The 54029-nt window shown below is 68.7% G+C and carries 54 protein-coding genes and 2 pseudogenes; 29 read left to right on the forward strand and 27 right to left on the reverse strand.

The annotated features are described in order from the left end of the window. Window positions 1–43: 43 nt before the first annotated feature. Window positions 44–697, reverse strand: coding sequence for a TetR/AcrR family transcriptional regulator (locus QT386_RS03250; protein ID WP_289272302.1), 654 nt, complete (start codon window positions 695–697; stop codon window positions 44–46). Between the two features lie 106 nt (window positions 698–803). Between QT386_RS03250 and QT386_RS03255 the strand changes: the two genes are divergently transcribed. The 3 genes from QT386_RS03255 to QT386_RS03265 all read left to right on the forward strand — a co-directional run bounded on the left by QT386_RS03255 (window position 804) and on the right by QT386_RS03265 (window position 4320). After that, a complete protein-coding gene (locus tag QT386_RS03255) occupies window positions 804–3221 on the forward strand; it encodes a hypothetical protein (protein ID WP_289272303.1) in 2418 nt (805 codons plus the stop codon). A 142-nt stretch (window positions 3222–3363) separates the two neighbouring features. Continuing rightward, a complete protein-coding gene (locus QT386_RS03260) occupies window positions 3364–3888 on the forward strand; it encodes a hypothetical protein (protein WP_289272304.1) in 525 nt (174 codons plus the stop codon). 57 nt (window positions 3889–3945) lie between these two features. Beyond that, a complete protein-coding gene (locus tag QT386_RS03265; RefSeq protein WP_289272305.1) occupies window positions 3946–4320 on the forward strand; it encodes an iron chaperone in 375 nt (124 codons plus the stop codon). A gap of 8 nt (window positions 4321–4328) precedes the next feature. Here the strand turns inward: QT386_RS03265 and QT386_RS03270 are convergent, their stop codons facing one another. After that, window positions 4329–4745: a DUF1801 domain-containing protein gene (locus QT386_RS03270; protein ID WP_289272306.1), complete on the reverse strand. Its 417-nt coding sequence runs from the start codon at window positions 4743–4745 to the stop codon at window positions 4329–4331. A 35-nt stretch (window positions 4746–4780) separates the two neighbouring features. Then, window positions 4781–5272: a nuclear transport factor 2 family protein gene (locus QT386_RS03275; protein WP_289272307.1), complete on the reverse strand. Its 492-nt coding sequence runs from the start codon at window positions 5270–5272 to the stop codon at window positions 4781–4783. 350 nt (window positions 5273–5622) lie between these two features. Between QT386_RS03275 and rnk the strand changes: the two genes are divergently transcribed. After that, the gene (rnk, locus tag QT386_RS03280; protein WP_289272308.1) at window positions 5623–6021 is read left to right on the forward strand and encodes a nucleoside diphosphate kinase regulator; all 399 of its coding nucleotides are present in this window, start codon (window positions 5623–5625) and stop codon (window positions 6019–6021) included. A gap of 10 nt (window positions 6022–6031) precedes the next feature. On the opposite strand, the gene QT386_RS03285 is transcribed toward rnk, so the two are convergent. Beyond that, entirely contained in the window at window positions 6032–6976 is a 945-nt protein-coding gene (locus QT386_RS03285) for a DMT family transporter (protein WP_289272309.1), read from the reverse strand. Between the two features lie 185 nt (window positions 6977–7161). On the opposite strand from QT386_RS03285, the pseudogene QT386_RS23315 reads away from it, so the two are divergent. Beyond that, window positions 7162–7611, forward strand: a pseudogene (locus QT386_RS23315) (nuclear transport factor 2 family protein); the annotation flags it as partial. Between the two features lie 69 nt (window positions 7612–7680). Here QT386_RS23315 and QT386_RS03290 read toward each other — a convergent pair. The 6 genes from QT386_RS03290 to QT386_RS03315 form a co-directional block, all read right to left on the reverse strand. Then, the gene (locus tag QT386_RS03290) at window positions 7681–8301 is read right to left on the reverse strand and encodes a hypothetical protein (RefSeq protein ID WP_289272310.1); all 621 of its coding nucleotides are present in this window, start codon (window positions 8299–8301) and stop codon (window positions 7681–7683) included. A gap of 15 nt (window positions 8302–8316) precedes the next feature. Beyond that, window positions 8317–9087 carry a thioredoxin family protein gene (locus QT386_RS03295; RefSeq protein ID WP_289272311.1) on the reverse strand — a complete coding sequence of 257 codons (771 nt, stop codon included), beginning with the start codon at window positions 9085–9087 and terminating at the stop codon, window positions 8317–8319. A 100-nt stretch (window positions 9088–9187) separates the two neighbouring features. Then, window positions 9188–9865, reverse strand: coding sequence for a glutamine cyclotransferase (locus QT386_RS03300; protein ID WP_289272312.1), 678 nt, complete (start codon window positions 9863–9865; stop codon window positions 9188–9190). A gap of 50 nt (window positions 9866–9915) precedes the next feature. Next, a complete protein-coding gene (locus QT386_RS03305) occupies window positions 9916–11136 on the reverse strand; it encodes a helix-turn-helix domain-containing protein (protein ID WP_289272313.1) in 1221 nt (406 codons plus the stop codon). 209 nt (window positions 11137–11345) lie between these two features. Further along, entirely contained in the window at window positions 11346–11666 is a 321-nt protein-coding gene (locus QT386_RS03310) for a 2Fe-2S iron-sulfur cluster-binding protein (protein WP_289272314.1), read from the reverse strand. Window positions 11667–11941: 275 nt separating this feature from the next. Beyond that, a complete protein-coding gene (locus QT386_RS03315) occupies window positions 11942–13456 on the reverse strand; it encodes an NAD(P)/FAD-dependent oxidoreductase (RefSeq protein ID WP_289272315.1) in 1515 nt (504 codons plus the stop codon). 127 nt (window positions 13457–13583) lie between these two features. Here QT386_RS03315 and QT386_RS03320 point away from each other — a divergent pair, with 127 nt between their 5' ends. After that, window positions 13584–14300 (forward strand): TetR family transcriptional regulator, encoded by a 717-nt coding sequence (locus QT386_RS03320; protein ID WP_289272316.1) that lies wholly within the window; start codon window positions 13584–13586, stop codon window positions 14298–14300. Window positions 14301–14303: 3 nt separating this feature from the next. Continuing rightward, complete coding sequence (locus tag QT386_RS03325) at window positions 14304–15155, forward strand: hypothetical protein (protein ID WP_289272317.1); 852 nt, start codon at window positions 14304–14306, stop codon at window positions 15153–15155. On the opposite strand, the gene QT386_RS03330 is transcribed toward QT386_RS03325, so the two are convergent. Next, window positions 15156–15428: a DUF2277 domain-containing protein gene (locus QT386_RS03330; RefSeq protein ID WP_289272318.1), complete on the reverse strand. Its 273-nt coding sequence runs from the start codon at window positions 15426–15428 to the stop codon at window positions 15156–15158. A gap of 148 nt (window positions 15429–15576) precedes the next feature. On the opposite strand from QT386_RS03330, the gene QT386_RS03335 reads away from it, so the two are divergent. Continuing rightward, window positions 15577–16047, forward strand: a complete 471-nt coding sequence (locus QT386_RS03335) for an SRPBCC family protein (protein WP_289272319.1) — start codon at window positions 15577–15579, stop codon at window positions 16045–16047. Window positions 16048–16139: 92 nt separating this feature from the next. On the opposite strand, the gene QT386_RS03340 is transcribed toward QT386_RS03335, so the two are convergent. Then, window positions 16140–16892, reverse strand: a complete 753-nt coding sequence (locus QT386_RS03340) for a type 1 glutamine amidotransferase domain-containing protein (protein WP_289272320.1) — start codon at window positions 16890–16892, stop codon at window positions 16140–16142. A 107-nt stretch (window positions 16893–16999) separates the two neighbouring features. Here QT386_RS03340 and QT386_RS03345 point away from each other — a divergent pair, with 107 nt between their 5' ends. Beyond that, on the forward strand, window positions 17000–17242 hold the full coding sequence (locus QT386_RS03345; protein ID WP_289272321.1) for a hypothetical protein: 243 nt from the start codon (window positions 17000–17002) through the stop codon (window positions 17240–17242). 4 nt (window positions 17243–17246) lie between these two features. On the opposite strand, the gene QT386_RS03350 is transcribed toward QT386_RS03345, so the two are convergent. Next, window positions 17247–17561: a DUF4326 domain-containing protein gene (locus tag QT386_RS03350; protein WP_289272322.1), complete on the reverse strand. Its 315-nt coding sequence runs from the start codon at window positions 17559–17561 to the stop codon at window positions 17247–17249. Window positions 17562–17660: 99 nt separating this feature from the next. Here QT386_RS03350 and QT386_RS03355 point away from each other — a divergent pair, with 99 nt between their 5' ends. From QT386_RS03355 to QT386_RS03380, 6 genes are all read left to right on the forward strand, one after another. Next, complete coding sequence (locus QT386_RS03355) at window positions 17661–18407, forward strand: SDR family oxidoreductase (protein WP_289272323.1); 747 nt, start codon at window positions 17661–17663, stop codon at window positions 18405–18407. A 1-nt stretch (window position 18408) separates the two neighbouring features. Beyond that, entirely contained in the window at window positions 18409–18990 is a 582-nt protein-coding gene (locus QT386_RS03360; protein ID WP_289272324.1) for an LON peptidase substrate-binding domain-containing protein, read from the forward strand. A gap of 52 nt (window positions 18991–19042) precedes the next feature. Beyond that, on the forward strand, window positions 19043–21739 hold the full coding sequence (locus tag QT386_RS03365) for a DUF2339 domain-containing protein (RefSeq protein ID WP_289272325.1): 2697 nt from the start codon (window positions 19043–19045) through the stop codon (window positions 21737–21739). Further along, the gene (locus tag QT386_RS03370) at window positions 21736–23088 is read left to right on the forward strand and encodes a DUF3999 family protein (protein ID WP_289272326.1); all 1353 of its coding nucleotides are present in this window, start codon (window positions 21736–21738) and stop codon (window positions 23086–23088) included. Before QT386_RS03365 ends, QT386_RS03370 begins: the two co-directional genes overlap by 4 nt. Before the next feature lie 48 nt (window positions 23089–23136). Beyond that, on the forward strand, window positions 23137–23901 hold the full coding sequence (locus QT386_RS03375) for an MBL fold metallo-hydrolase (protein WP_289272327.1): 765 nt from the start codon (window positions 23137–23139) through the stop codon (window positions 23899–23901). Between the two features lie 144 nt (window positions 23902–24045). Beyond that, window positions 24046–25068, forward strand: a complete 1023-nt coding sequence (locus QT386_RS03380; RefSeq protein WP_289272328.1) for a DNA topoisomerase IB — start codon at window positions 24046–24048, stop codon at window positions 25066–25068. Here QT386_RS03380 and QT386_RS03385 read toward each other — a convergent pair. Continuing rightward, on the reverse strand, window positions 25065–25595 hold the full coding sequence (locus tag QT386_RS03385; RefSeq protein WP_289272329.1) for a hemerythrin domain-containing protein: 531 nt from the start codon (window positions 25593–25595) through the stop codon (window positions 25065–25067). The genes QT386_RS03380 and QT386_RS03385 overlap by 4 nt on opposite strands. Window positions 25596–25780: 185 nt before the next feature. On the opposite strand from QT386_RS03385, the gene purL reads away from it, so the two are divergent. After that, complete coding sequence (gene purL, locus QT386_RS03390) at window positions 25781–29620, forward strand: phosphoribosylformylglycinamidine synthase (protein WP_289272330.1); 3840 nt, start codon at window positions 25781–25783, stop codon at window positions 29618–29620. 57 nt (window positions 29621–29677) lie between these two features. On the opposite strand, the gene QT386_RS03395 is transcribed toward purL, so the two are convergent. From QT386_RS03395 to QT386_RS23320, 3 genes are all read right to left on the reverse strand, one after another. Then, window positions 29678–30094 (reverse strand): hypothetical protein, encoded by a 417-nt coding sequence (locus tag QT386_RS03395; protein WP_289272331.1) that lies wholly within the window; start codon window positions 30092–30094, stop codon window positions 29678–29680. Beyond that, window positions 30091–30510: a hypothetical protein gene (locus tag QT386_RS03400; RefSeq protein ID WP_289272332.1), complete on the reverse strand. Its 420-nt coding sequence runs from the start codon at window positions 30508–30510 to the stop codon at window positions 30091–30093. Before QT386_RS03400 ends, QT386_RS03395 begins: the two co-directional genes overlap by 4 nt. A 115-nt stretch (window positions 30511–30625) precedes the next feature. Next, the gene (locus QT386_RS23320) at window positions 30626–31978 is read right to left on the reverse strand and encodes an adenylate/guanylate cyclase domain-containing protein (RefSeq protein ID WP_289272333.1); all 1353 of its coding nucleotides are present in this window, start codon (window positions 31976–31978) and stop codon (window positions 30626–30628) included. Between the two features lie 144 nt (window positions 31979–32122). Between QT386_RS23320 and QT386_RS03410 the strand changes: the two genes are divergently transcribed. The 5 genes from QT386_RS03410 to QT386_RS03430 all read left to right on the forward strand — a co-directional run bounded on the left by QT386_RS03410 (window position 32123) and on the right by QT386_RS03430 (window position 37623). Then, on the forward strand, window positions 32123–33640 hold the full coding sequence (locus QT386_RS03410; protein ID WP_289272334.1) for a hypothetical protein: 1518 nt from the start codon (window positions 32123–32125) through the stop codon (window positions 33638–33640). After that, window positions 33637–34509 carry a response regulator gene (locus QT386_RS23325; protein ID WP_289272335.1) on the forward strand — a complete coding sequence of 291 codons (873 nt, stop codon included), beginning with the start codon at window positions 33637–33639 and terminating at the stop codon, window positions 34507–34509. The genes QT386_RS03410 and QT386_RS23325 overlap by 4 nt, the downstream gene beginning before the upstream one ends. 144 nt (window positions 34510–34653) lie before the next feature. Further along, window positions 34654–35145 (forward strand): DUF4442 domain-containing protein, encoded by a 492-nt coding sequence (locus tag QT386_RS03420; protein WP_289272336.1) that lies wholly within the window; start codon window positions 34654–34656, stop codon window positions 35143–35145. Between the two features lie 55 nt (window positions 35146–35200). After that, complete coding sequence (locus tag QT386_RS03425) at window positions 35201–37009, forward strand: long-chain-acyl-CoA synthetase (protein WP_289272337.1); 1809 nt, start codon at window positions 35201–35203, stop codon at window positions 37007–37009. Between the two features lie 164 nt (window positions 37010–37173). Continuing rightward, complete coding sequence (locus QT386_RS03430; protein WP_289272338.1) at window positions 37174–37623, forward strand: DMT family transporter; 450 nt, start codon at window positions 37174–37176, stop codon at window positions 37621–37623. Window positions 37624–37708: 85 nt separating this feature from the next. Here QT386_RS03430 and QT386_RS03435 read toward each other — a convergent pair whose 3' ends face one another. From QT386_RS03435 to QT386_RS03445, 3 genes are read right to left on the reverse strand one after another with little or no spacing between them, the layout of a single operon-like run. Continuing rightward, window positions 37709–39022 carry a thiolase family protein gene (locus tag QT386_RS03435; RefSeq protein WP_289272339.1) on the reverse strand — a complete coding sequence of 438 codons (1314 nt, stop codon included), beginning with the start codon at window positions 39020–39022 and terminating at the stop codon, window positions 37709–37711. A gap of 32 nt (window positions 39023–39054) precedes the next feature. Then, window positions 39055–39933, reverse strand: a complete 879-nt coding sequence (locus QT386_RS03440) for a MaoC/PaaZ C-terminal domain-containing protein (RefSeq protein ID WP_289272340.1) — start codon at window positions 39931–39933, stop codon at window positions 39055–39057. Between the two features lie 21 nt (window positions 39934–39954). After that, complete coding sequence (locus tag QT386_RS03445; protein ID WP_289272341.1) at window positions 39955–41694, reverse strand: AMP-binding protein; 1740 nt, start codon at window positions 41692–41694, stop codon at window positions 39955–39957. Between the two features lie 71 nt (window positions 41695–41765). Here QT386_RS03445 and QT386_RS03450 point away from each other — a divergent pair, with 71 nt between their 5' ends. The 4 genes from QT386_RS03450 (at window position 41766) to QT386_RS03465 (ending at window position 45737) form a co-directional block, all read left to right on the forward strand. Then, complete coding sequence (locus QT386_RS03450) at window positions 41766–42470, forward strand: Crp/Fnr family transcriptional regulator (RefSeq protein WP_289272342.1); 705 nt, start codon at window positions 41766–41768, stop codon at window positions 42468–42470. 193 nt (window positions 42471–42663) lie between these two features. After that, complete coding sequence (locus QT386_RS03455) at window positions 42664–43161, forward strand: hypothetical protein (RefSeq protein WP_289272343.1); 498 nt, start codon at window positions 42664–42666, stop codon at window positions 43159–43161. A gap of 49 nt (window positions 43162–43210) precedes the next feature. Beyond that, entirely contained in the window at window positions 43211–44509 is a 1299-nt protein-coding gene (locus QT386_RS03460) for an acyl-CoA dehydrogenase family protein (protein WP_367401381.1), read from the forward strand. A 19-nt stretch (window positions 44510–44528) separates the two neighbouring features. After that, entirely contained in the window at window positions 44529–45737 is a 1209-nt protein-coding gene (locus QT386_RS03465; RefSeq protein WP_289272345.1) for an acyl-CoA dehydrogenase family protein, read from the forward strand. 174 nt (window positions 45738–45911) lie between these two features. Here QT386_RS03465 and hisD read toward each other — a convergent pair whose 3' ends face one another. Genes hisD through QT386_RS03495 form a run of 6 tightly spaced genes read right to left on the reverse strand, consistent with a single transcriptional unit; the run spans window position 45912 to window position 51014 of the window. Continuing rightward, window positions 45912–47207: a histidinol dehydrogenase gene (hisD, locus tag QT386_RS03470; RefSeq protein ID WP_289272346.1), complete on the reverse strand. Its 1296-nt coding sequence runs from the start codon at window positions 47205–47207 to the stop codon at window positions 45912–45914. Then, a complete protein-coding gene (gene hisG / locus QT386_RS03475; protein ID WP_289272347.1) occupies window positions 47204–47833 on the reverse strand; it encodes an ATP phosphoribosyltransferase in 630 nt (209 codons plus the stop codon). Before hisG ends, hisD begins: the two co-directional genes overlap by 4 nt. Before the next feature lie 5 nt (window positions 47834–47838). Further along, the gene (gene murA / locus QT386_RS03480; protein ID WP_289272348.1) at window positions 47839–49095 is read right to left on the reverse strand and encodes a UDP-N-acetylglucosamine 1-carboxyvinyltransferase; all 1257 of its coding nucleotides are present in this window, start codon (window positions 49093–49095) and stop codon (window positions 47839–47841) included. Continuing rightward, window positions 49095–49313, reverse strand: a complete 219-nt coding sequence (locus QT386_RS03485; RefSeq protein ID WP_104230270.1) for a BolA family protein — start codon at window positions 49311–49313, stop codon at window positions 49095–49097. Before QT386_RS03485 ends, murA begins: the two co-directional genes overlap by 1 nt. 10 nt (window positions 49314–49323) lie before the next feature. Continuing rightward, window positions 49324–50091: an ABC transporter permease gene (locus tag QT386_RS03490; protein WP_289272349.1), complete on the reverse strand. Its 768-nt coding sequence runs from the start codon at window positions 50089–50091 to the stop codon at window positions 49324–49326. Further along, entirely contained in the window at window positions 50088–51014 is a 927-nt protein-coding gene (locus QT386_RS03495; protein WP_289272350.1) for an ABC transporter ATP-binding protein, read from the reverse strand. Before QT386_RS03495 ends, QT386_RS03490 begins: the two co-directional genes overlap by 4 nt. Window positions 51015–51064: 50 nt before the next feature. Here QT386_RS03495 and QT386_RS03500 point away from each other — a divergent pair, with 50 nt between their 5' ends. From QT386_RS03500 to QT386_RS03515, 4 genes are all read left to right on the forward strand, one after another. After that, on the forward strand, window positions 51065–51580 hold the full coding sequence (locus tag QT386_RS03500) for a hypothetical protein (protein WP_289272351.1): 516 nt from the start codon (window positions 51065–51067) through the stop codon (window positions 51578–51580). Then, window positions 51577–52980 (forward strand): deoxyribodipyrimidine photo-lyase, encoded by a 1404-nt coding sequence (locus tag QT386_RS03505; protein ID WP_289272352.1) that lies wholly within the window; start codon window positions 51577–51579, stop codon window positions 52978–52980. Before QT386_RS03500 ends, QT386_RS03505 begins: the two co-directional genes overlap by 4 nt. Next, a complete protein-coding gene (locus QT386_RS03510; protein WP_289272353.1) occupies window positions 52977–53447 on the forward strand; it encodes a hypothetical protein in 471 nt (156 codons plus the stop codon). The genes QT386_RS03505 and QT386_RS03510 overlap by 4 nt, the downstream gene beginning before the upstream one ends. A 105-nt stretch (window positions 53448–53552) precedes the next feature. Then, window positions 53553–53912 carry a hypothetical protein gene (locus QT386_RS03515; RefSeq protein ID WP_289272354.1) on the forward strand — a complete coding sequence of 120 codons (360 nt, stop codon included), beginning with the start codon at window positions 53553–53555 and terminating at the stop codon, window positions 53910–53912. Window positions 53913–53927: 15 nt separating this feature from the next. Here QT386_RS03515 and QT386_RS23330 read toward each other — a convergent pair. Beyond that, window positions 53928–54029 (reverse strand): annotated as a pseudogene (locus QT386_RS23330) (IS110 family transposase); the annotation flags it as partial.

A 54029-nucleotide genomic window follows, 5' to 3' on the forward strand; every position in this document is an offset into this window, starting at 1 on the left:
GGAGAGGCGGCGGTCGCCGTTCAGCGGCGCCCATCGCTTTTGCTCATTCTCTCATTTTCGCCAGGCCCGGAGCCTCGTACAGCTGCCGCAGCACGGTTTCAACCAGGGCCTCCACGAGCCGCTCGCGCGACAGGTGATCCGGGCGGTGCAGGGCGATCTGCTGCATGGCGGTCCACACCATGCTGGTCAGCAGCCAGGCACTGGCCTCGGTGTCGTAGAGCCGCACCACGGCGGCGCTCTTGTCGCGGCCCTTGCGCACGATCTGTTCCAGGCTCTGCGAGAGTCCGCGCGCCTCCGGGATCTCGCCGAGGAAGGGCACCTCGCTCAGCGCCACGCGCAGCAGGCCGGCGCGGGCTTCCAGCGCGGCGATGATGGTGCGGATCCAGTGGTCGATGCCGGCACGCGGCTGGTCGGGCAGGGCCAGGGCCTCGTGCAGGCTGCGGCCGACCTCGGCGACGATCTCGCGCAGCGCCGCCGCCAGCGTGGCTGCGACGATCGACTGCTTGTTGGGGAAGTACTCGTACAGGGAGCCGACACCGACACCGGCCCGCTCGGCCACGCGGTTGGTGGTCACGGCGGCGTAGCCTTCTTCCTCCATAAGCCGAGCAGCGGCGTCGCAGAGAGCGTCCACGGTGGCCCGGGAGCGCGCCTGCTTGGGATGTTTTTTCAGTTGCAGATCAGTTGCTTGTCTCGCCATCCCAACCCCCTCCGGACCGTCGGCCCCGGCACCCTCAATCCGAGTGGTTCCGAGCAATTACTCGGTTTATCTTAGCGGGACTATATCGCCGCCGTGGAGGAGAGCCATGAGCCTGCGAAACCTGCGTACTCCGTTGTTCCTGTTTGCCGCCCTTGGCGGTGCCATCCTTTTGTCCGCCTGCGGCGAGTACGGCGGCCGCAGTGACCCTGCCACGGGTGGCGGTGTTACCGGCCCGCGCGACAGCGTGCAGGTGAAGAATTGCGATGAGCTTTTCACCAAGCGTGTGCAGCCGCGCCTGGAGTTCTGCCGCAGCTGCCATGTGCCGGGTGGCGTGGCGGACGTTGCCGATGGCAGGCTGTTCCAGCTCGACAAGGATGCAGCCCAGGATGCCCGGCTGCTGAAGGAATCCTGGCTGCGCCTGGGCGGCAATGGTGCCGGCAAGTCCCGCATCCTCAAGATGGCCTCCGGCACCGATACGCGCACGCACAGCGCTGGCGCGCCCTGGCCGGTGGGCAGCGACGCCTACCGCGAGATGGATGCACTGCTGCAGGGCTATGACAATCCCTCCGCCTGTGCGCTGGGCAATCTCGGCGCCATCACCGAATTCCCGCTGCTCGGCGGCCCGCGCGGCGGCGGCGCCTGGTCCAATTTCTGTGCGGGCAAGGCCGACAGCGCGGTGTTGCCGGTGGATCCGCGCACGCTGGTGGTGCCCGGCGTCAACGAGGGCAAGGCGGTGGCCTTCAACGCCTACTGGAAGTCCTGCGACAACGGCGTGCCGCGGCCCAAGACCTGTGGCGAGATGCGGGAGCAGTCCAAACTGGGCCTGTTCGTGGGCCATGGGCAGGGTGAGGTCGGCACGCCGCTGAGCTTTGCCGGCGGCAATGAGAATGTCAGCGGCCTGTCCGCCGAAAAATACAACCAGCTCTGGAAATCCGCCTGGGGCATGGACGAGCGGCCCAGCAACTTCGACGAGCTGGTGGCCGAGCGCTATGGCTCGCCGGCTAGCCTGGTGCCCAACCCCTATCCGCTGCCGGGCGAGGATCCCAACAAGACCAATGGCGGCTCCGGCAAGTTGCCCATGGTGTTCACGCAGATCCGCAAGGCCGATGGCACCTGGACCGGCGAGATCGGCCAGAAGGTCTGCCTGTTCTGCCACAACGGCCAGCTCGGTACCGTGGCCGACGGCGAGGGCATGGGGCCACAGCTCGGTGGTGCCGGCAGCATCGGCGACTTCGCCGTGGCCAGCTCGGACTTCAGCAAGGCGGAAGGACTCGCCGGCTTCGGCGCCAACTCCGCGCTGTCGCTGGTCACCACCTCGACCAACCGCGGTACCGGCGCCATCGACTTCTTCCAGCTTGCCTTCATCCTGTTCAGCAACGGCGATCCCGCGCTGCTGCTCAATGACAAGATCGTGCTGAGCCAGGCCATCGGCAACATCAAGAGCCCGCCCTGGTGGAACCTGGCGTACCGTCCGCAGAAATTCCACGGCGCGGTGCTGCCCACCGATTCCTCGCGTATCGACCTGGCCGCGTACTACGACCTGGTGAAGAGCCTGAGCGGCGGTGGCGACGAGGCGCTGGCCTGGATGGATGCGCACTCGGGTCCCTTCCAGACCTGGGCGGAGACACTGGCCTCGCCGAAGTTCCCCGGCGAGATCGACACGGCGCTGGCGGAGCAGGGCGCCATCCTGTTCCATTCCAAGAACCTCTGGGGCGATGGGCTCGACAATCCGGGACCGAAGCCGGACCAGGGCAATGGCTCCTGCGCGGGTTGCCACGGTGCCTATTCGCCACGCTACACCCACGACCCGGCCTACCTCGACACGCCGGAGCTGGCGGGCATCGCGGCCTACACCGTGCCGACGGCGGTCGTCGGCACCGATCCGGTCTACGCCGACGCCATGCAGAGCCTGCGTAACCGCGACGGCAGCGTCAGCCCGGCGATCCTGAAACAGGCGGTGGTGTCGTGCGGGCTGGGCAATGCCGGCTCCACGGACGACCTGACGCCGATCTACCTGGCTCCGCCGCTGTGGGGCACCTGGGCCGCCGCGCCCTACTTCCACAACGGTTCGGTGCCCAATATCTGGGGCGTACTGGACCCGCACAGCGAGCGCCCCAACATCTGGAAGCGCCGCTCCACGCCGGCCCGCGAGGATCAGGCGGGCAAGGTGGTGATGGGCTTCGACACCAACCTGCAGCGCGCCTACGACTTCGACAAGCTCGGCTGGAAGTACGACGAGATTCCCTGCGGTGCCGCCGGCTCGCAGCCCTACATCGCCTGCAACCCGCTGAACCCCGAGGCGCCCTCGCCGGTGCAGGCGCTGCTGGGCGAAATCTACAAGCTGATCGGCCTGACCTGGAACCTGCCGCGGCCCGAGGGCCTGATGATGACGCAGCAGAACATCGAGAACCGCAAGGTGTTCAACACCAACCTCTACAGCCAGGGCAACCAGGGCCATGCGTTCACGTCGGTTCTGACCGACATGGAGCGCAAGGCGATCATCGAGTACCTGAAGACGCTCTGAGGAGCCAGCAATGCTTGCCCGCCCCAGAACGTGTCCTGGGGCGGACAGCATCTTTTGACGGAGAGGCGTGCGGATTCGTATAGCCTTGGCGTGCTGGCCTTCCGGTTTGACTGCCGGTGGGCGAACCGTCCCTATCCGGGTCATGACACGAAAGCAAAGCATTCCCGCATTGGCTGTCGCCGTGGTCGTGGGCGTCGCCGCGTGTGTCGTGCTGTGGAACGACTATCGTGATGCCGAGATGAAGCTGTACGTCGCTTACCTCCAGTCGCTCAACGCTGAGCCCGCCATGAAGGACATTGCCTTCATGAGCCAGGTTTGGTCATGTGGCGCCAGCGTGGATCGAGTGCCTGCGGAGTATGCGGAGGCCCTGCGCGACATGCTGCGTGCGAACGGGCCAGATGCGATCCCCCGGCGATTTGAAAAGCTCGCGCAGTTGGCCAACGTGGTCAGGTACGAGGAAGCGCAGCGCCTGCATGCACTGCGGTACCAGGAACCCTCCTTCGCCCGGACGCGCGTCATCGGCTTGTCCCGTGCGGGATTCAACCCAGGCCGTGACAGAGCAGTCTTGTGCGTGCAGCCTGGCCATGGCCGCGCATTGGCCTACTTCCAGAAGGCAGACGGACCCTTCTGGCGATTGGTGAATCAAGAGTATCTTGTGGTCCAGTAAGCTGCGTGAGTGAGACGATGCAGCTGAAGTCATGGCGCTGCTATGAAGGAGATTGAGATGCCCGGCAAGCGTCCGACGACGATCGACGAATACATCCGCGCCGCGCCGGCGGCTGGCCAGCCGCACCTGCGCCGCATGCATGCGCTGCTCAAGAGCGTCGCCCCGCACGCCGAGGAGGCGATCAAGTGGGGCACGCCGTTCTTCGTGGAGCCGCGCTTCGTGTTCGCGTTCTCGGCGCACAAGGCGCACCTGAGCTTTGCGCCGACCGCGACGGCGCTGGAGTCGTTCCGCGACGAACTGGTGGGGCAGCCGACCACCAAGGGAACGCTGCAGATTCCATACAAGGCTCCGTTTCCGGAAGACCTGGTGCGTCGGCTGGCGGAGCGCTGCTGGCAGGGCGTGCGTGCGCGCAAGGACGACGCGTTCTGGTGAGGCGGGTCCTAGTGGGCCCGCCCGGGCTTGGCCTTCTTGCCTGCGGCGTTGAGCGCGGCGGCTTCCTGGATCAGGGCCTTGAAGTCCTCGGCGTCGATCTCCTCGCCCTGGCGGATGTCGATGGCGCGCCGGGTATTGCCATCGAGGCTGGCGTTGAACAGCTTGGCCGGGTCCTGCAGTGCGGCGCCCTTGGCGAAGGTGAGCTTGACGACGGCCTTGTAGCTCTCGCCGGTGCAGAGGATGCCGTCCTGCGACCACACGGGCGTGCCCATCCATTTCCACTCTTCCACGACTTCGGGCAGGGCCTGCCGGATGAGCTGGCGCATCCGGGCCAGTGTCTGGCCGCGCCAGTCGCCGAGCTCGGCGATGCGGCCGTCGATCAGCTCTGAGGCCGAGGGGCTTTCGGCAGCTGCCGGCTTCTTCATGTGTTCCTCCCTGGAAAGCGACGATGCGCGCGGGCTCACATCAACCGGTCGTAGAATCCGGGTGAGCGGTCCACGCGCAGCCGTGTGAGCTTGCGGTAGCAGATCAGCCAGCGACCCTCCACCTTGCGGTAGTGCTCGTGGTAGTGGCCGTAGCCATGAAGATACTCCTCGCGCTCGCCGTCCTTCCACCACAGGTGATCCTCCATCGGCCAGATGCCGGTGGCGGTGGTGTCGGAGGTGAGCTCGATCTCCGGCGTGTGCGCGTGGTGCGCGGAGGTAATGGGCGTGCGGTGCTCCATGAAGTGCCGGATGGCTTCTGCCAGCGCCCGGGGGCCGACGACCTTGTTGCGCACGCCGCCGGATTGCGGCTGCAGCGCCGCCGGCAGGTCGCCGTAGGTTTCCGACCAGGCGTCCTCGGTATGGACGCTGCCGTACAGGTCCCATTGCTTGAGGTCCATGTAGCGCAGCCGGCGCGCGAACACGTTCCTGATCTCCTCGATGGCCAGCAGCGTTTCGATCCCGGTCATGACGGTGCTCCTTGGTGTGGATGACCGCAGCCTGGGCCGCCGGGGACTTTCACACATCGGCTGAATGAAGGAGACGAAGGTTCCAGTCGGGCCCTTGCTGCTTGCCACGGCAAGAGGCCTGCGGTTGACACCACCGGCAACGCGGCCGATGATCGGTTCATGAACGTCCTTTCCGTCCGCTGCGCCAAACCCCATCGGGGGCCTCTGCTCGAAGGCTAGCCGCCCCGGGCTTCGCGCCATTGCGCGCCGTTCAAGCCCGGGGTGACGGAACACAGCTTCTCCCTCGCCACGTCGCGTGCATCGCTGCGCGCGCGTTGCGCCTTGCCGTTCATGAAAATCACGAGGTTCCCATGCAAGTGGATCCATTGCTGCAATCACCGCCCCTGCTCATCGCCGAATCGCTGGCGGGGCCACTGCGCGCCCTGGCGGAGAGATGGCTGCGCCAGGCGCCGGAGGTGGCGCGCCGCCTGATCGAGGAGATCGACCGCGCCGAACTGATCACGGACGGCCAGATGCCGGACGACGTGGTGACGCTGGGTTCTTCCGTCAGCTATCGCGACGAGGACAGCGGTGCCGAGCACACCATCCGGCTGGTGATGCCGACGGAGGCGAATCCCTCGCTGCGGCGCGTGTCGGTGATGACGCCGGTGGGGGCGGCGCTGATCGGTCTGCGCCGGGGCCAGCGCATCGCCTGCGAGATCGCGGGGCGCGAGGCGGTGCTGGCGGTGACCGGTGTTGCTCGTGCCTGAGGGCGCACCCTCACTCCGCCGGTTCGGCCATCGCCTGCCGCGTGAAGCGGGACTTCAGCGCCACCAGGATGCCGGAGGCGGCGATCACGCACATTCCCAGGATCGCCATGCTGTCCGGCACGTGGCCGAAGACCATCCAGCTCAGCAGGCCGGCCCAGACCAGCTGTGCGTACATGATCGGTGCCAGCACGGAAGCGGGCGCGTAGCGGTGGGCGGCGGTGAAGAGATAATGACCGAGGCCGCCCATGGCGCCGACGCCGAAGAACAGCAGCAGCTCCAGCGTGGAGGGCGGAGGGCCGCCCCAGGTCCAGGGCAGCAGGCTGCCGAACACCAGGCTGCCCACCAGCGCGGTGCAGAACAGCATGGGAACCGTGTGCTCGGTGCTGGCGAGGATGCGTGACAGCAACTGGTAGGCGGCGGTCACCACCACGCCGCAGAGCGCCAGCATGGTGCCCACGGGGTCCAGGCCACCGCCCGGATGGGCAATCAGCAGTATGCCGGTGAACCCGAGTGCGGCGGCCACCCAGCCCGCCGCGCCCACCTGCTCGCCCAGCAGGCGCCCGGCCACCAGCATCACCAGGATCGGCGACAGGAAGACGATGGAGGTCATCTCCGCCACCGGCATGCGCTGCAGGGCCAGGCCCAGTACCAGTGATGCCGCCGCCAGGCAGACGCCGCGCAGCAGCACCAGCCCGGTGCGCTGCGTCTGCACCAGCCGCTTGCCGTGGCTGGGGGTGAGCAGGATCACCATCAGCAGGCCGTTGACGATGTAGCGGATCGCCACCACCAGCGGGACGTCGTAGCGCGTCACCAGGTACTTGGTGGTGTTGTCCATGCAGGCGAACACGAACACGCCGAGCATCACCAGCATGACGCCGCGCAGGGGGTGTGCGGGTGAGGGGGCGTGACGGGGCGGGCTGGCGGCAGCCTCGGGTTCGCGCGGTGTCGGGGCCATCGCCAGGGCGGGGTCTTGGGGGCAGGGGCGCTAGTGTGACAGTGAAGCGGCAAGGCGGCAGCCTGATTCTTGACCCAGGCGGCACGGCCGATGTCCGGCAGGCCTTGCCGCGGGGGAGTTGGAGTAGCCTCGTCCGAGGACTCGTGCGCCTCACCCATGGCGCCTGGCCGGACTGAGCGAAGGCCATGGAGACCCTGATCGAGATCGAGGCCATCCGCAAGATCAAGGCGCGCTATTGCCGTTTCCTGGACCTGAAGGACTGGAATGCCCGGCGCGGGCTCTTCGCCGAGGATTTCATCAGCAATACCTCGGATTCCGGCGGCATTCGCACCCAGGGCGTGGACGAGTTCATCGACTTCGTCTGCGACAGGCTGGGCAAGCCGCAGCAGGCCACGGTGCACATGGTGCATGGGCCGGAGATCGAGCTGCTCTCCGCGAACACGGCGCGCGGCATCTGGCTGCTGGAGGATTTCCTGCGCTTTGCGCCTGGGTTCAACTTCCGCGGCCACGGGTACTACCGCGAGACCTACGAGAAGCGCGATGGGGCCTGGGTGATCAAGACCTCGCGGCTCACGCGGCTGCGCGAGGACTTCGTGACGCCGCTGTTCTCGCTGCATGTCTCCGGCTGGCTGCGGCGGCAGTCGATCAAGGCGGGGCAGCGGCACTCCCCCGCCTGGCGGGCGCGGCGCCGGCGGAAGTCCTCGCTAACGCGACAGCACCAGCAGCAGGGCGGTGCCGGCCAGCAGCACCGGCCATCCGCGCTGCAGCGTGCCGGGGCCCGGCCGGTGGGGATGGCGCGCCAGGCCACGATGGATGCCGCTGGCGACAAGTCCGGTGGTGAGCAGCATGGCTGCCAGGTGCAGCGCCAGGCCCATCAGCGGCAGCAGCGGCGGGCCGGGAAGGCGCGCGCTGCCGCCTGCCAGGCACATCGGCGCCAGCGCAGGGGTCAGCATCATGCCGGCGCCCTGTGCAGAGGCCATCAGGAAGGACCAGAGCGCCATGCTCGCCGGGCCGGCTTCGCGGCAGAGGGCGCGGTGTCGCCGCGCGCCGCGCAGCAGGCAGTGCAGGGCGGCCACGGCGAGCAGACCGGCAGCCATGAGACGGAACACGCTGGGGTCCATGGCCGCGCCGCGCGTGAGCAGCCAGGCCACGACCGTGATCGAAGCGAGGTGACCGAGCGCCAGGGATGGCAGGGCTCGCCAGGTGCGTGCCCCGCCATCCTCCTGCCGGTCCCAGGTGGTGGCGAACATCCAGCCGCTGGCGGGGTTCAGCCCATGCAGGGCACCGAGGCCAGCGATCGTCAGCCAGGGCCAGAGGCTGTCCATGGCTCGCGTCGCGCTTCAGGCCTTGCCGCAGCCGCAGCCGGACTGGGATGCCTGCGGCTCGTAGCGATCGTGGTGGCGCACCCAGGCCATGGGATAGCTGAGCCCGTCCTCGTCGCGCCCGCGCGGCGTCAGGTCGATGAACTCGTAGGCGCCCATCATCAGCTCCACGCCACGGCCGTAGGTGGAATAGGTGTGGAACACCTGACCGGCGTCGTCCCGGTAGAACACGCTGATGCCGGGCACCTCCTCTTCGGAGAGTGCCTGCAGCTCGTAGTTGTAGTAGACCTCGCCGCGCGCACGCTCCTCGGGCTTGAAGCTGACCCCGAAGTCGTAGTTGAAGTCGCTGCCCTGCGAAGAGGCCCAGGGAAACTGCCAGCCCATGCGCTTGCGGAAGCGCTCGATCTCGGCCAGCGGTGCGCGCGAGATCGCCGTCAGCGTGATGTCGCGCTGCTGCAGGTGCAGGCGGGCGCCCTCGATGTGGTCGGCCATGAAGGAGCAGCTCGGGCAGCCCTGCTGCCAACCGGGACCGAGCATGAAGTGTTGCACCACCAGCTGGCGGCGTCCGTCGAACAGATCGGCCAGCGAGCGGCGGCCCGCCGGGGTGTCGAAGGCGTAGTCCTGTTCGATACGCCGCCAGGGCAGGGCGCGGCGCTGCTCGGCCAGTTGGTCGCGCAGCCGGGTCAGCTCCTTCTCGCGGCGCAGCAGGGCGCGGCGTTCGGCGATCCACTGGTCGTGGGGGACGACGGGATGCTGGGCCAGCGAGGCGGGGTAGCTTGGAGTACTCATGTTTTGCTCCTGGCTCTACGAGCCGTTGTCGGGACGAGTTCGGGACGAGGGAGAGGGAGCGCACCGCCAAAGGCGGCACGCGTTCGCGGTGCCGGAGGGTTTACTTGACCTGGCGCGGGCGCCGCACGGCGCGCAGCTTGCCGCTGCCGCCACCGCCGCAATAGAACAGCCCGGCGCCGTCGGACTCCAGCCCGCTGACGCCGATGCCGCTGGGCATCTGCAGGCGTTGCAGCACCTCGCCGCTGTCCGGGTCGATGCGGCGGATGTCGCTCTCGTCGCCTTCCCAGGTGCCGTGCCACAGTTCGCCGTCGACCCAGGTCACGCCGGTGACGAAGCGGTTGGATTCGATGCTGCGCAGGATGCGGCCGCTGTCGGGATCGATCTGGTGGATCTTGCGCTCGCGGTACTGGCCGACCCAGAGGCTGCCCTCGGCCCAGGCCATGCCCGAGTCGGCGCCGTGGCCGGGCGCGGGAATGGAGGACAGGATCTTTCCGGTGGCGGGGTCGATCTTGTCGATGCGTGCCTCGGCGATCTGGTAAAGGTGCTTGCCGTCAAAAGAGGTGCCGGCATCGCCGCTGCAGGGCAGCGAGCGGGCGATCTCGCCACTGGCGGGGTCGATGGCCAGCAGGCGGGCGCCAACGGCGGCCCACACGCGTTGGCCGTCGTGGGTGACGCCGTGGACGGCCTTGGTATCCCCGAAGGGTCCGTATTCGCGCACGATCTCGGCGTGCTGTACGGTTTGCTTGCTGCGGGCTGCTGTCTTGCGGTGGTCGCTCATGCCGGTGCTCCTGTGTGGCTAGCGCCGGTGGCGGCGCCATGGGGAGCAATCTACCCCTGCGGCAGCAGGGCCGGGAGTAACAAGTTCGTCGTGATTCCGGTCAGCGGCGCCGCCAGCCAGCGCTGCGAGCGGGCCTTGCCGATGCTGCGCACCCGCCCCTGGGACGTCAGTACCCGCAGTGCGCGCTGCACGGTACGCTGGCTGGCGCCGAGCGCCAGCGACAGGGCGGAGGTGGGCCAGGGCGCACCGTCGGCCAGGATCGCCAGCAGCGAGGCCTGCTCTCCGTCGATGGGCGGCACCAGCACCGCGACCGGGCGTGCATCGCCGGGCTGGAGCGCGAAGCCGCTCGCGCTAGCCACGATACCGGCCTGTGGGGCAATCAGCGCGCGCAGGCGGCCGATCTCCACGCGCAGGCGCGCGCGATGGGTTTCATTGGGGCGCTTGCTGCGGAAGGCGCGTTCAATGAGCACATTGCGATCGGCATCGCCGGGCCAGGCCTCGGCCAGCGCCTGCGCCAGCGCGAACAGCACCGCACGGCGTGCCAGCGGCAGCCAGTGCTCCGCGCTGCCGATGCCGCGGCGGCAGGCATCGATCACCAGGGTGTCCGAGGACAAGAGAGCTTCGACCTCATGCAGCCGCAGTGGCTGTTGCCGGCCATGGTGCAGGCGCCGCGCAGCAGGGCGCTCCAGCATGGCTTGCGCCTCGCTGGCCTCGGCCAGCAATGCGGGCACGCTGGCACGCGCTGCGGCGTCGCGGGCGCGTGTCAGGGACGCTCGTGCGGCGGCGGTGTGCAGCGAGCGCAAGGACAACTCCGCCGAGGCCATCTCGGCGACGGCCAGTAGGGCCGCCGGCAGGCCTTGGCCGTCGAGCCGCGACAGGGCGACTGCGGCGTCGTCGAGGCGGCCGAGCAGCAGCAGGCGGCGCACAGCGATCAGGCGCGCCTGCTGGGCATTGGCGCGGTCGCGGTGAACTTCGAGCACGAGTGCGGCCTTTTCCAGCACGCGCGGTGATTGCTGGAAGTCGCGCATGGCCAGCGCCACCTCGGCCTCGGCGACGATGCAGCGCGCCCGTGCCAGATTCTCGCGGGGGCCGAAGCCGCGCGCAGCGCGGCGCAGCAGCTCGCGGGCACGCGCGTGCTCGCCGAGTTGCGCCATGGCGATGCCGCGCAGCGCGAGCGCTGCAGGATCGTCGCGCAGTGAGACGTGCTTGAGAGCGCCCAGCGCGTCTCCGGTGGCCAATGCGCGTGCGGCAGCGGCAATCAGGGAGTCCATCGGCGGAGCTTAACGCGGTGTGGCAGAAGCAGGGGGGCATGTCGGGAGAGTGACGGCGGAACGTCTGCCTGGAGGAGCGACGCAGATCGCGATCCTTTGCGGCAAGCTGCCATCGCGACTTTCGTCGCTCCCGCTGTCGGACACAGGCGCTGTTCTTGTTGCGCGGGCTGCTGGGTACAGGCTCCCCCGCATCCCGGGGGGGGCAGGCATCAGGACTGCGAGGACGGCAGGCGCACCACCAGGCCATCCAGCTCCGGCTTCACCATGATCTGGCAGGTGAGGCGGCTGTGCGACTGCACGTCCATGGCGCCCTCCAGCATCATCTCCTCGGCCTCGCCCCTGGGCTCCACCTTGGACCCCCAGGCGGCATCGACATAGCCGTGGCAGGTGGCGCAGGAGCAGGCGCCGCCGCAGTCGCCGACGATGCCGGGCACCAGGTTCTCGACAGCGGCCTGCATCACACTCTTGCCGGCCTCCGCTTCGACGAGATGTTCCTTTCCGCTGTGTTCGATGAAGAGAATCTTCGGCATGGCGTGGATCAGGCCTTGGTTGCAGTGAAGGGGTAGGAACCCATGAAACCGGCCTTGGCCTTGTCGCTGAGCACGTTGCCGTTGAGTTCGCCGGTGAACTCTACCTTGATCTTCATCCGCTTGGTGACGAGGCTGATCCAGCAGACCTCGAAGTCAAGGCGGTTCGCTTGGGCGGTCCTGTTTCGGCGATCGGGCGGACTCCCGGGCGCCCGGCACGAAAAAGGGCGGTGCAGGTATTCCCTACCTGCACCGCCCCGGCTTGAAGCCCTGCCTGCTCAGGCGGCCTGCGTCTTGCGCGTGGCCTTCTTCGGCTTGGTGGCCACGGCGGCGACCTTGGCGCTGAACTTCAGGATGCCGTCCTCGATCTGGGAGTAGCGCAGCACCGGCACGTCGCGCACGTAGTCGTGCACCACCTTCCAGGGGCGCTTGCTGCCCTGGCGCGGCAGGTTGTCGGCGGCACGCTGGATGTAGCCAGAGCTCAGGCCGCCCATCACGGTCTCGTTCTCCACCGGGGTCTCGCCCTCGGCCTGCGGCACCACGGCACCGTAGCCCTTCTTGTCCATGTGGTTGATGACGCGGCAGATGTATTCGCTGGCGATGTCGGCCTTCAGCGTCCACGAGGCGTTGGTGTAGCCGATGATGATGGCGGCGTTGGGCACGCCTTCCACCAGCACGCCCTTGTAGGTCATGTGCTCCTTGGGCTTGAAGCGCTCGCCGTCCACGTCCACCTGCACGCCGCCCAGCAACTGCACGTTGAGGCCGGTGGCGGTGACGATGATGTCGGCCTGCAGCTCCTCGCCGCTCTTGAGCTTGATCCCCTTGGCGGTGAAGCTGTCGATCTGGTCGGTGACGATGGAGGCGCTGCCCTTCTTCAGTGCCTTGAACAGGTCGCCATTGGGCACCACGCAGAGGCGCTCGTCCCAGGGGTTGTAGCTCGGCGTGAAGTGCTTCATGTCGACCTTGCCGCCGAGCTGCGCCTTGACCTGCGCCAGCAGCAGGCGCTTGACCGCCTTGGGCGCGCGGCGCGAGGCCTGGTACAGCAGGCGCTGCAGGCCGACGTTGCGCGCGCGGGTGATGCGGTAGACCGCCATCTCCGGCAGGAAGCGGCGCAGCTTGGGCGACAGCGGATCGATGGCCGGCACCGTCATGATGTAGGTGGGCGAGCGCTGCAGCATGGTCACGTGCGCGGCCTTGCCGGCCATGGACGGCACCAGCGTGATGGCGGTGGCGCCAGAGCCGATCACCACCACGCGCTTGCCGGCGTAGTCGAGGTTTTCCGGCCACTGCTGCGGGTGGATGATGGGGCCCTTGAAGTTCTTCTCGCCCGGGAAGGCGGGGCGGTACGGCGTGTCGTAGTTGTAGTAGCCGGTGGCGCCGATCAGGAAGTTGCAGCTCAGCACCTGGACCTTGCCGCCGGGCTCGGTCTCGGCCGTCACCGTCCAGCGCTGCTCCTCGCTGGACCAGGAGGCTGCGGTGACCTTGGTGCCGAAGCGGATGTGCCGGTCCACGCCGTACTGCTCGGCGGTCTGGCGCAGGTAGCCCTTGATGGAGGCGCCGTCGGCCAGCACCTTGGGTTCGGACCAGGGGCGGAAGTTGAAGCCGAAGGTGAACATGTCGGAGTCCGAGCGGATGCCCGGGTAGCGGAACAGGTCCCAGGTGCCACCGACGTTCTGGCGACGCTCGAGGATCGCGTAGGTCTTGCCGGGGGACTTGCGCTCGAGGTGGCAGGCCGCGCCGATCCCGGAGATGCCGGCGCCCAGGATCAGGACGTCGAAGTGTTCGGTTTGCATCTGCAGCTCCTCGTGACGTGTTCGTTATGAATGTGTACGACCGTCCACAAAAAGTAGACGAGTGTCCACATTCATGTCAATATCATTTCCGCCAGTGTCTGGTGTCGGAGCGACACAAGCAGCTGATATGAAAGACAATATTGATGATTCCCCTGAGCGCGTCAGTGTCATGGGCCGCGGCTCGGGTGGCCGCCAGAAGCTGATCGACGCCGCGCTGGAGCTGGCGTCCACCACGCGCAGCCTGGCTTCTCTGGGCCTGCGCGAGGTCACCCGCTGCGCCGGCCTGGCGCCCAACGCCTTCTACCGCCACTTCCGCGACTTCGATGACCTGGGCCTGGCGGCCGTGGACATGATGGGCGGCGAGTTGCGCCGGGGCCTGCGCGAGCGCCGCCTGCGCCTGGCGCGCAGCCGCCAGGGCCCGGTCGTCTCCACCAAGGGCATCGTCAACGACGCCGGACGCCAGAACATCCGCGAGACGGTGGGCCTGGTGCTGGATTTCGTCACCGAGCATCCCACTGCCTACGTCGTCGGCATCCGTGAACTCAATGGCAGCTCGCCGAAGATGCGCGCGGCCGTGCGCAAGCTGCTGGACGATTTCGCGCGTGACATGGCCGAGGACATCCAGCAGATGCTGGATGCACCGATGACCGACGAGGCTTCCATGCAGGAGATCGCCCGCCAGGTGATCTACCAGATGACCTTCTTCTCGATGGACTACCTGGAACAACCTCAGCGCCGCGACGAGATCCGCGAGCGGGCCGAGCGCTTCATCCTGCGCATGTTCGTCGGTGAAATGGGGCTGCAGGCGATGGCGCCGAAGAAGAAGGCGGCTGCCAGGAAGTAGGGTGTGGCAAACGCTGCAGCGCACCCCCAGAATGGCCGCCCTACCGCCACCCCTGTTCCGATGAGTGCCTTGCTGCTGCTGACCAAGCTTGCGCTCGTCCCGCTGCTGATCGCACTGGTCACGCTGGCCGGGCGTCGCTGGGGTGCGAGCGTGGCGGGCTGGCTGTCGGCTTTTCCGGTCGTGTCTGCGCCGATCCTGCTGTTCGTGGCGCTGGAGCAGGGTCCGGTGTTCGCCGCGCAGGCGGCTACCGCCACGGTTTCGGCGGTGCTCTGCATCCTGGCCTTTGGCCTGCCGTATGCCTGGGTGGCGACACGTCATTCCTGGCCCCTGGCGTCGCTGGCCGGATTCGCCTGTTACTTCGCTTCCGTAGCGCTGATGACGCTGTGGGTGCCGGCGTTGCCCGTGGCGGCGGCGACTGCCGCCTGTGCGCTGTTGCTGGTGCCGCGCCTGTATCCGCAGGCGCCACCGGTGATGCCCGCTGCCGCCAGGCCGGCTTCGCGGGCCGACATCCCGCTGCGCATGATCGCGGCTGCCGTCCTGGTGCTGCTGGTCACGCACTTTTCCGCGAGGCTGGGGCCCCAGCTGAGCGGCCTGCTTGCAATGTTCCCGGTGATGGCCGCGGTGCTGGCGGTGTTCTCGCATCACCACCAGGGCGCTGGTTTCACCGTGCTGCTGCTGCGCGGCATGGTGCTGGGCTATTGGTCCTTCGCCGCCTTCTGCTGCGCGCTAGCGCTGTTGCTGCCACATGCCGCAATCCCGCTGGCTTTCGCGGCGGCGCTCGCCACGGCGGTCGGTGTGCTGGGGCTGACACGCGTCATGGCGCTACATGTAGCGCCGCGGCTGCGACGCGCCTGATCAGGTCTTGCTGAAGCGCTGGGCCGAGGCCGCGATCGCGCGTGCCTTCTCCACTTCGCGATCACGGGGCGGCGCCAATGTCACCAGCGAGCGGATCAGCAGCGCTGCGGCTTCGTTGACCTGGTCCAGGGCCAGCTCGAAGGCAGCCTCATTGAGTTTCGAGGGCTTGTTGAAGCCGCTGAGCTTGCGCACGAACTGCAGCGCTGCGGCGCGGATTTCATCGTCCGTCGCCGGCGGCTCGAAGTTGAACAGCGTCTTGATGTTCCTGCACATGAACCCGTTTCCCCGATCCGAGATCCTGGCCGCACTCTAGCGCGGTCCGGGCGGGCACGGCGCTTGCCATCTACCGGCAGCGGCTCTGCGTCGCCATCCCGCGGTGCCCCTGGGGCGCCGTATCGTGCAATCACCCCTGGAGAATGTCATGCAGAAAACCATTGAGAAGAGCATCGAAGTCGCCGCACCGCTGCGTGCGGTCTACAACCAGTGGACCCAGTTCGAGGATTTCCCGCGCTTCATGGAAGGTGTGGAGGAAGTGCGCCAGCTCGACGATACCCACCTGCACTGGCGCGCGAAGGTCGCCGGCAAGGACCTGGAATGGGATGCCGAGATCGTCGAGCAGGTGCCGGACCAGGGCATCTCCTGGCGCAGCATCAACGGCAAGGGCAACGCCGGGCGCGTGCGCTTCGACAAGGTGGACGAGACGCACACGCGCATCCTGCTGGCCATGGAAATCGAGCCGGAGACCGTGTTGGAGAAGGCGGGCGCCTTCGTCGGCGTACCGGCCCACAGCGTGGCGGGTGACCTGAAGCGCTTCAAGGAATTCATCGAAGCGCGGGGCGTGGAGACGGGTGCCTGGCGTGGCGAGGCGCACGGCGGGCGCGTGCAGCACTGAGGTGGACCCAGCTCCCTTCGCTGCAGATCGTCAGGCCGCTGCAAGCCGGCCTGGCGATCCAGTGTGCTTTGCGTGCGGATATCGAGACCCGCTCAGCAGGCCTCCGCCAGCATCTCCACGAACGCTGCGGCGAACTTGTGGCAGTCGCCCGGCCAGCGCGCGGACAGGTAGCGACCGTCGCGCACGATGAAGCCGGGGCGGTGGTTCTGCGCGCTGTCGCGCACCGGGAACAGCGGGCCGGCATCGAAGTCGGCGGGCCTGGCCAGCGCGGCCGTTACCTCGGACTGTACGGTCTGCGGATAGGTGCGGTAATAGCGGCCCAGCCAGGCGGCGGTCATGGCCCAGGCACCCAGTTCCAGGGAGGCGGGCAGGGCCGTGGTGCGGCGGCCGTGCAGTACGGAGCGTCCGGTGGCGGGGTCGATGCTGCGCGTCGGCAGCAGCACGCCGTGGCAGACGGCGGCGACGTGCTTGCCGGCGGTGAAGAAGTGGCTGCAGATCGCCTGGGCGGTGGAGGATTCCAGCATCGAGCGCATGCCGGCGGCATGGCCGCCGGGGATCAGCAGGGCACCGAAGTCCCCTGGGTTCACGTCGGCATAGGCCAGCGGTGCCTGGAAGTCCGGCGAGGCGGCCATCTGGCGATACAGCTCCAGGTCCGGATTGCGCGTCATGAACACGCTGTTGAACAGGCCGAAACCGGTGTGGGTGAGGCGCAGGTCCGCATGCGCCGGCTGGCTGCTGGGGCTGGTGAAGCGGACCTGGTGCCCGGCCTGGGTCAGGGCATACCAGCTGGTGGCGGCCTCGGTGGGGTCGTAGTCGGAAGCGGGCAGCAGGCAGAGGACGTTCATGTGGGGTTCCGTTGCAGGACGCCATTATGGGACCGCTGCGGCGCTGCCGGATTGACCGGCACCGCCGCCGGACTTTGACATTTCACGCCACGCCGGAGAACGCGCCCATGGACGGGATGCTCGACGCATTGCAGTGGCCGGCCATGCTGGTGACGCTGCTGGCGGCCTGGCTGGTGGGCTCCCAACAGCAGCGCAAGCGTAGCTGGGGGTTCTGGTGCTTCGTGCTCAGCAACCTGCTATGGGTGATCTGGGGTTGGCATACCCAGGGCTGGGCATTGATCGTGCTGCAGTTCGGGCTGTTCGCGCTGAACCTGCGCGGGGCGCGCAAGAATGACCCGGAGGCGCCCTGAGCTTTCAGGCGGCCGGGTTGGCGTAGTGCAGCAGCACGTCGGCGTGGCAGGACTGGCCGGGCTCGCACCAGCAGGCGAGGTCATGCCCAGCCAGTTCGTGGATGCGGTCGATCAGGGCATGGCCCTGCCGGTCCTTGAGCTCGCCGCGCGTGAGGGCCTGCTCGTACCGGGCCTTGGCCTCCTGCGGCCCCAGCGCACCGTGCGCCTTGCCGCCCACGACCCAGGGGTTGCCCCAGATCGTCGGGCGGCCGACGTAGACGGCGTCCGGTGGCTTGCGCCAGCCGGCGCTGCGCCGCATCTGGATACGTTTCGGGCCCATGCCGTTTGGAGTGCCGATGCGGGCCCGAGTTCCGGGGTGGTGGTTCCGCCGCCGCGATTCGCATAGCCTTTGCGCTTTCCCGACCTCAGCGGACCCTTCATGATCGTTTTCATCACCGGCGCCAGCAGCGGGTTCGGCGCCGCCATCGCCCGCCGCCTGGCCGCCTCGGGCCATCGCCTGGTGCTGGCGGCACGCCGCATCGAGCGCCTGCGCGAACTGGCCGCGGAACTGCCGGTGCCCTCGCACCTGGTGGAACTGGACGTGCGCGACAACGCGGCCGTGGAGGCCGCGGTGGCGGCGCTGCCGGCGGAGTTCGCGGAGGTGGACCTGCTGGTGAACAACGCCGGACTGGCGCTGGGGCTGGCGCCGGCGCAGCAAGCGAGCCTGGACGATTGGGAGCGCATGGTGGATACCAACATCAAGGGGCTGATGTACATGACGCGCGCGCTGCTGCCGGGCATGACGCAGCGTCGCCGCGGGCACGTGGTGAACATGGGGTCCATCGCCGGCGAGTGGCCGTACCCGGGCGGCAACGTCTACGGCGGCACCAAGGCCTTCGTGCGGCAGTTCTCGCTGAACCTGCGCGCCGACCTGCTCGGCACCGGCGTGCGCGTCACGGACATCGAGCCGGGCCTGGCGGGCGGTACGGAGTTTTCCAACGTGCGCTTCCACGGCGACGATGCGCGCGCGGCCTCGGTCTACGCCGGCGTCACGCCGCTGTCGCCGGAGGACGTGGCCGAGACGGTGCACTGGGTGGCCTCGCTGCCGCCGCACGTCAACGTCAACACGCTGTCGCTGATGCCGGTGTGCCAGGCCTTCGGCCCGCTGGCGATCCACCGGGGCTGACATGCCGCAGGTCCTGGAAATCCCGATCTTCCCGCTGGGCACAGTGCTGTTCCCGGGCGGTCGCCTGCCGCTGCGCATCTTCGAGCAGCGCTACGTGGACATGACCAAGGCTTGCATCCGTGACGACAGCGTATTCGGCGTCTGCCTGATCCGTGCCGGCTACGAGGTCGGCAAGCCGGCGGTGCCCTGCGAGCTGGGCTGCACCGCGCGCATCGCCGAGTGGAATGTACCCGGACCTGGCTTGTTCACGCTGGATACGCGCGGCGAGACGCGTTTTCGCATCCTCAACCGCTGGGTCGAGCGTGACGGGCTGATGCGCGCCCGCGTGGAGCTGATCGAGCCGGCCGCGCCGCAGGCCTTGCCGGAGCGCTTCCGCCTGCTGGGCCAGCTGCTCGGCAGCCTGATGGAGGAAATGGGGCCTGAGCATTTCCCCGATCCGCGGCCGGAGGATGCCGGCTGGGTCGGCTCGCGGCTGGCGGAGCTGCTGCCGGTGACGCCGGAGCGCAAGCAGGGCCTGCTGGAGCTGGACGATCCGCTGGCCCTGCTGGCCGCCATCGAGAGAGAGCTGAAGGAAGTGCACTAGCCGGCGGCTTTGCCCGATACTGCAGCCTCTTCGGGGAAGGAACGAAACGCCGATGCTGACCCTGGTTTTCATCATCGCCGGTGCCCTGCTGGGTGCGGCGCTGCTGCATTTCGACGCCGGCGTTCTGATCGGCGCGCTGTTCGGCTACCTGCTGGCGCGGCTGCGTGACCAGGGGCAGCGTATCGAGGCGCTGCAGAAGCGCCTGGACCAGCCGACCACCGTTGCGCCGGCTGCCGTTGCGCCGCCGCCCCCACCTCCGGAGGTGACACTGCCCGCGGCAGCAGAGCCGGCCGCGGCGCCGCTGCTGACACTGGACCTCGACGACGCACCTGCCGTGCCTGCGCCTCCCGCACCGCCGCCGCTGCCTGCGGTGCCGCAGGGCCCGAGCCTGGTGGATCGTGCGCTGGACTGGCTGCGTGGCGGCAATCCGCTGGCGCGTGTCGGCATCGTGATCCTGTTCCTGGGAGGCGCGTTCCTGGCGCGCTATGCGGCGGAGAACAGCCTGTTTCCGCTGGAACTGCGCCTTGCGGCGATCGCGGCCGGCGCGCTGGGCTTGCTGGTTACCGGCTGGCGCCTGCGCGAGCGCCGCGCGATGTACGCGCAGATCCTGCAGGGCGGTGGCATCGCCGGCTTGTACCTGACGATCTTCGCCGCGGCACGGCTCTACCACATGCTGCCCATGAGCGCGGCGCTGGGCCTGATGGTGGTGGTCGCCTTGGCCGGCGCGGTGCTGGCGGTGGCGCAGAACGCGCTGCCGCTGGCGGTGATCGGCTTCAGCGGCGGCTTCCTGGCGCCGGTGCTGCTGTCCACCGGCTCGGGCAACCACGTGCTGCTGTTCAGCTACTACACGGTGCTGAACCTGGGCGTGTTCAGCGTGGCCTGGTTCCGTGCCTGGCGCGAGCTCAACCTGGTGGGCTTCGTCTTCACCTTCGGCATCACCGCGCTGTGGCGCGCCAGCGGCTACGGGCCCGAGGACCGGCTCAGCGCCGATGCCTTCCTGCTGCTGTTCTGGGCGCTGTACGTCGCGGTGTCGGTGCTGTTTGCGTTGCGCCAGCCGCCCAGGCTCAAGGGCTATGTCTCCGGCACACTGGTGTTCGGCCTGCCGGTGATCGCCTCCGGCCTGCATGCCTCGCTGGTGCGCGATATCGACTTCGCGATGGCCTGGAGCGCGCTGGGCTTCGGCCTGGCCTACATCGCGCTGACCTGGGCGTTGATCCGCAACGGCCGCGATTCGCTGCGCCTGCTGGCGGAGGCCTTCGCCGCCATCGGCGTGATCTTCGCCAGCCTGGCGGTGCCGCTGGCCTTCGACGAGCGCGCCACCGCCTTGATGTGGGCGGTGGAGGGCGCCGGCCTGATGTGGCTGGGCCTGCGCCAGCAGCGCCCGCTGGCGCGGCTGTTCTCGCTGCTGCTGCAGTTCGCCGCGGGCCTGCGCTTGCTGGCGCAGGCGGGTGACCTGCGGGGCGATCTGCTGTTGCTCAACGGCGCCTGGATGGCCACGGCGGCGCTGGCGGTATCGGGCCTGCTCAGTGCCTGGTGGCTGCAGCGTCATCGTGAGGCGCTGACGCGGCATGAGCAGGCGCTGCCGCTGCTGATGGCGCTGTGGGGCTGTGCCTGGTGGTTCGTCGGCGGGCTGGTGGAGCTGGATCGCCACGCGCCGCAGGCTTGGCTGCTGGGCATGGCGCTGGGCTTCATCGGCCTCAGCCTCTTGCTGCTGGAGCGCCTGGGACGCAGCGGCCAGTGGCCGCAGGCGCGGTGGATCGCGCTGTTCGGCATGCCCCTGGCACTGCTGGTTTCGCTGCTGCTGTCGGGCGAAGCGCATCCGCTGGCCGAGGCGGGCTGGCTGGGCTGGCCGCTGCTGCTGGCGGTGTCCTGGCGCCTGCTGTGGCAGCTGGACCGGCAGCCGGAGGCAACGCTGGATTTCGCACGCGCGGCGCTGCATGCCGCGCCGGCCTGGACGCTGGCGCTGGCCGGGGCCTGGGAGCTGCACTGGCAGCTGCGCGCGGTGCCTGGCGTCTGGCGCGACCTCCCCTGGGGCGTGGTGCCCTTGCTGCTGCTGTGGCTCTGCGGCGTGCGGCATCTGCGCCCGCAGTGGCCGCTGGTGCGGCATGCGGATACCTACCGCCTCGTGGTGGCGCTGCCGTTGGCCGCCGCGGTGGCGCTGTGGAACGTGGCGCTCAATCTCGGCAGTGACGGCGATCCTGGCTGGCTGCCGTATCTGCCGCTGCTGAACCCGCTGGATCTGGCGCTGGCGCTGGGCCTGGTCGCGTTGGCTCTATGGGTGCTGTCGCTGGATACGGCGCAGCTTGAGCGCCTGGGCTGGAGCCCCGCCTGCGGGCTGCCCTGGAGCCTGGTCGGCGGCCTGGGCTTCCTCACGCTCAGCGCGGCGCTGCTGCGCGCGCTGCATCATGCCTGGGGCACGCCGCTGGATGCCGGCGGCATCGTCGACTCCACGCTGGTGCAGGCCTCGCTGTCGGTGTTCTGGAGCCTGCTGGGTGTCGGCGCCATGTTGTTGGCCACGCGTCGCGGCTGGCGTGGACTGTGGATGATCGGCGCGGCGCTGATGGGCGTGGTCGTGGCCAAGCTGTTCCTGCTGGACCTGTCCGGCAGCGGCACGCTGGCGCGCATCGCATCCTTCCTGTGCGTGGGCCTGCTGCTGTTGCTGACCGGCTATCTCTCGCCACTGCCGCCGGCCGCGGCCGAAGCCAAGAACGAAACCAGAACCGAGACCGACCCGGAGCCTTCCGCATGAAGACGCTGCCGCTCTGTGCGCTGCTGTTGTGTCCGCTGGTGGCGCTCGCCGTGCAGCCCGCCGACTATGCCCGTGGCCTGACGCTCCAGGCCGATGGACAGCCGCTGCAGGAGCTGGCGGTGCCGGACGAGGCCTATGCCGGGGTGCTGCGCGCCGACCTGGGCGATCTTCGCGTGTTCAACGCGGCCGGGGTCGCCGTGCCCCATGCGCTCTGTGCTCCCGCGGCGGAAGAGCCACAGCGCGAGTTGTTGCCGCTGCCGCTGTTCACGCTGCAGGGTGCCGCGACCTTGGGCGAGGGTGGCCTGCGCATCGACGTGCGTACCGCCGATGGTGCCGGCGTGCAGCTCAGCGGCGCTCCCCTGGCTGCCGGCGCGCGCAGCCAGGCCTACATCCTGGACCTGCGCAAGCTGCGCTATCCGGCGCAGGCTCTGCGGCTGGACTGGCGCAGCGACGACGGCAGCTCGGAGCTGCCGCTGCGCATCCTGGCCAGCGATGACCTGGATCGCTGGGAGACCCTGGTGACGCGCAGCACGCTGCTGCGCAGCCGCGACGGAGGCATGGAGCGTGGTCGCGTGCCGCTGCCCGCCGGACGCCATGCCTACCTGCGCCTGGAGCGTGCCGGCAGCGGCGAGCCGCTGCAAATCCTGGGAGCGTGGGTGGAAACCGAGGCCGCTGCGCCGCTGCAGGGGCTGCTGCGCTTCGACACGTTGGCGCTGCCGGCCGAGAAGCCGGGCGTGCTGCGCTTCGACGCGCGCCGCCCTGCGCCGGTGGATCATGCCTGGGTGCCGCTGCCGGCCGCCAACATGTCGCTGCAGGTGCGCCTGGAGAGCCGCGCGGTGGCGCCCGGCGGCGATGACACGCAGTGGCAGCCGCGCTGGAGCGGCGAGGTGAACTCGGTGACGCGCGCAGGTGCCGCCGCGGCGGCGCTGCGCTTCCCGGCCACGTCCGACCGCTACTGGCGCCTGGAGATCACCGGCGGCGCCGAGACCCTGGGGGGCGCACAACCGCAGCTGCAGCTCGGCTACGTGCCGGCGCGGCTGCGCTTCCTGGCGCAGGGCGAGGGGCCGTTCATGCTGGCCTACGGCAGCGCCCGCGTCGAGCCGGTGGTGCCAGCCTGCGATTCGCTGCTGTCCGACCAGGACGAGGCCGAGCGCCGCCGACTCAGCGGGGCTGCCACGGCGCTGCCGCCGGCGATCGTGCTGGGCGGGCCGGAGATGCTGACCCCGGCGCCCCGGCCCACGCCGTTGCGCCTGGTGCTGTTGTGGGTGACGCTGGGTGTCGGTGCGTTGCTGCTGCTGGCAATGGCGCTGTCGCTGCTGCGGCGCCTGCGGGAGACGCCGGCGGGGTAGGACCTTTGTCGGATTGCGGGGTGCCATGGCCAGACGGGACAATAGGCCATGATCCGCTTTGCGTCCCTAGGTTCCGGCTCCAAAGGCAACGCTACTCTCGTCGAGTACCGCGGCACGCGGATCATGGTGGACTGTGGTTTTTCCGTGAAGGACGCGGAGGCGCGCCTGCAGCGGCTCGGTATCGCGCCGGACTCGCTCGACGCCATCCTGGTCACCCATGAGCACAGTGACCACCTGGGCGGCGTGGCACGCTACGCGCGCCGCCACGGCACGCCGGTGTGGGTCACGCACGGCACGTTCAGGGCCTGGAACGACCCGAACGTGCCGGTGCTGCAGCGCTTCGGCCCGCAGGACAGCTTCCGCATCGGCGAGATCGAGGTGCAGCCGTACTCCGTGCCGCACGATGCACGCGAACCCTGCCAGTACGTCTTTGCCGTCGGCGGGCAGCGCCTGGGCATGCTGTCCGACGCCGGGCACGTCACGCCCTACATGCACGCGATGCTGGCCGACTGCGACGCGCTGATGCTGGAATGCAACCACGATACGCAGATGCTCATGCACGGCCCCTATCCGGAGGCGCTGAAGCGCCGGGTCGGCGGTGGCCTGGGGCATCTGTCCAACACCCAGAGCGCCGCATTGCTGGCGTCACTGGGCGTGGGGCGCCTGCAGCACCTGGTGCTGACGCACCTGTCGGAGGTCAACAACTCACCCGAGCTAGCACGCGCCGCGGTGGTGGCGGCGCTGGAATGCGACGAGGAATGGATCGTCTGCGCCCGACAGGACGAGGGATTGGGCTGGCGGGAAGTGGCGTAGCCGCGGTGAGCGGCCCCTCAACCTAACCCTCTCCCCGCAAGCGGGGAGAGGGAGCCAAGGCGCGCGCAGGACCAGCCGGCCGTGGAACCGTTGCGCAGTCCCCCCGGTCTACCTCGCAGGCACCCAGGTCAAGGAGGACCGCCGATGCCGCGCGCGCCGCTCACGCCGGAGCAGCTCGCCGCCCGCGCCGCCGGGCTGCGCTATGTGGACGACCGCCAGCCCGGCATCCGCCGCCGGGCCATCCGTGGCGGCTTCGTCTACGACGGGCCCGACGGCCGCCGTATCCGTGACCAGGCCACGCTGGCGCGCATTCGCAGCCTGGCGGTGCCGCCGGCCTATACCGATGTCTGGATCTGCGCCGATGCCTCGGGCCATCTGCAAGCCTGCGGCCGCGATGCGCGGGGGCGCAAGCAGTACCGCTATCACCCGGACTGGCGCTCCGTGCGCGACGCGGACAAGTACGGCCGGCTGCTGCAGTTCGGCGAGGTGTTGCCGCGCCTGCGGCGGCGCATCGCCGCCGACCTGAAGCGCCCAGGACTGCCGCGGGAAAAGCTGTTGGCGACGGTGCTGCGGCTGATGGAGAAGACCCTGATCCGCGTGGGCAATGCCGAGTATGCGCGCAGCAACGGCTCCTACGGCCTGACCACGCTGCGAAATCGCCATGTGGACGTGCGCGGGACGCGCATCCGCTTCGAGTTCCGCGCCAAGAGTGGCGTGCGCCACGCCAGCTCGATCGAGGACCCTGGGCTGGCGCGCATCCTGCGTCGCTGCATGGAGCTGCCGGGGCAGGAGCTGTTCCAGTACATCGACGAGGGCGGCCAACGTCGCGTGCTGGGTTCGGCCGACGTCAACGATTACCTACGCGAGATCGCCGGCAGCGAATTCACCGCCAAGGATTACCGCACCTGGGCCGGCAGCGTGCTGGCGTTGGAGACCTTGCGTGCCGAGGCCGGCACGCCGGCCAAGGCGCGGGTGGTGGACATGTTCCGGCAGGTGGCGCAGCGCCTGGGCAATACGCCGGCGATCTGCCGCAAGTGCTACGTCCACCCGGTGGTGGTCAGCAGCTACCTGGACGGGACCATCCCGCTGCCGCCGGCGATGCCGGGCCGGCGGCCGGTCGGCGAGGCGGCCCTGCTGGCGCTGCTGCGCCGGCGGCGCAAGGCCTAGGGGGCGAACCGGGATTCAGGCTCGCCGCTGTCGTCGCTGGGCGGCAACAGGACCCTCAGGTCTTCCTGGAGCTGGTCCTGCAGCTCGCGCAGCTCCGCGCCCAGGTCGCGCAGGTCCAGCCCGGCGGCCTTCATCAGCGGCCACAGGGCTTCCTCTTCCAGGTCCAGGTGCTCCAGGGCCTCGCCGGTCATTTCCTCCTCGGCGGCCTGGAGCTCGCCGGGGCTGAGGTCGCCGGTTTCCAGGCGGTCCACCTCCTCCTGCAGGCGCTCGTGGCGGGCCCCGGCCTCGTCCAGGACGCGGTCGTCCAGGCCTTCGGCGCGCAGGGCGGGGTAGAGCAGTTCCTGCTCCAGCTGGCTGTGGATCTTCAGCGCCAGGCAGGCCTTTTCCAGCAGATGGCGGCGGCGGTCCTCGTCGCCGGCCTCGGCGTGCCGGCCGAACAGCTGGCGCAGGCGGCGGTGGCTGTCCTGCAGGAAGGCCAGGGCGTCCGTGTTGGCGGATTTTCCCGGGCGGGATTTGCTGCGGGCCATGACGGTCTCCGTGTCGGTGCGGTGCCCGCCGGGGGGCGGGGCGGCGCGTTCCATCGCGCAGGTTTGTGACTCGGCCCCGGCGGCCGGAGTTCCGGTTCGGAAAATCAGGAAATGGGGGGCCAAAAATGCGAAAATAGGGGTTGCCCGTACCCTCCCGCCTTGAACGGCGGTCTTGCCGAGCCCCTATGTCCCTGACTGTCCTCCCCGGTGCCGCGTCCCTGTCGGCCTTCCGCCTGGAACGCCTGCTGGCGACCCTGCGTCCCCATGCTCCCGGCCTGAGCGGCCTGCGTGCCGTCGACCTCTACCTGGTGGATGCCGACGACACCGTGGCCCACGCCGACCTGCGCCGTCTGCTGGGTGATGGCCCGGATAGCCTGCCGGCGGCCGATGGCCGGATCTACGTGGTGCCGCGCGTCGGCACCACCTCGCCCTGGTCCAGCAAGGCGACGGACATCGCCAAGGTCTGCGGCCTGGCCGGGGTGCGCCGCGTGGAACTGGGCCGGGTCTACCTGTTGGAGGGCGTTGCCAGCCTGCCGGCCGAGGCCTTCGCGGCCCTGCACGACCCGATGATGGAGTCGGTGCTGCTGGACGAGGCGGCGCTGCCGCACGTGTTCGACGGCCAGCCGCGCCGCAGCCTGCGCACGGTGGACGTGCTCGGCGGCGGCAAGCCGGTGCTGGCCCAGGCCAATGCCGACTGGGGTTTGGCCCTGTCGGAACAGGAGATCGATTACCTGGCCGCGCACTACCAGCAGGCCGGCAAGAACCCGACCGACGCCGAGCTGATGATGTTCGCGCAGGTCAACAGCGAGCACTGCCGCCACAAGATCTTCAATGCGGAATTCACGCTGGATGGCGAGACACAGGAGCTGTCGCCGTTCCAGATGATCCGCCTGACCCATGCCGCCGCGCCGGAAGGCGTGCTGTCCGCCTACAAGGACAACGCGGCGGTGGTGCAGGGCCCGCAGGCCATGCGCTTCTTCCCCGAGAGTGATCGCGTCTGGCGCGAGCACGAGGAGCCGGTGCACATCCTGATGAAGGTGGAGACGCACAACCACCCCACCGGCATCTCGCCGCACCCGGGTGCCGCCACCGGCGCCGGCGGCGAAATCCGCGACGAGGCCGCCACCGGCCTCGGCGGCAAGCCCAAGGCGGGACTCTGCGGTTTCACCGTGGCCAACCTGAAGATCCCCGGCTTCGAGCAGCCCTGGGAGGCCGACCTGGGCCGCCCACCGCGCATGGCCTCGGCCCTGCAGATCATGCTCGACGGCCCCATCGGCGCCGCCGCCTACAACAACGAGTTCGGCCGCCCGAATCTCGCTGGCTACTTCCGCACCTTCGAGATGCGTACGCCGGACCGCCGCAACCGCGGCTACCACAAGCCGATCATGATCGCCGGCGGCTACGGCAGCGTGCGTGACGGCCACGTGGAGAAGCGCGTGGTGGTCGAGGGCGCCAGGCTGGTGGTGCTCGGCGGCCCGGCGATGCTGATAGGCCTGGGCGGCGGCGCCGCCTCGTCGATGGCCACCGGCGCGTCCAGCGCCGCGCTGGACTTCGCCTCCGTGCAGCGCGCCAACCCCGAGCTGGAGCGCCGCTGCCAGGAAGTGGTGGATGCCTGCTGGGCCCTGGGTGCGGCCAACCCGATCCTGTCGATCCATGACGTGGGCGCGGGCGGTATCTCCAACGCGCTGCCGGAGCTGGTGCACGCCGACGACCGCGGCGGCCTGTTCCGCCTGCGCGACGTGCTTTCCGCCGACCCGGCGCTGTCGCCGATGGAAATCTGGTGCAATGAGTCGCAGGAGCGCTACGTGCTGGCCATCGCGCCTGCGTCCGTCGCCCTGTTCGAGCAGTTCTGCAAGCGCGAGCGCTGCCCGATGGCCGTGGTCGGCACCGCCACTGCGGAGCAGCAGCTGGTGGTGGAAGACGGCCTCGATGGCAACCGCCCGGTCGACATGCCGATGCCGGTGCTGCTGGGCAAGCCGCCGCGCATGCAGCGCAGCAGCGAGCGCCAGAAGCCGGAGCTGGATCCGCTGAAGATCAAGGGCCTGAACTGGACGGAAGCCGCCGAGCGCGTGCTGCGCCTGCCGGCCGTGGCCAACAAGAATTTCCTCATCACCATCGGCGACCGTACCGTCGGCGGCCTGACCGTGCGCGACCAGATGGTCGGCCCCTGGCAGGTGCCGGTGGCCGACTGCGCCGTCACCGCCACCGGCTTCGAGGCAACCACGGGCGAGGCCATGAGCATGGGCGAGCGCCCGGTGCTGGCCCTGCTCGACGCGCCGGCCTCCGGCCGCATGGCCGTGGGCGAGGCGATCACCAACATCGCCGCCGCGCGTATCGCCAAGCTGCGCGACGTGCGCCTGTCCGCCAACTGGATGGCGGCCTGCGGCCAGGGTGACGAAGACGCCCGTCTCTATGACACCGTGCGTGCCGTGGGTGCCGAGCTGTGCCCGGAATTGGGCCTGGCGATCCCGGTGGGCAAGGACTCGCTCTCGATGAAGAGCGTGTGGCAGCAGGACGGCGAGACCCGCACGCAGACGGCGCCGCTGTCGCTGATCGTCTCGGCCTTCGCGCCGGTGGCGGACGTGCGCCGCTCGCTGACGCCGCAGCTCAAGGCCGATGCCAACACGCGCCTGCTGCTGATCGATCTCGGCGAGGGCCGCAACCGCCTGGGTGGTTCGGCGCTGGCGCAGGTCTACGGCCAGATCGGCGACCGCGCACCGGACCTGGACGACCCGCAGCTGCTCAAGACCGCCTTCGAGCTGGTGCAGACGCTCAATGGCGAGGGCCGCGTGCTGGCCTACCACGACCGTTCCGACGGCGGCCTGTTCGCCACGCTGGCCGAGATGGCCTTTGCCGGCCACTGCGGCATCGACGTGTCGCTGGACAGCGTCGGCGACGATCCGGTGGCCGCACTGTTCAGCGAGGAGCTGGGCATGGTGCTGCAGGTCTCGACCAGCGACGCCATCGACGTCGCCGTGCGCGCCAAGGCCGCCGGCCTGCCGGTGCACGAGCTCGGCGCGCCGACGGCCGACGACACGCTGCGCATCCGCTTCGAGGGCAAGGAGCTGCTGGCCGAGTCGCGCGAGCGCCTGCACAAGGTCTGGGCGGAAACCAGCTACCGCATGGCGGCGCTGCGCGACAACCCGGAATGCGCGCGCGAGGAGTTCGACAACGTCGGCGCCAAGAGCGACCCGGGCCTGGGCATGAAGCTGAGCTTCAAGCCGGCCACGCCGGGCATCCAGCTCGGCCGCCGTCCGCGCGTGGCAATCCTGCGCGAGCAGGGCGTCAACGGCCACGCCGAAATGGCCTGGGCCTTCCACACCGCCGGCTTCGATTCGGTGGACGTGCACATGAGCGACATCCTCGAGGGCCGCACCAAGCTCGCGGACTTCGCCGGCCTGGTCGCCTGCGGTGGTTTCTCCTATGGCGACGTGCTGGGCGCGGGCCTGGGCTGGGCGCGCACCATCCTGTTCAACGAGCGCGCGCGTGCCGAGTTCGCCGGCTTCCTGGCCAACCCCGAGCGCTTTGCGCTGGGCGTCTGCAACGGCTGCCAGATGTTCGCCGGGCTGAAGGACATCGTGCCGGGCGCGGAAGCCTGGCCGGCCTTCCGCCGCAACCGCAGCGAGCAGTTCGAGGCACGCTGGACGCAGGTGGAGATCCTGGAATCCAAGTCGTTGTTCTTCGCGGGCATGGCGGGCTCGCGCCTGCCGATCGCGGTGGCGCACGGCGAGGGCCGCGCGGAATTCTCCGCCGAGGGTCATCTTGCCGCGCTGCAGTCTGCCGGCCAGAACCCGATGCGCTACGTGGACAACCACGGCCGCGTAGCCACGAGCTACCCGCAGAACCCCAACGGTTCGCCGGCCGGTATCGCGTCGGTCTGCAACACCGACGGCCGCGTGACGATCCTGATGCCGCACCCGGAGCGCACCGTGGCCGGCACGGCCGGCTCGTACTGGCCGCAGCGTTTCGAGGGCCACACGCCCTGGCTGCAGATGTTCAGGAACGCGCGGAAGTTCAGCAAGTAAGCGATGCTTGCCCCTCTCCCGCAAGGGGAGAGGGGATGCAGGCTTCGCCAGAACCCATCAGTTCTTGCAGTACTGGCGCTTGCCCAGCGAGTGTTCGATGCCTAGGCCAACGCGTGATTCCGGGACTTCGCGGAATACCAGCAGGATGCAGCGTTCCTCGCGCAACTCGAAGTTGGCGTAGTAGGACTGGCCTTCTTCCGGGACGAAACTGATGCCGGTGCTGCAGCTATGCGAGACGTTGTAGCCCTGTGAGGTGAAGCTGCGTTGCAGGCTGATCCGCTGTCCCGCGGGCACCTCGACGTAATTGTCCGGTTGCGCGGAGAGGTTGAACAGCCGGTCGTCGGTGCAGAGAGCCAGGCTTCCCGACTGTGCGATGTTCACACGCGCAGTCTTGGTGCCCGAGGGGGCCACGTAGGTGGGCATGCAGCCCTGCAGGAGCATCACGCCTGCTGCGGCCAGGATGATTCTTCTCATTGCGCTTGTGCTCCTTTCACCTGGGATTCGTATTGCACGAGCACCTTGGCAGTTTCGAAGGTGGCCGAACTGGGATTGTCCTCATAGAGCATGTAGACCTGGCCCAGTGGCTTGCCGGTCACCGGTGAGACGAAGGCGCGGTCCAATGGTCGGTCGATGATGGCGGACAGCAGCGAATCGTAGATGCGAAAGTGAGGCTTGCCTTGTTCCTGCGCCAGTTCCGCGCAGCGGTACAGCAGATACACCGCAACCTTGTCCTGGGTGATGTACCCATTGCCGCCGAAGCCGACGAGGACGAGTTCCCCTGGCCCCTTGCTGTCCCAGAAGCCCCCTGTCCAGCCGAGTAGCGGATTGCTGGCACTGTGATAGCCGGTGGCGCAGCCGGCCAACAGCGAGACCGCCAAGGTTGCGGCCACGATCCTTACTGACATGAATGACCCCGAGAAAGCCGCTCCCCTGCGGCGGCTTTATGCTGCCGCGCCATTGGCATGACGCGCAACGTGAACGGGTTGTCAGGTGTGGTTGCGGCGACTATTCGTCGCTCGCCTCATCATCCAGCGCATACAGCCGCCAGCGTCCCTCCACGCCCTTCAGCCGGTATTCCCCGCGACGGCGGAAGCCGAAGTCCGAACCTGCCAGCAGTGCGCGCAGGGTGCTGGACACCATGATGTCGCCGGGCGAGGCTTCGCCCATCACGCGGGCGCCGATGTGTACGGTCAGGCCGCGCACGCTGGGGCCCACCACCTCGCACTCGCCGGCGTGGACGCCGACGCGGATCTCCAGGTCCAGGGCGCGGGCTTCCTCGCGGATGGCGCGGGCGCAGAGCAGGCTGCGGCCGGGGCTGTCGAAGGTGGCGAAGAAGCCGTCGCCGGCGTTGTCCACCTCGTGCCCGCGGAAGCGGTGCAGCTGCTTGCGCACCATGCGGTGGAAGCGGCTCAGCAGGTCGTGCCAGGCGGCGTCGCCGCGCTCGGTGGCCAGCACGGTGGAGCCGACCAGATCCAGGAACAGCACGGTCACCAGTACGCGGTCGGCATAGACGCGGGAGCGACCGCCGGTGAGGAATTCCTCGACGATACCCAGCACCTCGTCGCCACGGTCGATGGCGAAGAAGGACTCGCTGCCGTCGATCTCCACGCGGCGGCTGCCGGCGATGCGCTCCTCCAGATACTGCGCGTGGGCCGTGGCATCCATGTAGGGATATTCGCGCCGGTGCAGCAGCAGCGTGGGGCAGCGGATCGCCGGCAGGCGGTCGCGCAGGTCCATGTTCAGGAAGTGCCGGGTGTGCGCTTCCACCACGCGCGGGGTGGCGGCGGCACGCTGCAGGCGCGCCACGCCGGCCAGGAAATGGCTGTCGCCAGCGCGCGCCGGGATCAGGGTGGCCGCGAGACTTTCGGTGGCCCAGTGCTTGCGCAGCATGGTGCAGTGCTGCTCGGCGCGTTCCGGCGGCTCGCCCACGGGATGGTCGGGGGCGCGCAGGTAGCGCGCCGTGGCATTGCCCAGGATCAGCGCCGACACGCGCTTGGGGTAACGCGCCGCGAAGGCAATGGCGATGGCGCAGGCCTCGCGCTCGGCGAAGATGGCGGCCTTTTCGGAGCCGGCGGCATCCAGCACGGCCAGCAGGTCCTTGGCCCAGTCGTCGGCGCTGGGCAGGGCCTGGGGTGAGACGGGCGCGGAGGCTCCCATGCCGCGGCGGTCGAACAGGATCAGTCGGGCAAAGTGAGTGATCTGCCGCCAGAAGCGCTCGACTTCCGGCAGGTCCCAGAGCAGGTCCACCTGGGTGGTGATGCCGCCCAGGTGCACGAGGTCGAGCTCGCCCTCGCCCAGGGTCTGCCAGGCGATGTCGTTGCCGTCGCTGTCGGCGTAGAAGGTCTGGGGGGCGGCCACGGGCTCCTCGGCGGGTCTGCTGGCGTCCAGCATAGCGCCGGCTTCACGGGCACGGGGAGAATTGGACTAATACCCGGTTCGGGGATCGTAAAGCCCGGCGTTTTCTGACAGATTCCGCGCCGTTCCATCAACCGGCTCAACCCGATGCGTCGCTCGGCGTCGTCCTCATGCTTCCGTGGCCTCCCGCGCAGGGGCAGCGTGCTGCTCGCCGCCTGCCTGCTGGGCGCCGCCCTGCCGGCCTGGGCGGAGGCGCCCCGTTGCGATGCTGCGACCTGTCCGCCGCTGCAGTTGCAGCTGGAACAGGGCTTCGAGGTTTCGCGCCAGCGCCTGGAGCAGGGGCTGCCAGCCGCCGCTCCCGTCCCGGCGCAGCCGCAGCCAGTGACCCGGCCGCTGCCGCAATCGACGGCTGCCGCGTCGCTGTCGCCCTGGATGATCGGAGTGCTCGCCCTGGCGGCCGGCATGCTGCTGCAGGCACTCGCACAGGGCCTGTTGCGCCGTCGTCGCATGGCGGCAGTCGTGGCCGTGGAGACGGGCATTGTCGAGGCGCCGGTCCCGGTTCGTGCCAGCAGGCTGGAGCCGGATGTTGGCGAGGTGAAGCCGGCGGTGATGTCCATCACCGAACCGCCCCTTGCCGAAGCACGGACAGGCCCGGTGCAGGACGAGACTCAGGCGATCCCGGCGCGCTTCGACCTGGAGCCCCTGGACATCGAGGCGCCGTCGCCCGTCGCCATCGTCGCCGAATCGGAGGTTGCGGACCTTGCTGACGAGGCCCTCCCGGAGCCGGAAAGCCAGGAGATCGCGCTGGTGGCCCTGGCAGAGGCGGACGCTGCGGAGCAGCCCGCCGAAGCATCTCCGAGCGTGGTGGAAGAGCCGCAGGCGGCCCCGCTTTGTTTCGGGCTGGAGCCCCTGGACGTCGAGACGCCGGCTCCGTCCGACGTAGTGTCCGAACCTCAGCTTACGGCGACGCTGGATGACGCGGCCCTGGCTGAACCGATAAACCCGGCACTGACCGGTGAAGCATGGGTGACCGCCGAGGACCCGATGGGTTTGGGGCTGGAGCCCCAGTTCCTGGCCGTGGGCAGCGATGCCATGCCGCCAGCGGAGGCTCTGGCAGATGCGCTGGACGCCGTCATCGCCGCGGTTGCGGAAGAAATCACCGCGCTCGATTTCCCGGAGGATGCAACGCCGGCAGAAGCTGCCCCGGCAGGGGCAATCGCCGACGCTGTTGGCTTGCCCGAGCCGTCGCCCGTCGCTGCTGCCGACGCTCATCGCCTGGAAACGGTTGCGCTGCTCCGCAGGCTGTCGGCCCAGCGTGCGCGCGGCCTGCATCCGGAGGAGCGGCTGGCGTCGGTGTTCCGCCGCATTTCCAGCGGAAGGATGGACGCCGCGGACCGCTCCCTGCGCGAGCTGGAGGCCTTCTGCAGCGAGGACGAGGAAGCCTTCCCGCCCGAGCTGATGACCACCCGCCAGCACATCGTCCGCGGCCGGGGTCATGAGCTGGGCCAGCGCATCGACGCCCTGCGCCTGCGTGCGTCGGACGAGGCCTCCGGACGCCGGCTGGCCGTGGCCGGGGCATTCCTGCGCCGCAGCCGCTTCGACGCCGTGGCCGAGGTGCTCGACGAGCTCGAATCCGACCTCAGCCGGGAGCTGGAAATCCTGTGAACGCCTGGAACGATGGAATCGTGGAACTGGCGCCGGCCGAGATGGAGGCACTGGTGCTGCTGCATCTGCAGCGCCTGTATCCCCTGAACCGGCTGGGTGCCGAGACCCTGTCCCGCCTGCTGCCGGCGATGCACGTCGAGCGCTACCGGGCGGGCACCGTGCTGTATCGCGCCGGCAGCCGTCCGGCGGATGTCTTCTATGTGCTGGAGGGCGCGGTCTGTCTCTACGACAGCAGCCACTCCCTGCCGCAGCTTCGGATCGAGGGGGGCAGCGAGGAGGAGGCGATGCCGCTGCCCTTCGCCACACCGGCCGAGGAACGCGCGATCGTGGACGAGGACGCGCTGGTCCTGCACATCGAGCGCGTGCTGCTCGACCGGGCGATGGTGCGCGATCCGCGCAACAACCCGGCTGCTTCTACCGCAGCCGTCGTCGCGGCTCCGGCGGCGCCCGCCGCGGGCCTGTCGCCGCCGCCGCGTGTGCATCGCGTACTGATCGTGGAACACGACGAGCGCGCCGCCCGTGCCTGCCGTGCCCTGGTCCGGGAACTGGGCCTGCGCCACGACTGGGTGCGCACTGCCGAGGAAGCGGTGGAGGTGCTACGGCTGGAACACTATGGCGCCGTGCTGCTGGATATCGACCTGCCGGCCGGCGACTACTTCGACGTGGTCAAGGAAATACGGGTGCAGCAAGGCGAGGTCGCCAGGCCGCACGTGATCGCCACGACGCAGGCTGCAGTGGCAGGCGCCGACGAGATTCCGGCGCCGGGCATTGACGAACTCGTCTCCCGGCCCATGGCCGCGGAAGCATTGCAGCTGGCACTGGGCCGTGCGGGCCTGCCGCTGCGGATTGCCGAGCTGGGCCTCTTCTAGGGCCTGAGGCCTGGCGCCGCGTTCTAGCGGCCATCCCCGGGCGGCGCATTCGCCGCCGGGCCGCAGGGCCCTGGGCGGACGGGCAAGGGCGGGGCGGGAGGCGCGTGCTAGGCTCGGAAGATTCCCATTCCCGGCCTTTTTGCCATGTCCAAGCCCAGCCTGCTCCGCACTGCCGTCGACCGTGTCCGGCTCCTGCCCAAGCCCCTGTTCAGCCGCGCGGTGACGCGCATGTTCAACTTCCAGGTGCGCTTCGCCGGTACCGCCGGCGTGAAGTTCGAGGAACTCTCGGAGTCGCGCTCGGTCCTGGTACTGCAGAATCGCAAGAAGGTGCAGAACCACATCGGCGGCGTGCATGCGGCGGCGATGGCGTTGCTGGCGGAAACGGCAACCGGTTCAGTATTCGGCATGAACGTGCCCTCCAGTCATTTACTAGTGATCAAGAGCATGAACATCCGCTATGTTCGGCGGGCCCAGGGCGATCTGCGCGCCGTGGCGACGCTCAGTGCCGAGCAGCGCCTGCGCATCCTCAGCGAGCCCAAGGGGGACCTGCTGGTGCCGGTGACGGTCACCGACGAGAGCGGCGAGCAGCCGATCGAGTGCGAGATGATCTGGGCCTGGACGCCGAAGAAGAAGTAGGCGGCATGCCGCCGGCACGCACAAAACAGAACGATTAGAGAGACGAGGAGCCAAGATGAGCGATCACGACAACCGCGTGCGCCTGCGCGACATCGCCAAGGGTGTGGTCGGCACCCTGCCGGACTTCATGACAGTGAACAAGGGCCTGCTGCAGCTGGTGTCGCTGCGGCCCAACTGGCGCGGGTCGATCGGCTCCATCATCGAGAAGCATGCACGCAACAACGGCGGGCGCGTGGCGCTGGCCTTCGAGGATCGCCGCTGGACCTATGCGGAGTTCAACGCCTGGGCCAACCAAGTGGCGGCCCTGCTGCGCGAGAAGGGCGTGCGTCCCGGCGATGCGGTGGCCGTGCTGATGGAGAACCGTGCCGAGGTTCTGGCCTGCGTCGCCGGCATCGTCAAGCTGGGTGCCATCGCCGGCATGCTCAATCACCAGCAGCGTGGCGAGGTGCTGGAGCACAGCATCCGCCTGGCCAAGGCCAAGGTGATCATCGTCGGCGAGGAATGCGTTGGCGCGCTGGAGAGCACCACCTGCGAACCCGGTCGCGACAGCGAGCGCCTGTATCTCTGGGAAGGCGAGGGCAAGGCACCGCGCGGCTATACCGCGATGCGGCCGCTGGTGCGCGACATGCCGGACGACAACCCGCCCGAGACGGCCCAGATCATCCAGAAGCAGCCGGCCTTCTACATCTTCACCTCCGGCACCACCGGCATGCCCAAGGCCTCGGTGATGTCGCACTACCGCTGGCTCAGCGGCATGGCCGGCGTCGGCCAGGGCTCGCTGCGCCTGAAGCCGGAAGACATCTTCTACTGCTGCCTGCCGCTGTATCACAACAATGCGCTCACGGTGAGCTGGGGCGCGGCACTGGGCAGTGGCGCGACACTGGCGCTGAGCCGCAAGTTCAGTGCCTCGCGCTTCTGGGATGAGATCCGAGACTACAACGCCACGGCGTTCTGCTACATCGGCGAGCTGTGCCGCTACCTGCTGAACCGTCCGGCCACCAGCAACGATCGCAACCATCGTGTGCGCGTGTCCATCGGAAACGGCCTGCGCCCGGAGATCTGGGACGAGTTCCAGAGCCGCTTCGGCATCGAGCGCATCTGCGAGTTCTACGGCGCCAGCGAGGGCAACCTGGCGTTCATCAACGGCTTTGGCCTGACCAAGACCGCGGGCTTCTGCCCGATGACCTTCGCCATCGTGGAGTTCGACGCCGACACCGAGCAGCCGCTGCGCGACGCCAAGGGCTACATGAAGAAGGTCGCCTCGGGCGGCATCGGCCTGCTGATCAGCGAGGTCACCGAGCGCCGTCCCTTCGAGGGCTACACCGATCCCAAGGCCAGCGAGGCCAAGCTGTTCCGTGATGTCTTCAAGAAGGGCGACTGCTGGTTCAACACCGGTGACCTGGTACGCGACCAGGGCTACAAGCACATCGCCTTCGTCGACCGCGTGGGCGACACCTTCCGCTGGAAGGGCGAGAACGTGGCCACCACCGAGGTGGAAGGCGCGCTCAACCGCCACCCCGCAGTGGAGCAGGCGGTGGTCTACGGCGTGCAACTGGCGGGATGCGACGGCCGTGCCGGCATGGCGGCGCTGACCTGGAAGGGCGGCAAGCTCGATGGCCCGGGCCTGGCGAAGCATCTCTGCGATACGCTGCCGGCTTACGCCGTGCCGCTGTTCCTGCGCCTGCGCGAGGAGCAGGAGGTCACCGGCACCTTCAAGTACCGCAAGGTGGACCTGAAGAAGCAGGGCTTCGACCCCACCGCCTCCGGCGAGCCGCTTTATGTGCTCTGCGACCGCAGCCGTGGCTACGAGCCGCTGACGCCGGAGCTGTTCCAGCGTATCGGGAGTGGGGCGTTGCGGCTGTAGGGGTTCCGGGACTGGACCGCCGATCCGTTCGTGCTGAGCTGGTCGAAGCATGAACGGATTCCGGCTGAGGCCCGCGGGTTGCCGCTCGCCTGGAGGCGCCTGCTTTTGGTAGCCCACCCCACGGTTGACCATCGCCGACGTGGCGAGAAGACGAGGAGTTCGCCGTGTACTACGCCCTTGCATTCTTGGTCGGTATCCTGCTACCGCTGCAGACGGCCATCAACAGCAACCTGCGCGCGCAACTCGGCGACAGCGTGCTGCTGGCGACGACCATCTCCTTTGCGGTGGGCGCGGTGACCATGGCGTTGCTGGCACTGGCCAGCAGCGAACGCGGCGCATTGCAGGCGCTGCCGCAACTGCAATGGTGGCAGCTCACCGGTGGTTTCCTGGGCGCGGCGATCGTGGCCGGCAGCATCGTGCTGGCGCCGCGTATCGGGCTGGCCGGCATGACGGCATTGATCGTCGGCGGCCAGCTCTGTGCTTCGCTGATGTTCGACCGGCACGGCTTCCTGGGCTTGGCGGAGCGGGCGCTGACGCTACCGCGCGTGGCTGGTGCGAGCCTGGTGCTGCTGGGCGTGCTGCTGGTGAATTACGGAGATCGGCTGCGAGGGTAGGTGATCACTTTCGCGCGCACTCCCTCTCCCGCTGGCGGGAGAGGGAGTCGGTGCAAGGGCGCGTCGGCCCAATCGGACCTCAGCCTTACAACCGGTTCGCATTCTCCAGCAGGATCGCCGCGCCCAGTCCGCCCCCCGCGCAGCTCGATACCACGGCGTAGCGTTTCTTCTCCTGCTGCAGGCGGCGCGCGGCGGTGGTCAGCAGGCGCACGCCGGTGGCGGCGAAGGGGTTGCCCAGGGCCAGGGAGCCGCCCCAGGTATTGAGCTTGTCTTCCGGGATGGCGCCGAAGGCCTGCGACAGGCCGTGATACTCCCGGGCGAATTCGGCGGAGGCCAGGCAGGCCTGGTTGGCGAGGATCTGCGAGGCAAAGGCCTCGTGCAGTTCCCAGACGTCGACATCGTCCATGCCCAGGCCGTTGCGCTGGAGCAGCTTGGGGATAGCCATGGCGGGCCCCAGCAGCATCTCGCTGAAGAGATCGTCCACGCCGGCCAGCACGTAGTCGCGCACCACGGCCTGCGGTTCCAGCTTGAGGCGCCGCGCGGCACCGAGGCTGGACAGCAGCAGGGCGCCGGCGCCGTCGGTCAGGCGCGAGGCGTTGCCGGCGGTGACGATGCCGCTCTCGCGGTCGAATACCGGCTTGAGGCGGGCGAGCTTGTCGGCATTGGTGTCGGCGCGCATGGAATCGTCACGCGTCACCGGCTCGTCGCGGCCCTGCACCTGCACCGGCACGATGTCCTCGGCGTAGCGGCCCTGCTCCCAGGCCTGCACGGCCAAGGCGTGGCTGCGGGCTGTGTAACGGTCGCTGTCGGGCCGGGCCACGCCGAACTTCTTCACCATGGCCTCTGTGCAGGCGCCCATGGTCATCTTGGTGGTGTAGTCGCTGGCCGAGGGCATCTCCGGCAGCAGGTCGCGCGGGCGCAGGGTACCCAGCACGCGCAGGGCGTTCTTGGCGGACGGGTCCTGGTTCAGCTTCATCAGGCCGCGGCGCAGGGCCTGGCGGGCGCGCAGCGGGGGATCGGAGAAGGTCTCGGTGCCGCCGGCGATGGCCAGCTCCGCGCGGCCCAGGGCGATCATGTCGCAGACCGTGCCCACGGCGACGTTGGGCGACAGGCCCGCCATCGACAGCGTAAAGGCCGGGATGGTGCTCGGCAGGCCGGCGCCGAGCATGCACTCGCGCGCGACGTTGGTGGTCTCCACCTCGTGCACCACGGTGCCCATGGCCACCACGTCGACGCGCGCGGCGTCGATGCCGGTCTTCTCCACCAGGCCGGCGATGGCGCGTGCGCCGAGCTCGTAGCTCATCAGCTTGGCGTAGGCGCCGGCAGTCTCCATGAAGGGCGTGCGCGCGCCGCGCAGGATCACCGGCAGGCGGTCGTGGTTCTCGGAAGCAGTGCTCATGGCAGTGGAGTCGGGAAGGAATTGAAGGAACTTTAGCCGGTAAAGCTGCCGGCGAGGTGGACGGAGCCGTCGCGGCCCTGCAGGCGGAACGCGCGGCGGCCATCTGCATCCGGCGCCGCCAGTTGCACCTGCAGGCCCTCGCGGGGCAACGGCAGCGGGCGGATGAAGCGCAGGTCGATGTCGGCGATATGCTGTTCCGCATCGGCCAGCTTTTCCCAGGTGCGCGCCACCATGCCGAAGCCATGCAGGATGCAGCCGCGGAACTTGGAGCGCCGCGCCAGCGGCCAGAAGGTGTGGATGGGGTTGAAGTCGCCGGTCAGCAGGCCGAACTTGAGGCCGTCGTCGGTGCCGACGGACCACTCGCCGATGGTCTGGTATTCCGGCTCCACCCGCGCCGCGGGCTTGGACTTGGCGGCGCCGCGCTTGGGGATGGTGGCGTAGCTGTCCACGATCACCGCCTCGGGCTGCTGCGCCCAGCCGGCGAGGATGCGCGTGTGGATACGCACGCGCTGCGCGTCTTCCGATACGTCTTCGAGATGCCCGCGCAGCAGCAGGTCCTCGCCGCGCGGCAGTGGTGCCTTCAGTTGCAGGCGCAGGCCCTGGTTGAGGATTTCGGTGACGTTGTAGGGCGCCTGGCCGCCAACGCGGGCCAGCATGGAGAAGGCCCAGTGGCTGCAGAAATGCGGCGGCAGGCTGTCGCGGTAGCGTGCCGGCGGCGCTCCCGACCAGGCGGCGTAGTGGTCCACCAGGCGCTGCGAGGGCGCGGCGAAGCGCGCCGTGAGCGTGCGCGGGGTGTCCGGCAGGCGGCTGGGGCGCGTCAACGGGCTCATGGAGCGCAGGGCGACGCCGAAGGAGGTCACCAGCGTAGGGATCTGCTCGCGGGCGAGCGACAGCGGGACATCGGTGCTCATGTGGGGTCCTTAATCAATCAGTCATGCCCAGACCACCGGCTTGCGCTGGGCATACCAGCCGTCCAGCCGCGGTCCATATATGTCCTCGATGATATTGCGCTTGATCTTGAGAGTGGGCGTCAGGAAGCCGTTGTCGATGTTCCACTCCTCCGCAACTACGGTAACGAAGTCCAGTCGTTCGTGGTCGTCCAGGCGGGCGTTGGTCGCTTCCAGGTGCTGGGCCAGGTCGCGGCCCATCTGCGCACGCGCCTGCGGATCGGCTGCGCGCTGGCGTGCTTCCGGTGAGAGCATCAGCAGCGCGCAGGGCTGGCCCTGGTAGGCGCCGCCGGTGACGCAGCAGGCTTCCACGTCGGCGAATTCGGTGAGGCGGTTCTCGATCGGGGCCGGTGCCACGAACTTGCCCTTGGCGGTCTTGAACAGCTCCTTCAGGCGCCCGGTGATGCGCAGGCGGCCCTGCTCGTCGATGGCGCCCTTGTCGCCGGTGCGGATGTAGCCGTCGTCGGTGAACAGCTCGCGGGTCTTCTCCTCATCCAAGTAGTAGCCGAGCGTGTTGCCGGGGCTGCGCACCAGCACTTCGCCCTCACGCGACAGGCGGCATTCCACGTCTTCCATCACCTGGCCGACGTAGCCAACGCGGACCTGCCCGGGCCGGCACATGTGGGTCAGGCCGAAGAACTCGGTCATGCCGTAGCCCTCCAGCAGTTCCAGGCCCAGGGCGCGATACCAGTTCATGGTGCCCTCGGGCAGCGGCGCCGCGCCGCTGCCGGCCATGCGCACCGAGTCCAGGCCCAACTGGCCCAGTACCTTGCGGCGCAGCACACGCCCCAGTACGGGCACGCGCAGCAGGCGACGCAGCCGCGGTTCCGGCAGCTTGCTGCTGACGCCCTGCTGGAACTTCACCCACAGACGCGGGACCGAGATGAAGATAGTGGGGCGTGCGCGGCGCAGGTCGGCGAGGAAGGTGTCGAGCGACTCGCCGAAGAACAGCGGCATGCCGGTGCGGATCGCCGGCATCTGCACCGCGGAGCGTTCGGCGGCATGCGACAGCGGCAGGTAGGACAGCATGCGATCGCTGGCGCTGATGCCGTTGCTGCGCGCGGCCATGTCGCCCATCCAGCCCAGCGTGGCGAAGCTGTGCATCACGCCCTTGGGGCTGCCGGTGGTGCCGGAGGTATACATGATCGTCGCCAGGTCCGGCGCCGGCCGCGTCGGCCGTCCCGGCAGCGGCGCCGTGCGCGCCACGATCTGGTCCCAGGTCGGGAAGTCGTTGGGCGGCGAGTAGGGGAAGGAGATGCGCAGCACGCCCTCGGGAATGCCGCCCAGCATGGTCTCCCAGGCGTCGAGCTTGCCGGCGAACACCGCGCGCGCGCCGCTGTGCTCCAGCACCTGCCGCACGGATTCGGCGGTCAGCGTGGGGTACAGCGGCACGGAGATGTAGCCCGCCATCCAGATCGCGAAGTCCGCCATGATCCAGTGGGCGCAGTTCTTCGACATGATGGCGATGCGCGAGCCGGGCTCGTAGCCCTGCGCCTGCAGCCAGGCGGCGACGCGGCGTGCTTCGCCGACAGCCCGGGCCCAGGTGTATTCGTGCACGCGCCCGCCCACCGGCTGGGTCAGGAAGACCTGCTGCGCGCGGTGCTCCTCCCAGCGCCAGATGCATTGCAGCGGCAGGCAGTGATCGGCGGGCAGGGCGTGTTCGGTGGCTGCGATGGAAATGGTGCTTCTCCTGCGGCAGTGGCGGGCCGCGGCCCGGCCCGGCAATGTAGGGCTGGCCTGGGGCAAAATCTGTCAAGGCTTTGACAGAATCCTCATTACCTCCGCATGCCTGCACCATGACACCCACCGACACTCCGGCCCTGCTGCCCAGCTACTGGTTCCGCGACATGCCCGCGGACCTGGCGATGCGGCTGGAGGCGCTGGCCTCGTCGCGGCTGCTCAAGCCCTCGGAGTATCTCTACCGGGTCGGCGATTCGGCGGAGGGGTTCTACCGGGTGCAGCGCGGCCGCCTGCGGTTGGGCGCCACGCTCGGAGCTCGCGAGTACACCATCGCCCATGTCGGGCCGGGCGACTGGCTGGGAGAAGTGCCGCTGCTCGACGGGCAGCCGCATGGCTCCGACGCCCAGGCCGTGGGCGAGGCCCAGGTGCGGGTGGTGCCGCGCCGCCTGCTGGAGGCGCTGCTCGAGCAGGAGCCGACGCTGTACCGGCACTTCGCCCGGAGGCTGGCTATCGCCATGCGCCTATCGGTGTCCTACTACGGCGATCTGGCCACGCTGCCGCTGCCGGCGCGGCTGGCCAAGCGCCTGCTGGAACTGGCCGCGCAATACGGCGAGACGGAGGGGACGGGTATCCGCATCGACCTGCGCCTGCCGCAGCAGTTGCTGGCCGACATGCTGGTGACCTCGCGCCAGAGCCTCAGCAAGGAGCTCAAGGCCTGGGAAGGCCGAGGCTGGATCGCGATGAAGTACAACACGCTGATCCTGCGCCAGCCCGAAGCGCTGCGTGCGCTGTTGCGCCAGCAGGAACTGCACGCGGGCTGAGGCCTGGCGCTGGCCGCCGGCAATGTTCCGTTGCCGTGGGAGGTTTGCGGGCCACTTTGCAGGGTGGCATTGATGCTGCACTGCAATAGAGCGGCAGATTGACTACCGCGCCATGGCGGGCGCATCCGCAGGCCAAGGTCAGGCGCACGCGCGCACTGCACTCTAGGGCTTCATCATCGACCCGCTGCGACCCATGAAAGTCGGAATCCAGATCAAGCGCGGCCTCAACGTGCCCGCGCCCTACGAACAACTCCTGCCGCTGCTGAAGGACGTGGAGGGCACCATCCGCCGCTTCCCGCGCCTGCGCAAGCTGACCAAGCTGCGCAAGAAGAACAGCTTCCTGTGGGAGATGAAGTCGATCGGCTCGCGCATCGTCAACATCTCGCACGAGGTGAGCTATGCGGCGCAGTACGACATCGACACCGAGAAGGGCGAGATCCGCTGGACCGCGATCCCCAAGCATGGCAACGCCACGCTGGAGGGCCGCTTCCGCCTGAAGGACCTCGGCGGCCAGACGCGCCTGATCGTGGAGATGCAGGGCGAACTGCGCGACGTGCCGGTGCCGCTGATGTACCGCCTGGTGGCGCCGCCCTTCATACAGGGCCGCTTCATCTATCTGGTCGACAACTTCCTGCAGCGCACCGGCGAGGCCATCGTCGGCCGTCCGCTGCCGGCTACCGATCGCGTCTGATTTCTCACCCCACGAATACAACGAAAACATGAGCGCTACCCAGAACCTGATGGGCTTCGGGCTGAAGATCCTCAACCGCCTCGGCGGTTCGGCGATGCTGGACGACCCCAAGACCCGCAAGGCCGCCACGGCCGTGATCCGCGGCGCGACCTCCACCGGCTTTCGCCTGATCGGCACCGTCAGCCGCCAGTTCAAGAGCGCGCCGCGCCCGAACAAGGCGCTGCGCCCCGGCGCTGCCGGTGGCGACCTGTTCGACCTGACTCCCAGCGACGAGCAGCAGATGATCCGCGACACCGTTGCGGGATTTGCCGCCGAGCAGCTCCGCCCGGCCGCGTCCGCCGCCGACACCGCCTGCGCAACGCCCAAGGACGTGCTGGCCGCCGCGGCGGAGCTGGGCATCGGCTCCATGCAGGTGCCGGAATCGCTGGGCGGCGCGGCCGGCACCGAGCGCTCGGTGGTGACCAATGCGCTGATCGCCGAAGCTCTGGCCCACGGCGACCTCGGCATGGCCGTGGCCTGTCTTGCGCCGGTGGGCGTGGCCGTGGCCCTGGCGGAGTGGGGCACGGCGCAGCAGCAGGCCACCTACCTGCCGGCCTTCACCGACGAGAGGGCGCCGGTCTCGACCATCGCCGTGCTGGAGCCACGCCCGCTGTTCGATCCCTTCAAGCTGTCCACCGCGGCCAGGCGCACCGACGCCGGCGGCTACGTGCTGAACGGCGAGAAGTCGCTGGTGCCGATGGCGGCCAGTGCGGAGCTGTTCCTGGTGGCCGCCAGCACCACGCACGGCCCGGCCCTGTTCATCGTCGAGTCCGGCAGCAAGGGCATCAGCATCAGCGCCGAGCCGGCCATGGGCCTGCGCGCCGCAGGTACCGCGCGCGTGCGTTTCGACAACGTGCAGCTCAGCGCCACGGCGCTGCTGGGTGGTGGCGAGGGCGACTTCTCCTACGAGAACTTCGTCGCCCGCAGCCGCCTGGCCTGGTGCGCACTCTCGGTGGGCACGGCGCAGGCGGCGCTGGACTACCTGGTGCCCTACTGCAACGAGCGCGTGGCCTTCGGCGAGCCGATCAGCCACCGCCAGGCCGTGGCCTTCAACATCTCCAATATCGCCATCGAGGCCGAGGGCATGCGCCTGCTGACCTGGCGCGCCGCTGCACTGGCGGCCGCCGGCAAGCCCTTCGTGCAGCAGGCGGCGCTGGCGCGCCGGCTCTGCGCCGACAAGGGCGCGGTGATCGGTGCGGATGCCGTGCAACTGCTGGGCGGACACGGCTTCGTCAAGGAGCATCCGGTGGAGCGCTGGTACCGCGACTTGCGCGCCGTGGGGATCATGGAAGGCGGTTTGCTCCTCTGACGCCACCAGGAACAACACAATGATCAATCTCGAAAACCCCAAGAAGTTCCGCGGCCTGGTGTCCCAGGCGCAACAGGTGGCCCGTGAAATCTTCCGGCCCAACTCGCGCAAGTACGATCTCGCTGAGCACGAGTATCCGAAGGAGCTGGATATCCTCGGCGCGCTGCTCGACGGCATGAACGCCAGCGGTGCCGGCGAGGGTGCCGGTGCGGCCGGCGTGCGCCGCGATGCGGTGCAGGACCAGGGCAACCGCAACAGCAGCAACATGTCCACCGCCCTGGGCACCATGGAGCTGTGCTGGGGCGACGTTGGCTTCCTGCTGACCATGCCGCGCCAGGGCCTGGGCAACTCCGCCATCGCCTCGGTGGCCAATGACGAGCAGCTCAAGCGCTTCGCCGGCCGCTGGGCCGCCATGGCCATCACCGAGCCGCACTGCGGCTCCGACTCCGCCGCCATCCGCACCACGGCGACCAAGGACGGTGACTACTATGTGCTGAATGGCGACAAGATCTACGTCACCAGCGGCGAGCGCGCGGACCTGGTGGTGGTCTGGGCCACGCTGGACAAGAACATCGGCCGGGCCGCCGTGAAGTCCTTCGTGGTGGAAAAGGGGACGCCGGGAATGGAACTGGTCCGCCTGGAGCACAAGCTGGGTATCCGCGCATCGGACACGGCGCAGTTCGCCTTCCGCGACTGCCGCGTGCACAAGGACAACCTGCTGGGCGACCCCGAGATCAACATCGAGAAGGGCTTTGCCGGGGTCATGCAGACCTTTGACAACACCCGCCCCCTGGTGGCGGCCATGGCCGTCGGCCTGGCCCGCGCCTGCCTCGAAGAGACGAGGAAAATCCTCGAAACGGCCGGTATCGTCATTGACTACAACAGGCCGGCGTCCGTCCAGACCGCCGCCGCCGCGCAGCTCATGGCGATGGAGGCCGATTACGAGGCCGCCCGCCTGTTGACGCTGCAGGCAGCGTGGATGGCGGACAACCGGAAGCCGAATTCCCTGCAGGCCTCCATGGCGAAGGCCAAGGCCGGCAGGAGCTGCGTGGATATCGCGCTCAAGTGCGTGGAGCTCTGCGGCAGCCAGGGATACGGCGAGGGTGAGCTGCTGGAGAAGTGGGCGCGCGATTCGAAGATCCTCGACATCTTCGAGGGCACGCAGCAGATCCAGTTGCTGATCATCGCGCGGCGCCTGTTGGGCAAGACATCGGCGGAGCTGAAGTAAGCAGCGCCGTCACGAAGCACTGGGAGGCTCTCCTCGTCGAGTCCTCCTCTTACTGGGCGGGCCGGGTTGACCGGCCCGCCTTTTTTTATTTCCTGCGGTTTGGGCGAGGCTGGCGTGTGACATCACACGCATTTTCCCCTCTCCCGCGAGGGGAGAGGGGCTTGCCCGCCTTACCTACGAACGATCCCGCGCGCTCTGCGCATGCGCCTGCAGGCCTTCCGCATCCGCAATGCGCCCCGCAATCTTCGCCAGCGGCTTCGCGCCTTCCGGCGTGCAGTCGATGAGGCTGCTGCGCTTCTGGAACTCGTAGACGCCAAGGGGATTGGAGAAGCGCGCGGCACGCGAGGTGGGCAGCACGTGGTTGGGGCCGGCGCAGTAGTCGCCAAAGGACTCCGGCGCGTGGCGGCCCAGGAACACGGCACCGGCGTGGCGGATCTGCTTCAGCAGTTCGCGCGGCTCGGCCACCGACAATTCCAGATGTTCGGGGGCGATGCGGTTGGAGACAGCGGCGGCCTCGGCGAGGTCGCGCACGGCAATGAGCGCGCCGCGGTCGCGGATCGAGGTGCGTACGATCCTCTCGCGCGGCAGTTCCTTGACGCGATCCTCCATGGCCTGGGCCACGCGGTCGAGGTAGGCGTGGTCGGGCGAGATCAGGATGGCCTCGGAGTCCTCTCCGTGCTCGGCCTGGGAGAACAGGTCCATGGCGATCCAGCGCGGGTCGGTGAGGCCGTCGCCGATCACCACGATCTCGGAAGGGCCGGCGATGGAGTCGATGCCGACCTGGCCGAAGACGACGCGCTTGGCGGCGGCGACGTAGGCGTTGCCGGGGCCGACGATCTTGTCTACGGCGGGAATGGTCGCGGTGCCGTAGGCCAGCGCGGCCACGGCCTGGGCGCCACCGACGGTGAACACGCGGTCCACGCCGGCCAGGTGCGCGGCGCCCAGCACGGCGTCGTTCAGCTCGCCGCCGGGGGCCGGCACCACCATGATGACTTCGCCCACGCCGGCGACCTTGGCCGGGATGGCGTTCATCAGCACGGACGAGGGATAGGCCGCCTTGCCGCCCGGCACGTAGAGTCCGGCGCGGTCCAGCGGCGTCACCATCTGGCCCATGCGGTTGCCGTGGGCGTCGGTGTACTCGAAGGGCGCGATGCGCTGGTGCTCGGCATAGGCGCGGATGCGCACGGCGGCTTCTTCCAGCGCGGCACGCAGGTCGGCGGGCAGGGCTTCCCAGCCCTGGCGCAGGCGATCCTGGCTGATCTCCAGCTCGACGATGCTGGCGGCGCTGCGCCGGTCGAACTTGTTGGTCAGCTCCAGCACGGCGGCGTCGCCGCGCGCACGCACGTCGGCCACGATCTTCTCGACCGCGGACAGCACGGCGCCGTCCTGCTCCGGCGCGCGGTCCAGCAGCTGGCCCAGCGCGGCATCGAAGCCGGCGTCGCGGGTGTCGAGGCGGTGGATCTGCATCACGGCTTCGACACCTCTTCGATGCGGCGCAGCAGGTCCTGGATCGCGGCGTGCTTCATCTTCATGGCCGCCTTGTTGACCACGATGCGCGAGCTGACCTGGCAGATGATCTCGGTCTCTTCCATGCCGTTGGCTTTCAGCGTCTTGCCGGTGGCGACCAGGTCGACGATCACGTCGGACAGGCCGACCAGCGGCGCCAGCTCCATGGAGCCGTAGAGCTTGATGATCTCCACCTGCTCGCCCTTGGCGGCGAAGTGGCGACGGGCGATCTCGGGGTACTTGGTGGCCACGCGCAGGCGGCGCGTGCCGTTGCCGGGCTGGGCGCCGACGCGGGCGGCGACGCTCAGGCGGCAGCGCGCGATATTGAGGTCCAGCGGCTCGTAGAGCGCGTCGCTGCCGTTCTCCATCAGTACGTCCTTGCCGGTGATACCCATGTCGGCGGCACCGTACTCGACGTAGGTCGGCACGTCGGTGGGACGGATGATCAGGAAGGAGACGTTCTTGTCGCGCGAGGGCACGCGCAGCAGGCGGTCGATGTCGCCGGCCGGCTCCAGGCCGAGCTTGGCCAGCAGCGGCAGCGATTCTTCCAGGATGCGGCCCTTGGAAAGGGCGATGGTGATCTGGGTCATCTTGGTTATTTGATGCGTGTAATGCGGCCGCCCAGCTGGGCGAGCTTGTCCTCGATGCGCTCGTAGCCGCGGTCGAGATGGTAGATGCGGTCGACCACGGACTGGCCCTGGGCGGCCAGCGCGGCCACCACCAGCGCCGCCGAGGCGCGCAGGTCGGTGGCCATCACCGGGGCGCCGGTCAGGGTCTCCTTGCCGGTGACGATCGCGGTGTGGCCCTCCAGCTTGATGCTGGCGCCCATGCGCTGCAGTTCCGCCGCATGCTGGAAGCGGTTCTCGAAGATCGACTCGGTGATGACGCCGGTGCCTTCCGCCAGGCAGTTCAGCGCCATGAACTGCGCCTGCATGTCGGTGGGGAAGCCCGGATGCGGATGGGTGATGATGGTCACCGCGCGCGCGCGGCGGCCCTGCATGTCCACCTCGATGAAGTCCTCGCCGGTACGCACGTAGGCGCCGGCCTGCTGCAGCTTCACCAGCACGGCGTCGAGCAGGCCGGGGTCGGTGTGCGTCACGCGCACGTGGCCTCGGGTCATCGCGGCACCGGCCAGGAAGGTGCCGGTCTCGATGCGGTCCGGCAGGATCGTGTGCTCGGCCGGCTTCAGCTCCTTGACGCCCTGTACCACGATGGTGGTGGTGCCGGCGCCGCGGATCTTGGCGCCCATGGCGATCAGGCAGCGCGCCAGGTCCACCACCTCCGGTTCGCGGGCGGCGTTTTCCAGCACGGTCTCGCCCTCGGCCAGCACGGCCGCCATCATCAGGTTCTCGGTGCCGGTGACGGTCACCGTGTCGAACATGATGCGGGCACCCTTCAATTTCGCGGCCTTGGCGTAAATGAAGCCGCCTTCCACGCGGATCTCCGCGCCCATGGCCTCCAGGCCCATCAGGTGCAGGTTCACCGGGCGCGCGCCGATGGCGCAGCCGCCGGGCAGGGACACCTGGGCCTCGCCACGGCGCGCCACCAGCGGGCCGAGCACGAGGATCGACGCGCGCATGGTCTTGACCAGCTCATAGGGCGCGATGTGCGTGGTGATCGGCCGCGCGTTGACGGTGACGCTGTTGGCGCCCTCCGGCGTGACCTCCACCCCCATCTGCTTGAGCAGCTTGTAGGTGGTCTTGATGTCCTGCAGCGCCGGAACATTGTGAAGCGTCAGCGGCTCGTCGCTGAGCAGCGAGGCGCAGAGGATCGGCAGCGCAGCGTTCTTGGCGCCGGAGGCGCTGACCTCGCCCTTGAGGCAGGCGCCGCCCTCGATCAGCAGCTTGTCCATCAGGCGGCCCTCGTCTTGAGCTGCAGCGCGTGGATCTCGCGGCCCATGCGCTCGCCCAGCGTGGCGTAGACCATGCGGTGCTGTGCCAGCGGCAGCTTGCCGGCGAATTCGGCGCAGATCACGTCGGCCTCGAAGTGGGTGCCGTCCTCACCGCGCACGGTTACCTGGGCACCGGGCAGGCCGGCTTCGATCAGCGCTTTGATTGTTTCTTTGGTCATCATGGGGCGGTCACTTCTTGAGCTTGTAGCCGGTCTTCAGCATCCACATGCACACAGTGGACGCGACCAGCAGGAATCCGAGGCTCCACAGCAGGCTCTGCAGCAGCGGCACGTCGGCCTGCCCGAAGAAGCCATAACGGAAGCCGTCGATCATGTAGAAGAAGGGATTCAGGTGCGAAGCTTGGTACCAGAAGGCCGGCAGCGCGTGCACCGAGTAGAACACGCCGGACAGGAAGCTCAGCGGCGTGATGAAGAAGTTGGTGAACGCGGCAATGTGGTCGAACTTCTGCGAGACGATGCCGGCGATCAGGCCCAGCACTGCCAGGCTCGCGGAGGACACCAGGAACATTGCCAGCAGCGCAAGCGGCGCGTTGATGGGCAGCTGCACGAAGGGGATCGTCACCAGCAGCATCGCCGAGGCCACCAGCGTGGTGCGCACCAGCGCCGCGGTCACGTAGGCGCCGAACCACTCCCAGGGACCCAGCGGTGCCATCTGCAGGAACACCAGGTTGCCCATCACCTTGGACTGGATCAGGGACGAGGAGGTGTTGGCGAAGGCATTCTGGATCACCGTCATCATGATCAGGCCGGGCAGCAGGAACTCGGTGTAGCTCACGCCCGGGTAGACCGAGGCGCGGCCCTGCATGGCCTGCGCGAACACCAGCAGGTAGAGCAGCGCGGTGATAACCGGTGCAGTGACGGTCTGGCCGAGCACCGACCAAAACCTCATGACCTCCTTCTTCAGGAGCGTCTGGAACCCGATCTGGTCCGGGCTCATGCGTCGTCTCCGCCGGTCAGCTCCACGAAGATATCCTCCAGGTCCGGGTCGCGCGTGTGCACGTCCTCGATCACCACGCCGGCCGCGCGCAGGGTTTCCAGCACCGAGGCGATGGGGTGCCTGGCCGTCTCCAGCTTCAGCTCCACCGCGCCGTTGGGCTCGCCGGACACCAGGGCGCGCAGGCTCTCGGGCAGCACCGAGCCGGCCGCCAGCTTCAGCCGCAGGAAGCGGAAGGGGTGGCGGGCCAGCAACTGCTGCGTGGTCTCGATCACCTGCACCTGGCCGTGGTCGAGGATCGCGATACGCTCGCAGAGCTCCTGCGCCTCTTCCAGGTAATGCGTCGTCAGCACCACGGTGGTGCCCTTGCGGTGCAGGTCGGTCATGAAGGCCCAGAGCGTGCGGCGCAGCTCCACGTCCACGCCCGCGGTGGGCTCGTCCAGGATCACCACCGGCGGCTTGTGCACCAGGGCCTGGGCCACCAGCACGCGGCGCTTCATGCCGCCGGAGAGCGCGCGCATCGGCGAGTTGGCCTTGTCGGCCAGGTCCAGGCGCTCCAGCATCTCGTCGATCCAGGGCCAGGACTCCTTGCCGCAGCCGTAGTAGCCGGCCTGGATGCGCAGCATGTCACGCACCTTGAAGAAGGGGTCGAACACCAGCTCCTGCGGCACCACGCCCAGCTTGCGGCGGGCGGCGCGGAAATCCTTGACCGTGTCATGGCCCATGACCGAGATCGAGCCGGCATCGGCGGCGACCAGGCCGGCGATGATGCTGATCAGGGTGGACTTGCCGGCGCCGTTGGGGCCGAGCAGGCCAAAGAATTCCCCTTGGCGGATCGAGAAGTCGATTCCGCGCAGGGCCTGGAGCTTGCCGTAGGACTTGCGGACGCCGGCGATGGCGACCGCGGGCAGGGGAGAGGAGGGCATAGACGCTCATTATACTGTCCACCCCCAAACCTAGGGCCCCGAAACGCTCCATGCCGACGCTGACCGTCGACCAGCTGCACTGTCTCCAGGACAGCCCGGAATGGACCCCGGACGAGGTTTACCTGCTGCTGGCCGTGACCGGCGGGGCCGGCCACTGCCGCCTGCGGGCCTTCACCCTGGCCGGGGCGGACTGGCAGGATCTGGTGCCAGGCAAGCGCCGCGCCGCCCGCCTGCAGGTGGACCCGGACTGGGCGCCGGACAGCCTGGTACTGGCCGCGCTGCTGGAGCGGGACGGTGAACAGGACTTCGGCCCTGGTCATCGCCTGGACCACCTGCTGGACTCCCTGGAGGACGTGCGCCGCCTGTTCACCAGCCTGCAGGACCAGCCCCGGGTCTACCTGGCGGCCCAGTTGCTGGCCGAGATGGACCAGGCCCTCGCCCGGGTGGCCGGCGACGACCTGCCGCTGGGGCCGGCCCAACTGATCGAACCGGCGCCGGGCGAGCCCCTGGACGTCACTTTTGCCGCCCATGGCGGCCACTACCGCTTGAGATTCAGCCTGCGATGAAAACCGCCATCCTGTGGTTTCGCCGCGATCTACGCCTGGCCGACAACCCGGCCCTGCACCTGGCCCTGCGCGAGGCCGAGCGCCTGGTGCCGGTCTATATCTGGGCGCCGGACGAGGAGGACCCCTGGGCGCCCGGTGGGGCCTCCCGCTGGTGGCTGCACCACAGCCTGGCCGACCTGGCCGGGGAGCTGGAGAACCGCGGCTGCCCCCTGGTGATTCGCAGCGGCGACAGCCTCTCCGAACTGCGCAAGCTGGCTCGGGAGACCGGCGCCAGCGGGGTGTACTGGAACCGCCTCTACGAGCCGGCCGTGATTGCCCGCGACAGCCGCATCAAGGAAGCCCTGCGTGCCGACGGCCTGGACGCGGAAAGCGCCAACGCCGCCCTGCTGATCGAGCCCTGGCAGATCAAGACCGGCGGCGGCGACCCCTACCGGGTCTTCACTCCTTACTGGAAGGCTGCCCAGGCCCTGCTGCCGGTTGGCCGCCTGGAGCCGGTGCCCTCCGGGCTCAAACCCGCCAGCCCACGCCCTGCCGGCCTGGCGCTGGACGCCTTGGAACTGCTGCCCACCATCCCCTGGGATACCGGCTTCGGCGAGCGCTGGCAGCCCGGCGCCGGTGGTGCCCGCAAGCGCCTGGAGCACTTCGCCGAGGACGCCGTGCTGGACTACTCCGCCCGGCGCGACCAGCCGGCGCAGGACGCCACCTCCAGCCTGTCGCCGCACCTGCATTTCGGCGACATCGGCCCGCGCCAGGTGTTGCTGCGCATGCAGCGCGCCCTGGCCGATGACCGCGGCAGCGGGCGCATCGCCACCACCGAGCACTTCCTGCGTGAGATCGGCTGGCGCGAGTTTGCCCACCACCTGCTGTTCCACTATCCGAAGACGCCGACGGAACCGTTGTACGACAAGTTCGTCGCCTTCCCCTGGCGCAAGCCGAAGGAATACGCCGCGGATCTGGCCGCCTGGCAGCGCGGCCGCACCGGCGTGCCGATCGTGGACGCCGGCATGCGCGAGCTGTGGGTGACGGGGATCATGCACAACCGCGTGCGCATGATCGTGGCGTCGTTCCTGACCAAGAACCTGCTGATCCCCTGGCAGGAAGGCGCGCGCTGGTTCTGGGACACGCTGGTGGACGCGGACCTGCCCAACAACACCCTGGGCTGGCAGTGGACCGCCGGCTGCGGCGCGGATGCCGCGCCCTATTTTCGCGTGTTCAACCCGGTGCTGCAGTCGCAGAAGTTCGACCCGCAGGGCGAGTACCTGCGCCGCTGGCTGCCGGAACTGGCCGCGCTGCCCACGGACCGTCTGCACATGCCGGGTGCACACCGGCCGGCGATCGTGGACCTGGCGGAGTCGCGGCAGCGGGCGCTGGATGCGTATGCGAAGGCCAAGAGCGCGTGAGCGACGCGCCGCAGACGGTGTCCGGTACGATCCTGCGCCTGCGGTGCCAGGGTTGCGGCGCGGTGTTCCCGCACTTCCAGTTTTCAGGCGAGCGCGAGACCGAATCCGGTGGGCTGTTCTCCGCCAGCAGCGGCCAGGCGGATGAAGTCTTCATCGCCGAGGCGATGGCGGACGAGTGGAAGGATTTCGACGGAGCCGGCGCCACGCGGGCGGAACAGCGGCTGGCGCTTGAGTTGGGGCGCGGTGACCTGCGTGTGATCCGCCTGCTGCGGATCGAGTCGGCGCTGACGGCGGGGCAGGGCATGAGCTTTGCCGATTTCAAGAAGAGCTATCGGCCGCCGGTGATGGTGTATTCCTGTGCGGCTTGCGAGGCGGGGCGGAGTCGGGTGGTGGGCGAGTGCTCCTTGGATGACTTTGCGAATGCTGGTGGGTGTATTCGCTACTCGGAGCGTTTGGCGCCGCGTTGATTCATGATGGTGGGCACGCTGCGCTTAGTCCACCCTACGCTTGCTATGCCCACTGCATACATGGATTTACCATGACGAAGCCATACTCTGATTTTGATCTTAGTAATGCTCTTAGTAGCTATTTGGAGCCATTGTTTCGGGATTCCGGGAGATTACAAGGAATCTTTGTTCTCAGGGCAAGTGGATATTCGCGATGAGAGTACCCTGCTTAAGTTCGTAGCAGACTCAGTACAGCATCCTGAATCCTCTGTGCAATATCCTGATCCGATGATTTTGAAACGCGCATTTTCCTATCTCATTGACGCTGCTGAGGTGGCGGAGCGCCTTGAAGAGAGAGGTGGAGATAAGCTACTTGGCCAATATGCCGCCAGACTTCAGCATTGGGAGATTCCTGAGAGGGTGGATTTGCTCTTTGTCAGCAAGGCGATATGGCGCGCCATAGATCCGGGAGAGCAGCGACCGTAGATACTGTTATTCCGATCAAGCCCCGTGGAGTGCTGGATCGAAGGTTTTGCCGGATTGCAGTACACCGTAGGCGACATGGGCAAGCTTTCGCATCATGGCGCCGATGATCAGCTTGGG

It is taken from the genome of Solimonas sp. SE-A11, from assembly GCF_030345715.1.
Classification (GTDB): Bacteria; Pseudomonadota; Gammaproteobacteria; order Nevskiales; family Nevskiaceae; genus Solimonas_A.

Excerpts from the sequence above, each read along its gene's own strand:
- purL (WP_289272330.1), top strand. The coding sequence starts at position 25,781 with ATGTCCCTGACTGTCCTCCCCGGTGCCGCGTCCCTGTCGGCCTTCCGC.
- QT386_RS03460 (WP_367401381.1), top strand. The coding sequence starts at position 43,211 with ATGGGCTTCGGGCTGAAGATCCTCAACCGCCTCGGCGGTTCGGCGATG.
- QT386_RS03375 (WP_289272327.1), top strand. The coding sequence starts at position 23,137 with ATGATCCGCTTTGCGTCCCTAGGTTCCGGCTCCAAAGGCAACGCTACT.
- QT386_RS03340 (WP_289272320.1), bottom strand. The coding sequence starts at position 16,892 with ATGAACGTCCTCTGCCTGCTGCCCGCTTCCGACTACGACCCCACCGAG.
- QT386_RS03260 (WP_289272304.1), top strand. The coding sequence starts at position 3,364 with ATGACACGAAAGCAAAGCATTCCCGCATTGGCTGTCGCCGTGGTCGTG.
- hisG (WP_289272347.1), bottom strand. The coding sequence starts at position 47,833 with ATGACCCAGATCACCATCGCCCTTTCCAAGGGCCGCATCCTGGAAGAA.
- QT386_RS03290 (WP_289272310.1), bottom strand. The coding sequence starts at position 8,301 with ATGGACAGCCTCTGGCCCTGGCTGACGATCGCTGGCCTCGGTGCCCTG.
- QT386_RS03350 (WP_289272322.1), bottom strand. The coding sequence starts at position 17,561 with ATGGGCCCGAAACGTATCCAGATGCGGCGCAGCGCCGGCTGGCGCAAG.
- QT386_RS03440 (WP_289272340.1), bottom strand. The coding sequence starts at position 39,933 with ATGAGCACCGATGTCCCGCTGTCGCTCGCCCGCGAGCAGATCCCTACG.
- QT386_RS03255 (WP_289272303.1), top strand. The coding sequence starts at position 804 with ATGAGCCTGCGAAACCTGCGTACTCCGTTGTTCCTGTTTGCCGCCCTT.
- QT386_RS03270 (WP_289272306.1), bottom strand. The coding sequence starts at position 4,745 with ATGAAGAAGCCGGCAGCTGCCGAAAGCCCCTCGGCCTCAGAGCTGATC.
- QT386_RS03345 (WP_289272321.1), top strand. The coding sequence starts at position 17,000 with ATGGACGGGATGCTCGACGCATTGCAGTGGCCGGCCATGCTGGTGACG.
- QT386_RS03275 (WP_289272307.1), bottom strand. The coding sequence starts at position 5,272 with ATGACCGGGATCGAAACGCTGCTGGCCATCGAGGAGATCAGGAACGTG.
- QT386_RS03300 (WP_289272312.1), bottom strand. The coding sequence starts at position 9,865 with ATGAGCGACCACCGCAAGACAGCAGCCCGCAGCAAGCAAACCGTACAG.
- QT386_RS03265 (WP_289272305.1), top strand. The coding sequence starts at position 3,946 with ATGCCCGGCAAGCGTCCGACGACGATCGACGAATACATCCGCGCCGCG.
- QT386_RS03370 (WP_289272326.1), top strand. The coding sequence starts at position 21,736 with ATGAAGACGCTGCCGCTCTGTGCGCTGCTGTTGTGTCCGCTGGTGGCG.
- QT386_RS03315 (WP_289272315.1), bottom strand. The coding sequence starts at position 13,456 with ATGCAAACCGAACACTTCGACGTCCTGATCCTGGGCGCCGGCATCTCC.
- QT386_RS03515 (WP_289272354.1), top strand. The coding sequence starts at position 53,553 with ATGCTCTTAGTAGCTATTTGGAGCCATTGTTTCGGGATTCCGGGAGAT.
- QT386_RS03435 (WP_289272339.1), bottom strand. The coding sequence starts at position 39,022 with ATGAGCACTGCTTCCGAGAACCACGACCGCCTGCCGGTGATCCTGCGC.
- QT386_RS03285 (WP_289272309.1), bottom strand. The coding sequence starts at position 6,976 with ATGGCCCCGACACCGCGCGAACCCGAGGCTGCCGCCAGCCCGCCCCGT.
- QT386_RS03505 (WP_289272352.1), top strand. The coding sequence starts at position 51,577 with ATGAAAACCGCCATCCTGTGGTTTCGCCGCGATCTACGCCTGGCCGAC.
- QT386_RS03455 (WP_289272343.1), top strand. The coding sequence starts at position 42,664 with ATGAAAGTCGGAATCCAGATCAAGCGCGGCCTCAACGTGCCCGCGCCC.
- murA (WP_289272348.1), bottom strand. The coding sequence starts at position 49,095 with ATGGACAAGCTGCTGATCGAGGGCGGCGCCTGCCTCAAGGGCGAGGTC.
- QT386_RS03395 (WP_289272331.1), bottom strand. The coding sequence starts at position 30,094 with ATGAGAAGAATCATCCTGGCCGCAGCAGGCGTGATGCTCCTGCAGGGC.
- QT386_RS03490 (WP_289272349.1), bottom strand. The coding sequence starts at position 50,091 with ATGAGCCCGGACCAGATCGGGTTCCAGACGCTCCTGAAGAAGGAGGTC.
- QT386_RS03465 (WP_289272345.1), top strand. The coding sequence starts at position 44,529 with ATGATCAATCTCGAAAACCCCAAGAAGTTCCGCGGCCTGGTGTCCCAG.
- QT386_RS03310 (WP_289272314.1), bottom strand. The coding sequence starts at position 11,666 with ATGCCGAAGATTCTCTTCATCGAACACAGCGGAAAGGAACATCTCGTC.
- rnk (WP_289272308.1), top strand. The coding sequence starts at position 5,623 with ATGCAAGTGGATCCATTGCTGCAATCACCGCCCCTGCTCATCGCCGAA.
- QT386_RS03485 (WP_104230270.1), bottom strand. The coding sequence starts at position 49,313 with ATGACCAAAGAAACAATCAAAGCGCTGATCGAAGCCGGCCTGCCCGGT.
- QT386_RS03410 (WP_289272334.1), top strand. The coding sequence starts at position 32,123 with ATGCGTCGCTCGGCGTCGTCCTCATGCTTCCGTGGCCTCCCGCGCAGG.
- QT386_RS03365 (WP_289272325.1), top strand. The coding sequence starts at position 19,043 with ATGCTGACCCTGGTTTTCATCATCGCCGGTGCCCTGCTGGGTGCGGCG.
- QT386_RS03335 (WP_289272319.1), top strand. The coding sequence starts at position 15,577 with ATGCAGAAAACCATTGAGAAGAGCATCGAAGTCGCCGCACCGCTGCGT.
- QT386_RS03500 (WP_289272351.1), top strand. The coding sequence starts at position 51,065 with ATGCCGACGCTGACCGTCGACCAGCTGCACTGTCTCCAGGACAGCCCG.
- QT386_RS03360 (WP_289272324.1), top strand. The coding sequence starts at position 18,409 with ATGCCGCAGGTCCTGGAAATCCCGATCTTCCCGCTGGGCACAGTGCTG.
- QT386_RS03495 (WP_289272350.1), bottom strand. The coding sequence starts at position 51,014 with ATGCCCTCCTCTCCCCTGCCCGCGGTCGCCATCGCCGGCGTCCGCAAG.
- QT386_RS03385 (WP_289272329.1), bottom strand. The coding sequence starts at position 25,595 with ATGGCCCGCAGCAAATCCCGCCCGGGAAAATCCGCCAACACGGACGCC.
- QT386_RS03425 (WP_289272337.1), top strand. The coding sequence starts at position 35,201 with ATGAGCGATCACGACAACCGCGTGCGCCTGCGCGACATCGCCAAGGGT.
- QT386_RS03380 (WP_289272328.1), top strand. The coding sequence starts at position 24,046 with ATGCCGCGCGCGCCGCTCACGCCGGAGCAGCTCGCCGCCCGCGCCGCC.
- QT386_RS03420 (WP_289272336.1), top strand. The coding sequence starts at position 34,654 with ATGTCCAAGCCCAGCCTGCTCCGCACTGCCGTCGACCGTGTCCGGCTC.
- QT386_RS03250 (WP_289272302.1), bottom strand. The coding sequence starts at position 697 with ATGGCGAGACAAGCAACTGATCTGCAACTGAAAAAACATCCCAAGCAG.
- QT386_RS03305 (WP_289272313.1), bottom strand. The coding sequence starts at position 11,136 with ATGGACTCCCTGATTGCCGCTGCCGCACGCGCATTGGCCACCGGAGAC.
- QT386_RS03355 (WP_289272323.1), top strand. The coding sequence starts at position 17,661 with ATGATCGTTTTCATCACCGGCGCCAGCAGCGGGTTCGGCGCCGCCATC.
- QT386_RS03320 (WP_289272316.1), top strand. The coding sequence starts at position 13,584 with ATGAAAGACAATATTGATGATTCCCCTGAGCGCGTCAGTGTCATGGGC.
- QT386_RS03330 (WP_289272318.1), bottom strand. The coding sequence starts at position 15,428 with ATGTGCAGGAACATCAAGACGCTGTTCAACTTCGAGCCGCCGGCGACG.
- QT386_RS03450 (WP_289272342.1), top strand. The coding sequence starts at position 41,766 with ATGACACCCACCGACACTCCGGCCCTGCTGCCCAGCTACTGGTTCCGC.
- QT386_RS03295 (WP_289272311.1), bottom strand. The coding sequence starts at position 9,087 with ATGAGTACTCCAAGCTACCCCGCCTCGCTGGCCCAGCATCCCGTCGTC.